This is a genomic window from Roseateles sp. L2-2, assembly GCF_050613215.1.
Lineage (GTDB): Bacteria > Pseudomonadota > Gammaproteobacteria > Burkholderiales > Burkholderiaceae_C > Roseateles > Roseateles noduli.
The window spans coordinates 1,454,865-1,509,958 of the sequence record NZ_CP192509.1 but is presented as its reverse complement, the minus strand read 5'-3'; the positions used below and the strand labels follow the sequence as shown (position 1 = coordinate 1,509,958).

Here is a 55,094-nt window from a genome sequence, read left to right as displayed (position 1 = left end):
GCGCGGGCGCGCTCGCGCTCTTCGGCGTGGCCGCGCTCCCGGGATGCAGTTCGTTGCCGAAGGCGGCCGGGGCGGATGCCGCCGCGCTCGCCGACGCGCCGAGGCTCACCGGCAAGTTCGGGCTCATCGTGCCGGCCGGCGTCGGCGGCCAACGCGGGCAGAACGTCAACGCCAACTTCGAGCTGCTCGGCGATCCGCGCCGCGGTCAGCTGGAGATGAGCACCTCGATGGGCAGCCTGGTGGCGCGCGTCTCCTGGCAGCCGGGCTCGGCCTGGCTCAAGACGCCCGACGGCGACCGCGCCTACGATGACATCGACGCGCTGACGCAGGAGCTCCTCGGCGAGACGCTGCCCCTGCAGGCGCTGTTCGACTGGCTGCGCGGGCGGCCGTGGCCGCAGGCGCCATCGCGGGCCTCGGGCGAATCGGGCTTCCAGCAACTGGGCTGGCAGGTCGACCTGCGGCGCTTCGACGTCCAGTTGATCTCCGCCCAACGGATCAATCCGAATGGCCCCGAACCGCTGGCGACACTGCGACTGAAACTCGACGCGCCGACGTCACCCTGAATTCCGCTGTCATGACTTCCTCTCCTTCCGCGGCACCACTGAAGGCGCTCTACGACGTGCCGGCGCCGGCCAAGCTCAACCTCTTCCTGCACGTGGTGGGCAAGCGGCCCGACGGCTATCACCTGCTGCAATCGCTGTTCGTGCTGATCGACTGGGCGGACACGCTGCACTTCGAGCGTCGCGACGACGGCGCCCTGCACCGTCACGACCGCGGCGACGCGCTGCCCGAGGACGACCTGTGCCTGCGCGCCGCGCGTGCGCTGCGGCAGGCCAGCGGGACCACCTTCGGTGCGGACATCCACATCGAGAAGCGGCTGCCTTCGGGCGCGGGCATGGGCGGGGGCTCGTCGGACGCGGCCAGCACGCTGCTGGCGCTGAACCGGCTGTGGGGCTTGAACTGGTCGCGCGAGCGGCTGCTCCCGATCGCGCTGAAGCTGGGCGCGGACGTGCCCTTCTTCGTCGGCGGTCGCAACGCCTTCGTCGAAGGCATCGGCGAGGTGCTGACCCCGATCGAGGTGCCGGAACTGCGGCTTGCGGTCGTCAAACCGGCGGCGAGCATCGGCACCAAGGAAATTTTTTCCAGCCCGCTGTTGCAAAGGTCAGAAAGCGTGGCTATAGTAGCGGGCTTTCCTGCAGCGAACGACAGACGCAAGAAATCTTGCAACGAGGGGGTTCTGGAAACAGAATCTCCAAGTAACGAAGTCAATAGCTGGGGTGGACGCGAAGGCAGTATTGACCGCGATCACCAAACGCTGGAAATACCCGTGCAGCAGTTGTACGAAGGATGGGGCAGAAATGATCTGCAACCTCCCGCGGAATCTGTGAGTCACGAAGTATCGACAGCGCTTGAATGGTTGCAGGCCCGCTACGAAAATTCTCGTATGACGGGTTCAGGCAGTGCAGTTTTTGCTATAGTTCGACCCTCGCTGAATGCAATGCAAACAGCAGCGGAAAAGATAGATGCAGTTTCCGGCCCTGAGAGCAATCTCAAGGCGACACCGGAAGGTGAGTTCGAAAAACTCCCTGAAGGTTGGGTCGGAAAAATGTGTCGCAGTCTGTCGGTTCACCCTTTGCGGGGCTGGGCCGAAGATTGAAGGTTGTAGGGTGCTGTTCCACGAACAGTGTCCGGTGTAGGGGAGTCGCCAAGTTGGTCAAGGCATCGGATTTTGATTCCGACATGCGAGGGTTCGAGTCCTTCCTCCCCTGCCAAATTTTCAGTTTCAATCCGGGACCCGCTGGGTTGGCCACCGGGCCATAAGTCTAAGGATGGCCCGCTGTGCTGCTCAATACCGTCCTCTTCACGGGTAACGCAAACCCGACCCTCTCCAAAGAAATCGCCACGCATCTGGGCCTCGAGCTCGGCAAGGCCGTGGTCGGTCGGTTCTCCGACGGTGAGGTCGCGGTTGAGATCCAGCAGAACGTCCGCGCCCGCGACGTGTTCATCGTCCAGCCCACCTGCGCGCCGACGAACGAGAACCTGATGGAACTGCTGATCATGGTCGATGCGATGAAGCGCGCCAGCGCGCGCCGCATCACCGCCGTGATCCCCTACTTCGGTTATGCGCGCCAGGATCGCCGCCCGCGGTCGACGCGCGTGCCGATCTCGGCCAAGGTCGTGGCCAACCTGCTGGAGACCGTCGGCGTCGAGCGCGTCCTGACGATGGACCTGCACGCGGACCAGATCCAGGGCTTCTTCGACATCCCGGTCGACAACATCTACGCCTCCCCGGTGCTGCTGTCGGACCTGAAGGCCCGCAACTACAGCGACCTGGTGGTGGTCAGCCCCGACGTCGGCGGCGTGGTGCGCGCCCGTGCGCTGGCCAAGCAGCTGGGCTGCGACCTGGCGATCATCGACAAGCGCCGTCCGTCGGCCAACGTCTCCGAAGTCATGCACGTCATCGGCGAGATCGACGGCCGCAACTGCGTGATCATGGACGACATGATCGACACGGCCGGCACGCTGGTGAAGGCGGCGGAAGTGCTGAAGGAACGCGGCGCCAGAAGCGTCTTCGCCTACTGCACCCACCCCATCCTGTCGGGCCCGGCGATCGAGCGCATCGCCGGTTCGATGCTGGACGAGGTCGTCATCACCAACACCATTCCCCTGTCGGAAACGGCCAAGGCCTGCGGCAAGATCCGCCAGCTGTCGGTCGCCTTCCTGTTCGCCGAGACCATCCGCCGCATTTCGGACGGCGAGTCGGTGACCTCCCTCTTCAGCGAACAGAACAACAACTTCTGATCGCATCCTGAGTTCCGGCCGCTGCCCGCAAGGTCAGCGGCTGTTTCGCGAAGGCGCCTGGTCGCGGGGCCTTCACCCGGAGCGTCAATCCTGGCGCTCCGTCCATTTTGGAGATTGATATGAAATTCGTCGCTTTTGAGCGCAAGCTGCAGGGGACCGGAGCGAGCCGCCGCCTGCGTCACGCTGGCAAGGTTCCGGGCATCGTCTACGGTGCTGGCGAGCCGGCCGTCATCGAGCTGGATCACAACGCGCTGTTCCATGCCATGAAGAAGGAAGCTTTCCACAGCTCCATCCTCGACATGGAAGTGGACGGCAAGACCACGCAAGTGCTGCTGCGTGACTTCCAGATGCACCCGTACAAGCAGCAAGTGCTGCACGTGGACTTCCAGCGCGTCGACGCCACGACCAAGATCACCAAGAAGGTGCCGCTGCACTTCGTCGGTGAAGCCGAGTCGCCGGCCGTCAAGACCGACAAGGGCACCGTGAACCACGTGCTGACCCAGCTGGAAATCACCTGCCTGGCGCAACAGCTGCCCGAGTTCATCGAAGTGGACCTGAGCAACCTGACGATGGGTCATTCGATCCACGTGAACGACCTGAAGCTGGCCGATCACATCAAGATCGTCACGCACGGCAAGCCGAACCCGGTGGTCGCCACCCCGGTCCCGGCCGCGGCTGAAGAAGTCATCGTCGTGGCTGCCGCTCCGGCCGCCGACGACAAGAAGAAGAAGAAGAAGTAATTTCTTCGTCTCCGGGCGCGCGCCTGACGAGGCACGCGTTCGTTGTCTGGAATGCCCCCTAACGGGTGGCATCTCCCCCGAAGGAGGCCCCGCTTGCGGGGCCTTCTGCTTTTCCGCTCGACACTGATAATCGCGCCCCATGATTCGTCTCTTTGTCGGCCTGGGCAATCCCGGCTCTGAATACGAGGACACCCGCCACAACGCGGGTTTCTGGTGGATCGACGCGCTGGCGCGCGGTCTGAAGGCCTCGCCGCAGCTGGACACCAAGTACTCCGGTCTGGTCGCCCGCGTGAACGACGCGCCGGGCGCGCCGGGCCCCATCTGGCTGCTGCAGCCGATGACCTACATGAACCTCTCCGGCAAGTCGGTGGCGGCGCTCGCGCGCTTCTTCAAGATCGCGCCGGAGGAGATCCTCGCCATCCACGACGAGCTGGAGATCGCCCCGGGCGAGTTCAAGCTCAAGCAGGGCGGCGGCAACGCCGGCCACAACGGGCTGAAGGACATGCAGGCCCAGCTGGGCAGCGGCAACTTCTGGCGGCTGCGGCTGGGCATCGGCCATCCGGGCCACCGCGACGAGGTCGCCGGCTACGTGCTGCGCAAGCCGCCGCTGGCGGAGCGCCAGGCGGTCGAGGACAGCATCGGCAAGTCGCTCGAAGCCTTCAAGCTGATGACCGGCGGCGACATGTCCAAGGCCGTGGCGTTGCTGCACGCCAAGCCGCCGCGGCCCAAGCCGCCGAGACCGGCCAACCTGCCGCCCAAGCCCGGTGCCGATGGCGCCGTGCCGACGGCTGGCGCCCCGGTTGCCGGCACGGGTCCGACCGTCGCGACTGCGACGGCCGTGCCTGCCACATCGACTGCGGCAACACCTGCCCCCACGATTCCTCCTGCCCCACCCCCTTCCTCCGGAGACTGACATGTCCGCGCGCGCCGCCCTGATCCTGACGACTGCTGTTCTGGTCCTCACGTTTAGCGCGGCGCACGCGCAGGAGCGGCAGGACCCGCCCAAACCCGCGTCGACACCGACACCGGAGCGCGCGCAGCAGGAGAAGCCGAACGAGCGCCCCCAGGAGCGCACGCTCGGCTACTACCGCTGCGGGCCGGAGGGTCACGACTTGCGCGAGACGCCCTGCCCCGACGGCCAGGGCCGCAGCGCCGAGGTGCCCAAGGACAAGGTCGATCCGAAGGAGACCGAGGCCGCGCGCAAGCGTGCGGCCGCCGAGGCCCGCGACCTGGCGGCCCGCGAGCGTGAGCGCGACCGCCAGGCGGCGAAGGCGCCGTCCAAGGCGGTCGGCATCGACGGGCGGTTGCAAGGCCAGCGCGCGACCAAGCCGGCGAAACCTGCGGATCCGAAGAAGCCCAAGCCCAAGGATCCGAAGAAGCCGCCCAAGAAGAAGCCCAAGGTGCCGAAGTCCCCGGACGGTGCCTTGCAGCCACGGCCCACCACGGGCGCCGACGCCACGACCTCCGCACCTCGCTAGAATGCGCGCCGTTGGTGCTCGCGCGGACATTGCGTCCGTGCAGTTAAACGGGAATCAGGAAGCGGTCGCATCCCCGATGCGCGAACCAACCTGAGCTGTCCCCGCAACGGTAAGTGGCCGCCGGACGCGCGCCCGGGATCCTGACGAAGGAACACCGGGCGGCAGCCGGCACTGTCTGTCCCCATGTCCACTGGCGCGAGCGCGCTGGGAAGGACACAGGCAGCGGCCACCAGCCCGGATACCGGCCAACAGGTGGCGTCTCCAGCCGATCGCGATGTGTCTTGCGTGAGTCCTCTCCGAGTGCTCACGCGGACGACCCGACGACGAGCCGGCGACGCCGTTTCCTCAGAGGCCCTGCGGGTGAGCAGGCGTCTGAACTCCGTCGTTGGTCCGTCCCTCATGCTTCCGTTCGTTTCGCGCGCGCGCGCTGGTGCCCGCTCGCTGCCCGCCTTCACCCCGATAGCGACCCCGATGGCGCTCGCCCTGTCGACGCTCCTCACGCTCTCTCCCGCCGCGTCCGCGCAATCGGCCGCCCCCGCCAACCGGCTCGACGAAGTCACCGTCACCGGCACGCGCAGCCCGATGAAGCTGTCCGACGTCGCGGCCGATCTCACCGTCATCAACCGCGACACCATCGAGCGCCAGGGCTTCGGCAACATCGCCGCGCTGCTGCGCAATGTCGCCGGCCTGCAGATCGTCAGCAACGGCGGACCGGGCAACGCGAGTTCGGTCTTCGTGCGCGGCGCCGAGACCCGCCACACCGTGGTCCTGATCGACGGCGTGCGCATCGACGGCCAGTCCACCGGCGGCGCGCGTTGGGAGAACCTCCCGCTGTCGCTCATCGATCGCGTCGAAGTCCTCAAGGGCCCGGCCAGCGCGCTGTACGGCTCCGACGCCATCGGCGGCGTGGTGCAGATCTTCACGCGCCAGGGCAGCGGTCGTCCGCAACTGGACCTGGGCGTCGGCCACGGCAGCCTCGGCCAGACCAAGGCGGACGTCTCCCTGCTCGGCGGCAACGCGGACTTCGACTACGCCGGCTCGCTGGCCGTCGACCGCGGCACCGGCTTCAACGTCTACGCCCTGACCACCAACAAGAACTACAACCCCGACAACGACGGCTGGCGCAACTACAACGGCAGCCTGCGCCTGGGCGCGCGCGTCGCCGAGGGCCAGCGCCTCGAACTCATCGGCTTGAAGAGCCGCAGCGACGTCGGCTACGACGCCGGCACCTTCGTCGGCAAGGACTCCGACGACCGCGGCATCACCGAATCGCTGGCCGCCAAGCTCAGTCTCAAGTCCAGCTGGACGAACGCCCTCTCGACCCAGCTCTCCGTCGGCCAGACCGAAGAGAACTACGAGACCCGGCCCAATTCGCCCTACCTGTCGAGGACCCGCATCCGCAGCGCCTCGCTGCTGGGCTTCTACAGGTTCAACGACCAGCACCAGGTCAACGGCGTGCTGGAGCGTCGCGAAGACCGGCTCGTCAACGTCGACCTGCAGGGCGGCAGCGGCACGCGCAGCCAGAACGCGGTCGGCCTGAGCTACCTCGGCAGCTTCGGCCCTGTCAGCCTGCAGGCTCATGGCCGCCATGACGACGACAGCGACTTCGGCGGCATCGACACCGGCAGCCTCGCGGCGGGCGTCAAGCTCGGCGGCGGCTTCCGCCTGACCGCGTCCACCGGCAATGCCTTCCGTGCGCCCACGCTGTACCACCGCGGCAGCGTCTACGGTCCCGACATCGGCAAGGGCTTCCCTGAACTCCGCCCCGAGCGCGGCCACAACCGCGAGGCCGGCCTGGCCTGGGCGCAGGGCAGCGTGGACGTGGCGATCACCACCTTCCGCAATCGCGTCAACGACCTGATCGCCTTCGGCGCCGCCGGCACCTGCCGTTCCACCCAGGGCTGCTACACCAACGTCGCGCGCGCCATGCTCAAGGGCACCAGCCTGAAGGGCGGCGCGGACCTGGGTCCGGTCAGGCTGAGCGCCACGGCGGACTTCCTCGACCCGACCGACGCCGCCACCGGCCGTCAGCTGCAACGGCGCGCGAAACGCTTCGGCACGCTGCGCGCGGAGACCACGCTGAGCGCCTGGACGCTGGGCGCGAACGTCGTCGGCTCGGGCGAGCGCTTCGACGATGCGGCCAACAAGGTCCGGCTGGGCGGCTACGGTCTGCTCAATCTCGACGCGCAATACGCGTTCGCAAAGGACTGGCGCCTGCAGTTGAACGTGGACAACACCTTTGACCGCACGTACCAGACGGCGAACAACTTCAATCAGGCGGGCCGGACCTGGTTCGTGACCCTGCGCTACTCGCCGACGCTGTAATCGGAAGCCGCAGGTGCTGGCGGTAAGGTCGGCACTCCGGTCCCCGCGGCCACCTCGGCCACCTGTGCCACACCGGCGTTCACGCCTGGCTTTCACTGGAGATCCCCGATGTCCGCTCATCACCTGATCGTCGGCGGCCAGCGCAGCGGCAAGTCGCGGCATGCGGAGCGCCTCGCGCTGCGCTGGGCGCGCACGCCGGGGCATCGCGTCACCGTCGTCGCGACCGCCGAGGCCCATGACGACGAGATGCGCGACCGCATCGCCCGTCACCGCGCCGACCGGCCCGAGGGCTTCGACACCGTCGAAGCGCCGCTGCGTCTGTGCGACGCCTTGCGTGCCACCTCGTCGCCGAAGCGGCTGGTGGTCGTCGACTGCCTGACGCTGTGGCTGACCAACTGGCTGATGCCGATGGACGGCGCGCCGCGTCTCGAAGACTGGCGAGGCGAATGCGCCGACCTGCAGCGCCTGCTGCCGCAGCTGGCCTCGCCGGTGGTCTTCGTCTCCAACGAGGTCGGTTGGGGCGTGATGCCGATGGGGCGCGAGGTGCGCGCCTATGTGGACGAACTGGGATGGCTCAACCAGCTGGTCGCGCGCCAGTGCGGCGAGCTCACCTTGATGGTGGCGGGACAGCCGTGGACACGCGCGGTCGAAGACCTGGACGACGAGGAGAACAACGGATGAATGCCATGCAACGCTGGATGCGACACGCGCTGGAGCTGGCCCTGGGCGGCGCGCTGCTGGGAATGCTCGCGACAAGCGCCCTCGCCGCGCCGATCGCGCTCAAGGACGACCGTGGTCACACCGTCACGCTGCCGGACGTCCCGCGCCGCATCGTCAGCCTGCTGCCGTCGCTCACCGAGACCATCTGCGAGCTCGGCGACTGCGCCAAGGTGGTCGGCGTCGACCGCTTCTCCAACTTCCCGGTCAGCGTGCAGAAGCTGCCGCGCCTGGGCGGGCTCGACGACACCAGCATCGAGGCGCTGGTCGCGCTCAAGCCGGACGTCGTCGTGCTCGGCGTCTCCGCGCGCGTCATCGACCGCCTCGAAGGACTCGGCCTGAAGGTCGTCGCGCTCGAACCCAAGAGCATGAACGACGTCCAGCGCGTGCTGGGCAAGATGGGACAGATCCTCGGCAAGGAGGACGACGCACGCCGCCTGTGGAACCGCATCGATGGCCACATCGCGCAGAGCGCCGCCACGTTGCCGCCCGGTGCGCGCGGCCTGAGCGTCTATTACGAAGTCGACGCCGGCCCCTACGGCGCGGGCACCGCGTCCTTCATGGGCGAGATCCTCACGAGGCTCGGTGCGAAGAACATCATCCCGGCCGAGCTGGGGCCGTTCCCGAAACTGAATCCTGAATTCATCGTCCGCGCCGACCCGCAGGTCATCATGGTCGGCCAGCGCAACGCGGCGGGACTCCCGCAACGTCCGGGCTGGCCGGCGATCCGCGCGGTGAAGAACCAGCGCCTGTGCGTCTGGATCCCGTCGGAGTCCGACGTCCTCGTGCGTCCCGGACCGCGCATGTCGGAAGCTGCGGCGCTGATGGCGCGCTGCCTGCGCGAGGCCGCGGCCGGCCCCGTACCGCTGCCCACGGTTCCCTTCAACGCACCGCCCGGAGGCATGCGCTGATGCGCGCTTCCTCCCTGCTCTCCGCCAAGACCGCGGCGCAGTTGACGGCGCTGCTGCTGCTCGGTGCCGTCCTGCTCGCCTTGGGGCTGGCCATCGGCAGCATGGGCTGGAGCCCGTGGACCGAAGGCGGCGACACCATGCGCATGATCCTCTGGGACATCCGCGCGCCGCGCTCCCTCGGCGCGTGGCTCGCCGGCGCGCTGCTCGCGCTGGCCGGCGCCATCGCGCAGGGCCTGTTCCGCAACCCGCTCGCCGATCCCTATCTGCTGGGTTGCTCCGCCGGCGCCTCGCTCGGCGTCGCCGCGCTGCTCTTCGTCATGGGCGTCTCGCCCGCCGCGGCCGCGCTCGCGCTGCGCGTCGGCATGACCGGCGCCGCCTTCGCCGGCGCCATAGCTGCCGTGCTGCTCACCCTCGTCCTCGCGCGCGGCGTCACGCAGAGCCTGCGCCTGCTGCTCGCGGGCGTCGTCGTCGGCGTCGTGCTGGGTTCCGGCTCCGCGCTGCTCACGCTCATGAACCCCGACATCCTGCGGGCGATGCAGGCCTTCATGCTCGGCAGCACCGGCTACGTCGGCTGGAGCGCCGTGCAGGTCATGGTCGTCGCCATGGCGGTCTGCCTGCTGGTCGCGCTTGCCTGCAGCCGCACGCTGGATGCGCTCACGCTGGGCGAGGACACCGCGCGTTCGCTCGGACAGCGGCTCACGCTCATCCGCCTCCTGCTCATCGCCGCGCTCTCGCTGGCGACCGGCGCGGCGGTCGCGCAATGCGGCCTCATCGCCTTCGTCGGACTCGTCGCGCCGCACCTCGTGCGCAGCTGGGGACCGACCACGCACGGTGCGCTGCTCCTCCTCTCCGCGCTGACGGGCGGCGCCCTGCTCCTTGCCGCCGACATCGCTGCGCGCTGGGTCATCGCACCGCAGGAGCTGCCCGTCGGCATCATCACCGCGCTCCTCGGCGGCAGCTACCTGCTCTGGCTGATGCACCGGCGCAAAGCGCATTTCGGCGGCATGGGAGGATCGCGATGAGCGCGGCCCGATTCGATGAGGCCGGGCGCACCGCGGTCGACGGCATCGATTCCATCGACCTCGGTCACGTGCCGTCATTGCGCATCGACTTGAAGTCTCTGTCCTTGAGTCATCGGCCGGTGCTTCAAGCGCTGACGCTGGCTGTCGCGCCGCGCGCGTGGACGGCGATCGTCGGGCCGAACGGCGCGGGCAAGTCGACGCTGCTGCGCGCGATCGCCGGGTTGCTGCCCTTCGACGGCAGCTTGACCCTCGACGACAAGCCGTGGACCGCGTGGCCGGCGAAGCTCCGCGCGCGGCAGATTGCGTGGCTCGGTCAGAACGAAGCGGCCTCGGAAGACCTCACCGCCTACGACATCGCGATGCTGGGCCGCCTGCCGCATCAGCCGTGGCTGGCGCCGGCGAGCGCCGCCGATCACGAAGCGGTCGAGCATGCGATGCGTCAGACGCAGAGCTGGGAGTGGAAGGACCGCGCGCTGGGCAGTCTCTCCGGCGGCGAGCGGCAGCGTGTCCTGCTGGCGCGCGCGCTGGCCGTGCGCGCGGGCGTGCTGCTGATGGATGAGCCGCTTGCCCACCTCGACCCACCGCATCAGAGCGACTGGGCGCGCATCGTGCGCGAACGCGTCGCCGCGGGTGGTGCGGTCGTGAGCGTGCTGCATGAACTCAACGTCGCGCTTCAGGCCGACACCTTGGTCGTGATGGACGGCGGTCGCATCGTCCACGAAGGCGCGCCGCACGATCCGGCGACGCACGACGCACTGCAGCGCGTCTTCCATGGCCGCCTGCTGATTCTTCAAGTGCAGGGCCGCTGGATCGCGCTCAACGAATGAGCGCTACCCCCCCGCTATCAACCAACGCCTGATCCTGTTTCCCTCACGATGACTGCCTGTCCTGCTTTCCTGATCAGTGCTCCGGCTTCCGGCCAGGGCAAGACGAGCGTGACTGCTGCGATGGCGCGTGCGGCGCGTCGGCGTGGGCTGCGCGTGCGTGTCTTCAAGACGGGGCCGGACTATCTCGATCCGATGGTGCTGGAGCGCGCGAGCGGTCACACCGTCTATCAGCTCGATCTGTTCATGGGCGGCGAGGCGCATTGCAGGGAACTGCTTGCGCGGGCGGCGGAGAGCGCTGACCTGATCCTCGTCGAGGGGGTGATGGGGCTCTTCGACGGCAAGCCGAGCAGTGCGGATCTGGCGGCCACCTTCGGATTGCCGGTGATTGTGGTGCTGGATGCGTCGGCGATGGCGCAGACCTTCGCGGCGTTGGCGACGGGTCTGGCGCGATTCCGCGATGACATCCGTGTTGCGGGGGTCGTTGCCAATCGTGTGGGCAGCGATGCGCATGCGCGCATGGTGGGTGAGGGTCTGCCGAAGGAACTTCCGCTGATTGCGGCGTTGAAGCGTGATGCGGCGCTCTCATTGCCTGAGCGGCATTTGGGGCTGGTGCAAGCGCTGGAGCTTCCGGACATCGACAGGCAGCTGGATGCGTGGGCGGATGCATGGGAGGCGGGCGCAGCGGGGGAATTCTTCCAGAGTGGCTCGGAGACGGGAGGCCGGGGGCCCCTTTTCGTAACTCAAGGAGGGAATTTGCTTGCCGGTAGGCAAGCAAAGGAGGGAGATGGAGAAAAGGGGCCCCCGGCCGAGCGTCTTGTGCTCGGTCGGTCGCTGGAAGGCAGGCGCATTGCGGTTGCGAACGACGCGTGTTTCTCCTTCATCTATCCGGCGAATCTTGATCTGCTGCGCGAGTTGGGCGCCGACGTCCGCGAGTTCAGTCCGATTGCTGGCGAGGATGTTCCTGAGTGCGATGCGCTGTGGTTGCCGGGCGGGTATCCGGAGCTGCATGCGGAGGTGCTCCGCGAGCATCCGCGCTTCTTCGGTGCGTTGCAGGCGCATCTGGAGGCGGCCAAGCCGTTGCTGGCCGAATGCGGCGGCATGCTGGTGCTGCTTGATGAGCTGAGTGATGTCGACGGCAAGGCGCATGCGATGGCTGCGTTGATGCCGGGTCGCGCGGCGATGCAGAAGCGGATGGCGGCGCTGGGCTTGCAGACGATGGTCTGGCCGGAAGGCGAGCTGCGTGGCCACACCTTCCATTACTCCGCGATGGAGACGCCGCTCTCTGCGATCGCCACGGCGACGAACCCGAATGCCGGCCGTGCCGCCGAGCGTCTCTACGACTTCGGCTCGCTGCGCGCGAGCTACGTCCACCACTACTTCCCGTCGAACCCGGGCGCCATTGCGGCGTTCTTCGGCGGGGTCGATTCTTCTTCCAAGCACTGAGCCCACGATCATGTTCCTCGAATCCGGATTCGCCCACATCGCGCAGGCCCTGTTGTGGCCGGTGCTGATCCTTGTTGCCCTTGGCTTCGTCTACTCGCTGTGGACGGCGGGGGCCACGGTGATGGAGGCCGTGCAGCGGCGCCAGCCCGGCTATCGCCAGTTGAAGGTGCACGCGACCAGCAACCTCGAGACGCTGGAGCTGCAGATCGTCCGCAGCCTGGAGGCGCCGCGCCTGCTGGGTCGCGTCGCGCCGCTGCTGGGCCTGATCGCCACGATGGTGCCGCTCGGCCCGGCGTTGCAGAGCGTCGCCGCCGGTCAGGGCCAGGCGGCCCTGGCGGTGTTCAGCTCGGCGTTCTCCGGCGTCGTGCTCGCGCTGGCCGCGGCGGCGATCGCGCTGGTGGTGTATTCGATCCGCCGTCGCTGGCTGCTCGCCGAGCTGCTCGCCATCAAGGCCGAACAGGGCTGGGCATGAGCGCCGGCCGCCGCCTCTCCATCCTCGCCGAAGAGGATGATGATCCGATGCTGTCCGCCGTCAACCTCGTGGACGTGTTCCTGGTACTCGTCGTCGCGCTGCTCACCGCGGTCGCGCTGCAGCAGCAGTCGCATGCGGACGAGACGGTGATCCGCAACCCCGGTCAGCCGGGGATGGAGATCATCGTGCGCAAGGACGGCCAGGAGATCAAGTACCGCGGCAACGGCGGCAACGCCGAAGGCCAGGGCGAGCGCGCCGGCGTCGCGTACAAGATGAAGGACGGCTCGATCATCTACGTGCCCGAGGCCGGGGAAGCGCCAAAGCCATGAGGATCGTGTCCCTGATGGTTCGCGGCCTGGTGGCCGCGGCCCTGGTGCTGTGCGTGCCGTTCGTGGCGAACGCGGCGGGCAAGGCCTCCCGCGTGCTGTTCCTCAGCGTCGACATCACGCCCGCCGCCAAACATGCGCTGCTGGAGCGTGAGGGCAAGGCCTTCGGCTTCGACGTGAAGCAGATCGAGTACCCGCTGCGCGGCGCGCCGGTCGACAAGGATCCGGCACTGGATCGCGCGTTGCGCGAGGCGGATCTCGTGTGGATCGATGTCCCGCATCCGACGGCGGAAGCGCGGCTGCATCAGATCGTCGATGCGGCGCTCCAGCGCGCCGCCTTGCCCGCCCAGCGCGTGCTGTGGATTCCTGCTGGCGAGCCCGCGGCGAGCGATCGCAGCCTGCGCGGTTATCTGCAGGCCGGTGGTCCGGTCAACACGCGCACGGCGTTCGCCGTCGCACGAGCACAGCTCGATGGCAAGACGGCGCCCGACCTCGGCCCGCCGCAGTTGATCCCGCAGCGCGGCATCCACTTCCCCGGGGCGCCCCAGCTGTTCGCCGATGCGACGGAGTTCCGCGCCTGGGCCGCGCAGCAGGGACTGCGCGGCGAACCCGTCGCCATCCTGCTTCACCGCTATCACTTCGTCCAAGGCAACACCGCGTGGCTGGACCGCTGGCTCGCGATGTTCCGCAAGCAGGGACTGCTCGCGTATGCCGCGTTCAGCGGGCAGCTCAGCGACAAGCCGCTGTCGGAGCTGCTCGAACGCGACGGCCAGGTGCAGGCCCGCGTGATCGTCAACCACAGCCTGCTGCCGCAAGGCGCCACCCTGCAGCCGACCTTCGAGCGCTGGGGCGTGCCCGTGCTGCAGACGCAGCCCTACCGGCAAGACGAAGCGGCCGTGTGGGAAGGCAGCGAGACCGGACTCGCGCAAGCCGACATCCCGTTCTACTTCGCGCAGCCGGAAGCGGCCGGGCTCATCGATCCGGTCGTCGTCGTCGCGCATCCGAAGCGCGGCGAGCCGGAGCTCATCGAGCGTCAGGCCGCCAGCGTCGCCGGCAAGGCCGCGCGCTGGGTCGCGCTGCAGACCAAGGCGAACGCCGACAAGCGGCTTGTCGCCTTCGTCTACAACTACCCGCCCGGCGGGAGCAACTTCGGTGCGTCCTTCCTCAACGTGCCGCGCAGCCTTGCGCGCGTGAGCAACGGCCTGAAGGACGCGGGTTATGCCGTCACGCCGATCGCCGAGGCCGACTGGATCTCCGGCCTGAAGCCGATGCTTTCCGCGTACTACCCGGGCACCGACCTGCAGGCGCTGCTCGATGCCGACGAGGCCGAGGCGCTCCCGCTCGCGCGCTACACCGCGTGGTTCGACGCGCTGCCCAAGGCCGTGCGCGATCCCATCGTCGCGCGCTGGGGCGCCCCCGCCAGCAGCCGCTACGTGCTGCGCGTGCGCGGCGAGCCGGTCTTCGTCATCCCGCGCCTCAAGCTGGGCGCGCTCACCGTGCTGCCGCAGCCGCCGCGCGAAGAGACGCTGCGCAACGGGCAGGACCCGTTCATGCATCGCAGCAAGACGCCGCTGTCGCACCATTACCTCGCCACCTACCTCTGGGCGCGGCAGGCCGACGCCATCATCCACTTCGGCACGCACGGCACGCAGGAATGGGCGCCGGGCAAGATCCGCGGGCCCGACGTGATGGACCCGGTGTGGCTGCCGCTCGGCGACACGCCGGTGATCTATCCGTACATCGTCGACAACCTCGGGGAGGCGCTCACCGCCAAGCGGCGCGGTCGGGCGCTGATGGTGAGCCATCGCACGCCGAGTTTCGCGCCGGCCGGGTTCAACGCGCAGATGGCCCACATGCACGAGCTGATGCATGAGTGGGAGACCGTCGATCCCGGTCCCACCCGGCAAGGGCTGGAGCGGCAGATGGTCCAGCAGTTCGTCGAGCACAACCTGCATCGCGACCTGGGCTGGACCGCCGAGCAGATCACTGCGAACTTCAGTGGCTATCTGGAACTGCTGCATCCGTATCTGGACCGGCTGGCGCAGAGCTCGCAGCCCAAGGGGCTGGCGGTGTTCGGCGTCGTGCCGGATGAGGACCAGCGTCGCGGCTCCATCCTGCAGCTGCTGCGCGTGCCGCTGATCGAGGCGCTCGGCGAGGACATCGACGAGGCGTTCCTCATCAACCATGAAGGCGTGGCGACGGCTCGGCCGGCGCGTTGGCTGGATCTCGCGCTGAAGGACGCGGAGGCGGCGAGCCACCTCGACCTGCGGCCGTCAGCCTGCATCGCAGCAGGCACGGCGGCCGCGGCCTCGGCGGCGTCCGCCGTGGCGGCCGAGCTCAAGCACGCGGCGTCCGCGCCGGGCGCCGCGTCCAGCGCCCCGGCCGTCACCTGTGGCGACGGCTTCGTCCCCAACCGCGCCGCGCGCAAGCCGATCGATCAGGCCGCGCTGTACCAGCTCGCGCTGCGGGCGCAGGAGATGGCCACGCGGCTGTCGACCGAAGGCGAGATGCCGGGACTGCTGCGCGCGCTCGATGGACGCTTCATCCCCGCGGCTTACGGCGGCGATCTGCTGCGCAATCCGGAGAGCCTGCCGACGGGCCGCAACCTCACGGGCCTCGATCCCAACCGGCTGCCGACGAAGCAGGCCTTCGAGGCCGCGCAGGCGCTGTTCAAGCGCTGGTATGAGGAACAGGCCAAGGCCGGCACCGCGCCGCAGCGGCTGGCGTTGTCGCTGTGGGCGGGCGAGACGCTCCGCCATCAAGGGATCATGGAAGCGCAGGCGCTGGTGGCGCTCGGCGCCACGCCGGTGTGGGATGCGACCGGCCGGCCAACTTCGATCAAGCTGCTCAGCCCCAAGGAACTCGGCCGTCCGCGCGTGGACGTGCTGCTGTCGATCACCGGCTCCTACCGCGACCAGTTCCCGGCGCTGATGAAGCTGATCGACCAGGCCGTGGCCGCCGCCGGCGAAGCCGAATCCGACAACGCCATCGCCAGCAACAACCGCGCGATCGCCGGCGAGTTGCGCAAGGCAGGGCTCAAGCCTGCGCAGGCGCAGGCCCTGGCGCAGGCGCGCGTGTTCGGCAACCCGGCCGGCGACTACGGCACCGGCATCGCCGACGCGGTGCAGGACAACGGGCTCAAGGGCAAGGACGGCAAGACCGACCCACGGCTCGGCCAGCTGTTCCTGTCCACGATGAGCCAGCCCTACGTCGACGGCGAGCCGCTCAGCGTGCCGCCGGCGCAGGCGCAGCAGGCGCTCGGAGCGCACCTGCGCCACACCGACGCCGCGATGATGTCGCGCAGCAGCCATCTCTACGCGATGGTCAGCAGCGACGATCCGTTCCAGTATCTCGGCGGTCTGGCCGCGGCGGCGAAGGTCGCGGGCGGCACCAAGGACATCGCGCTGCACGTCAGCCAGCTGCAGGACGCCGCCGAGCAGCACACCGAAACCGCCGCGCAGGCGATCGCGCTGGAGATGCAGAGCCGCTACCTGCACCCCGGCTGGCTGAAGGCGCAGCAGGCCGAGGGCTGGTCCGGCGCACTGCAGGTGCTCAAGGCGGTGCAGTACAGCTTCGGCTGGCAGAGCATCGCGCCCGGCACCGTCCGGGCGGACCACTGGCAGAGCTTCTACGACGTGCTGGTCAAGGACAAGCACAAGCTCGGCGTGCCGGAGTGGCTCAAGCAGAACCCGCAGGCGTATGCGCAGGCGCTGGAGCGGCTGGTGCAGGCCGAGCGCATGGGCTACTGGAAGCCGGACGCGCAGACGAAGCAGGAGATCGCGTCGCTGTATCGCGACCTGACGAAGGCGGCGCCGTTGAACAACGAGCTGGCGGCGGTGCGTCGCTGGACGGCGGATCAGTTGCCGCAGGACGTGCCGGCGGTGCAGCCGGCCTCGCCTGCGGCGCATCAGCCTGCGGAAAAGGCGCAGAAGCCGCCGGAGCAACGCGCGCAGCCGGCCGTGCCGCCGGTGCCCACCGTGCGCGGACTCGCGCTTCAGCGCGTGCCGGAGCCGCCCAAGCCCAAGCCGGCCGCGCCGACGGCGCAGCGCCTCGAACAGGCGCTTGCCTGGGTCGCGATGGCGCTGCTGATGTGCGCTGGCGCGATCTGGCAATCGCGTCGAGCCAACCCGCCGCATCGAGCGGGTCCGACGCTCCATAACGACAACAACTTGATCCCCCAGGGAACTGCATGAACTCGAAGAACAGCAAGCCCATGGCGTTGACCGCCATCGCCAGCGCGATGGCCCTGGCCGCTTGCGCCGCACAGGCGCAGAGCGCGCAGCAGGCGACCGCTCCGAACGCTGCCGCAGACGCCACGACCTCGCGCACGCTCGACACCGTCCGCATCAGCAGCCGCGCGCAGCTCGGTGAAGCGGAGAGCGCCTCCGAAGGCGAAGTCGGCGTCGAGCGCCTCGCGCTGCGCCCGCTGCTGCGCCCGGCCGAGCTGCTCGAAGCGATGCCCGGCATGACCGTCACCCAGCACAGCGGCGACGGCAAGGCCAACCAGTATTTCCTGCGCGGCTACAACCTCGACCACGGCAGCGACTTCGCGACCTACGTGCTCGGGATGCCGGTGAACATGGCCAGCCATGCGCACGGGCAGGGCTACATGGATCTGAACTTCCTGATCCCGGAGCTCGTCGACAGCCTGCGCTACCGCAAGGGCGCGTTCAACGCGGAGGACGGCGACTTCGCGACGACCGGCGCCTCGCGCATCGGCTACATGAGCGAGATCGACCGGCCCTTCGCGCAGGTGACGGCCGGGCCTTACGGGTATCGGCGCGCGCTGGCGGCGGGGAGCACGAAGGTCGGCGGCGGCTGGTCGATGCTGGGCGCGGTCGAAGGCAGCGTCTATGACGGTCCGTGGGATCAGGCGGAAGACCTGCATCGCCGCAACGCGGTGCTGCGTCTGACGCGCGGCGACGAGCGCAACGGCGCGCACGTCGACCTGCTGAGCTACAGCGCCTCCTGGCGCGCCAGCGAGCACGTGCCCGAGCGCGCCATCGACAGCGGCGAGATCGGCCGCTACGGCACGCTGGTGGCCAACGACGGCGGCCGCACGCACCGCCACAGCCTGAGCGGCGGCTTCGCCTACAACCAGGGCAGCGGGCAGTGGACGGCCGACGCGTGGGTGGTGGACTACGCGTTGAACCTATTCTCCGCGCCGTCGGGCTTCATCAACGGGCCGGACGGCGATCAGCATGAGCAGGCGGACCATCGCAAGCTCTGGGGCGGCTCGCTGAAGCATCAGCTGCCGGCCGCGTGGTTGCCGGCGGATCAGCAGGTGACCTGGGGCCTGCAGTGGCGCCACGACAAGATCGGTACGCTGGGGCTGTACGACACCGTGGACCGCGTGCGCACGCACACCGTGCGCGAGGACCGCGTCAGTCAGGACAGCGTCGGCGGGTTCGTGGAGCTGGGCAGCCGCTGGACCGACTGGCTGCGCAGCACCGTGGGCGCGCGCTGGGACACGATGCGCGCGACCGTCTCGCCCACCGGCGGCGAGTTCAACATGGACAACGGCGGCAAGGCGAGCCAGTCGCAGTTCAGCCCGAAGCTGGGGCTGATCGCGCGTGTTGCGGCGGACACCGAGGTGTATCTGCATTGGGCGCGGGCGTTCCGCTCGAATGACGCGCGCGGTGCGACGACGACGGTCAATCCGGCCGACGGCAGCGAGACCGACACGCTGCCGCTGCTGGCGCGGACCAAGAGCACCGAGCTGGGATTGCGTACGAAGCCCGCGAAGGGCTGGACCACCAGCCTGGCGCTGTGGCAGGCCAATCTGGCGTCGGAGCTGGTGTTCGTCGGCGACGAGGGCGTGACTGAAGCGCGCGGCGCGTCCAAGCGCGTGGGCCTGGAGTGGTCCAACGACGTGCAGGTCGGGCGCGATTGGCTGATCGACGCGGACGTGGCCTGGTCGCGTGCGCGTTTCGTCGAAGCGACGGAGACCGAGTTCGGCAGCGGCAAGCGCGTGCCCAACGCGGTGCCGTGGTCGGCGTCGATGTCGGCCAACTGGGCGCCGTCGGGGCCGTGGTCCAGCGGGTTCAAGCTGCGTTACCTCGGCGCGTATGCGCTGGAGGAAACGGGCACGCAGAAGTCCAAGGCGGTGTTCACCGCCAACTGGCGGTTGGGTTATCAGCTCAGCGACCGCTGGCAGCTCGGCCTGGACGTGCTGAACCTCTTCGACACCAAGGCCAACGACATCGAGTACTGGGGCGCCGCCTGCACGCGAGCTGAAGGCGCGGGCTGCAACAACGGCGAAGGCATCAACGGACGCCTCGTGCATCCGATGGAGCCGCGCACCTTCCGACTCAGCCTGCGCGCGCGGATCTGAAGAGGCTTCCGTACTGCCACCGCCGCTGGCCCTCACCCCTGCCCTCTCCCGCAAGCGGGAGAGGGAGAAAGAAGAGCACTGACATGGAAATCGAACAACCGCCCGTCGACCGCGTGCGCATCATTCCCGAGGGCGAACGCCGCGGGCTCGTGATCGTCCACACCGGCAACGGCAAGGGCAAGAGCACCGCCGCCTTCGGCCTGGCGCTGCGCGCGCATGGGCGCGGCAAGCGGGTCCACATCTACCAGTTCATGAAGGTGCCCAGCGCACGCTTCGGCGAGCACCGCCTGTTCGAGCAGATCGGCGTGCCGATCGAAGGACTCGGCGACGGCTTCTCGTGGAAGAGCAAGGACCTGGAGCACTCGGCGCAGCTGGCGCGCGACGGCTGGGAGCGCGCGAAGGCGACCATCCTGGGCGGCGAGCATTTCCTCGTCGTGCTCGACGAGATCATGTATCCACTGCGCTACGGCTGGCTGCCGCTGGAGCCGGTGCTGGAGACCTTGCGCGCACGCCCGGCGCACGTTCACGTCTGCTTGACGGGCCGCAACGCGCCTCAGGAATTGATGGATCTGGCAGACACGGTGACAGAAATGACCATGATCAAGCACCACTTCAAGGCAGGAGTGCCCGCACAACGCGGAATTGAGGATTGACTTCCCTCCGGGCGCCGTCTGACCGCTAAGCTGCGCGCCAGTTTTCACTGTCGCCAACTCCGTCACCCGGCGCCTCCCGACGCTTTCCGACGCCTCACGCCGCCCGTCCCATGAGTCCGATGTCCTGGCTCCTCGCCCTCGCGATCCCGATCGCGCTGCTGCTCGACCGATGCTTCGGGGAGCCGCCTGCCGCCGTGCATCCGGTCGTCGGCATGGGACGTTTCCTCGGGCTCTTCGGCGACCGGCTGTGCGGCATGTCGCCGAAGGCGGCGTTCATCGGCGGCGCGCTCGCGTGGAGCGCGGGCATCGCGCTCTCCGCCCTCACCGCCTGGGCGATCGAGCACGCGATCATCGCGGGCCTCGAACCCTGGTTCGGCGGCTGGCGGCTCGTCGTCGCGGCGCTGCTGCTGGGGCTCGCGCTGAAGCCGATGCTCGCGTGGCGCATGCTGCGCGACGAGGTCGCCGCCGTCGAGACCGCGTTGTCGCGCTCGCTCGACGACGGCCGCGCGCAGCTGTCGCGCCTCGTCAGCCGCGACACGACGCAGCTCTCCGCGCTCGAAGTCCGCGAGACCGCGATCGAGACGCTCGCCGAGAACCTCAACGATTCCGTCATCGCGCCGCTGTTCTGGTTCATGGTCGCCGGCCTGCCCGGCGCGGCGGTCTACCGCTTCGCCAACACCGCCGACGCGATGTGGGGCTACCGCGGTCGCTGGGAATGGGCCGGCAAGTGGGCCGCTCGCGCCGACGATGTGCTGTCGTGGATCCCCGCGCGGCTGACCGGACTCGCGATCGTCGCCCTGCGGCCGGCGCTGCTCGCGCCGCTGCTGCGCGAAGCGACGCGCACGCCCTCGCCCAACGGCGGCTGGACTATGGGCGCGATGGCGCTGCGGCTCGGCCGCGCGCTGAGCAAGCCCGGCCATTACCGGCTCAATCCGTCCGGCGGCGACGTCATCGCCGAGGACATGGTGTCCGCTCAACGCCTCGCCGCAGGCGCGATGCTGGGCCTCGCAACGCTGCTGGCGCTGGGCGCGGCGGCGCTGCGCGGTGCCTTGACCGTGGCGAGGAGCGCGCTGTGACCCGTTTCCAATCGCTCACGCACGGCGGCACTGACGCGGGTCTGCCGGTGCGCCACGACTTCTCGACGAACGCCCATCCGCTCGGCCCACCGCCAGCCGCGCTCGACGCCGTCCTGCGCGCCGACCGGCTGCGTTATCCGGATCCGTCCTACGCCGCGCTGCGCGCCCGCCTGGGCGACTGGCACGACGTCGAGCCCGACCGCATCCTCCCGGCCTCCGGCGGCTCGGAAGCGATCCGCCGACTCACCCTCGCCGCAATGCTCTCCGGCGTCACCCGCGTCTGCGTGCCGCAGCCCGGCTTCGGCGACTACGCGGCCGCGGCGCACGCGCTCGGCCTGCAGGTCACCGCCTATGACGACGCGTTCCAGCTCGCCGACTCGCTGACGCTGCCCTCGCTCGTCTGGGTCTGCGATCCCAACAACCCCACCGGCGCGAGCTTCGGCCTCGACGAGTGGACGGCCGTGGCGCTCGCGCTCGGCCAGAGCGGCTCGCAACTCGTCGTCGACCAGGCCTACGACGCGCTGCGCCTGACCGGCAGCTGCTCGCTGCCGCAGGCGATCGCCGACGGCGCCTGGCGGCTCGTGTGCCCCAACAAGGCCTTCGGCCTGACGGGCGTGCGCGGCGCCTATCTGATCGGCCCGCGCGACGGCCTCTGGATCGCCCGCGTCGCGGAACTCGCGCCGAGCTGGGTGCTCTCCTCCGAGGGTCAGGCCTTGCTCGAAGCCTGGACCACGCCGTCCATCCGCGACGAACTCGAGGCCTCGCTCCCGCTGCTGCGCGAGTGGCGCGCGACGCAGTGGTCACAGATGGCAGCCATGGGCTTCGACCAGATCGACGGCGGCGTCGCCAACTACTGGCTCGCCGCGCTGCCCTCACCCTGGCACGGCGTGCCGGAACCACTGCTCGAAGGCCTGCGCGCGATGGGGATCAAGCTGCGCGACGCCACTTCGTTCGGCCTGCCAGGGCTGGTGCGCGTGTCGGTGCAATCGCCCGAAGCCGTCGACGCGCTGGCCACGGCGATGTTCACCTTCGGCGGTCACACGCCGCTGCCTTCGCCACCGTCGCGCCATGGCGCGTTCGATACGACGCATCCGTTCGATACGGCGATGGGAGAAACGCTGTGAGCGATCCTGCATCGGATGACGTCGTCCGTCCGGCCAAGCGCGGGCTCTCCACGGGGCATGGGGGATCCCTCCAGGACCCCCAAGCCCCATTCCGGCCCCACGATGACCCGCTGACCCCGAATCCAGCGTCCGGGCAGCGCCGGGGGCGGGCCGTCATGGTGCTGGGCACCACCAGCGGCGCAGGCAAGAGCTTCCTCACCACGGCGCTGTGCCGCTGGTATGCGCGCCAGGGGCTGCGCGTCGCGCCTTACAAGGCGCAGAACATGAGCAACAACGCGCGCGTCGTGCCCGGCCTGGGCGGACGCCAGGGCGAGATCGGCTCGGCGCAGTACTTCCAGGCACTCGCCGCCCGCGCGCGGCCCGAGGTGCGCATGAATCCGGTGCTGCTGAAGCCGGAGAAGGACACGGCCTCGCAGGTCGTCGTGCTCGGCGACGTCGACGCGGCGCTCAGCCGCGCGCCGTGGCGCGAGCGCAGCGAGGCGCTCTGGACCCGCGCACGCGGCGCGCTGCACGAGCTGCTGGCCGAGAACGACGTCGTCGTCATCGAAGGCGCCGGCTCGCCCGCCGAGATCAACCTGCACAGCAGCGACTACGTGAACATGCGCACCGCGCGCGAGGCCGATGCCGCCTGCCTGCTGGTGACCGACATCGACCGCGGCGGCGCCTTCGCGCATCTGTACGGCACGCATGCGCTGCTGCCGCCGGACGAGCGCGCGTTGATCCGAGGCTTCGTGTTGAACCGCTTCCGCGGGGACGCGGCGCTGCTGGCGCCGGGCCCGGAGATGCTCCAGAAGATGACGGGTGTGCCCACGCTCGCGACGCTGCCGATGTGGCGCGGACATGGGCTGCCCGAGGAGGACGGCGTCTTCGACGACCGCACGACCGGCGGCCTGGGTACCGACGTCGGCACCGGCGGCGCACGCGCGCCGGTCCGTGTCGCCGTGATCGCGTATCCGCGGCTGTCCAACCTCGACGAATTCCAGCCGCTGCGCAACCTGCCCGACGTGCGTCTGAGCTGGGCCCGCACGCCGGCCGAGCTCGACGGCGTGGACTGGGTCATCCTGCCCGGCTCGAAGGCAGTCGCGGCCGATCTTGCGTGGCTGCGCGCACAGCGGCTGGACGTCGCGGTCGCGGCGCACGCCGCCGCGGGCAAGCGGGTGCTGGGCATCTGCGGCGGCCTGCAGATGCTGGGCGAGGCGCTGGTCGATCCGCACGGCCTGGACGGCAACGCGCCCGGCCTCGGGCTGCTGCCGCTGGTGACGCTCTTCGAGCGCGAGAAGCTGCTGCGCGAGGCCGAGTGCCGCTTCGCGCCCACGCTGGACGCGCCGTGGTCGTCGCTCAACGGCCAGGTCGCGCGCGGCTACGAGATCCATCACGGCCGCACCGCGCAGCACCCCGGCCTGCCTGCGGCGCGGCCGGTGCTGTTCGACGGCCTCGGCGAGCCGGTCGGCTGGCAGCACGGGCCCGTGCTGGGCCACTACCTGCACGGCCTGTTCGAGGACGACCGTGTGCTGGCCGCGCTGTTCGACCGCCCCGCACGCCCGCTCGACCAGGTCTTCGACGAACTGGCTGATTACGTCGACCGCCACTTCGCGCCCGGCGTGCTGATGGGCCTGCTGTCGCCTGTTCCTTTTTCCCCTTGAAGTCCGAGAAGTCCCCATGACCAAGCAAGACCTGATCCCCGCGATTCCCTCGCTGCACGACGCGGCGCTGGCGGCGGCGTTGCAGCACCGCATCGACCGCAAGACCAAGCCGCTGGGCTCGCTGGGCCGCCTGGAGGGGCTGATGCTGCGCCTGGGCCTGATCCAGGGCACGGAGCAACCGACGCTCGTGGAACCGCAGATGATGGTCTTCGCGGCCGACCACGGGCTGGCGGCGCACGGCGTGTCGGCCTTCCCGTCGGACGTGACCTGGCAGATGGTCGAGAACTTCCTGGCGGGCGGCGCGGCGGTGTCCGTGCTGGCGCGCCAGCACGGGCTGCAGCTGAGCGTCGTCGACGCCGGCGTGCGCCACACCTTCGAGCCGCGTCCGGGCCTGCTGATCGCCAAGATCGCGATGGGCAGCCGGGACATGCTGGCGGGACCGGCGATGACGGTCGACGAATGCGCGACGGCCGTGGCCGCGGGCAAGACGCTGCTGCAGAAGCGGCCGGGCAACGCGCTGCTGCTGGGCGAGATGGGCATCGGCAACACCTCGTCGGCGGCGCTGCTGCTGTCGCGGTTGGGCGGGTATCCACTGGCGGACTGCGTGGGACGCGGCACGGGCCTCGACGACGCGCAGCTGCGTCACAAGCTGAGCGTGCTGGCGCGCGTGCTGGACAAGCATCCGCGCGCGACCGAGCCGATGGCGGCGCTGGCCGCGCTGGGCGGGCTGGAGATCGCAATGATGGTCGGCGCGGTGCTGCAGGCGGCGCTGGAGCGTCGGGTGATCGTCGTCGACGGGTTCATCACCGGCGCGGCGGTGCTGGTCGCGGCGAAGCTGCAGCCGGCGGTGCTGGAGCGCTGCATCTTCGCGCACCGTTCCAACGAGCAGGGTCACCGGCTGATGCTGGACACGCTGCAGGCGCAGCCGCTGCTGGACCTGGGCCTGCGACTGGGCGAAGGCTCCGGCGCGGCGCTGGCCTGGCCGCTGCTGGAATCGGCCTGCCGCGTGCTCGGCGAGATGGCGAGCTTCGATTCGGCTGGGGTGAGCGACAAGGCCTGAGCCCCATCCCGGGGGATCCCTGAAGCCAGGCCTCTGTCCTTGTTGGCGACAATGGCCGCTGCGGCCTGCACGACGACGGGCCGCCAATGACAAGGAAAGCGCCGTCACGGCGCTTCGATCGACCATCCCCGGGAGGACCCCTCATGCAATCCGATCTGCCGCCATCGCCGGCGCTGCCACCTGACGCCGCACCAGGCGCGACGTCCCTGTCGCCTTCGCCGCTCTCGCCGCGCGCTGTCTTCGAGCTGTACTTCAAGCCGCGCACCTTCTTCGGCGACATCGGCCGGCTGTCCCGAGGCGTGGAGTTCCTGCTGGCGGTGTATCTGATCGGCGCGGTCAGCGTGATGGAGAAGCTCGACGACCGCCTGGCGCGGGCGCTCATCGCCGGCAAGGGCGTTCCGACCGACACGTTCACGACCCAGCTGCTGAACTCCTGGTGGTACTACTGGGGCGTGGCCCTTGGCTCGGGCATCCTGGCGGCGGCCATCGCCTGGCTGGTCGCGGGCTGGTTCTACCGCGTGCGTCTGAAGTGGAGCGGCGCCGTCGACGTGGATCCGACCCTCGCGCGCCGGGTCTGGGCCTTCCAGAGTCTGGTGTACGTGTTGCCGATCCTCGTCATCACGGTGGTGCAGACGGCGATGTATCCGAACTACCTCGACGCGTGGTCCGCGGATGAGCTGATCACCGCGTTCGTGCCGCTGGTCGTCGTCTTCTGGGGCTGCTGGACCAGCTACGTCGGCGCGACCACGGTCTTCCAGCTGGAACGCCCGAAGGCACAGGTCTGGTTCCTGATCCTGCCAGCCCTGCTCTACGCGGTCCTCTTCTTCGGCGCTGCGGTCGCCATGTTCTCGACCCTGTCGCACGGAGGCTCTTGAATGTCCGATACCGACCGTTCCCTGCTCGACACGCTCCGCGCGCTGGAGGTCGAGCTGCACCATCCCGGCGTGCGCTGCAGCGCCGAGCGGCTGTCGCAGCTGCTGCACCCGGACTTCCACGAAGTCGGCCGATCCGGCCGGCAGTACGACCGCGACACCATCATCCGCTGGCTCGCCGACGACCACGAGCCGCCGAAGATCGTGCCCGACGAGTTCCGCATCGCGCCTCTGGCGCCCGATGCGGCGCTGCTGACCTACCGTTCGGCGCATCGGCAGGAGGACGGCTCGCTGGCGCATCACACGCTGCGGTCCTCGCTGTGGCTGAAGACGGCCGAGGGCTGGCAGATGCGTTACCACCAGGGCACGGCGGCCGCACAAGCCTGGTGAGATGAACGGCGACTGCGCCCGTCGTGGTGCGCCGGCGCACGCTCGTCGTGCGACGCCGGGTTGAGGGACATGGGTACCGGAGTGGACGAAGGTCACGTCCCGGGAACCTCGATGGGCGCTAGATTCGCGGCAGTTCCACTGCTGTCCAGAGCAGCGGGGCTGGCCGGGTCCAGCCGGTCGTCGTACCGTTTCCCCGCTCCTTCCCATGATTGCTCCGACCGACTTCGCCGCGCCCTTCGGCGACCTGCCCGTTCCCGACTCCCTGCTGGCGTTGCTGCGCTTCCAGGACGAGATCGGCTACGGCAACTACTCGGCAGCGCTGACGCTGACCGCTGACGACCACAACGGCCTGCGCCACGGCTGGTCGGGAGACCCGGCCTTCCTGTCCCGGCTGATCCCGTTCGCTCGGGCGACCGCGTCGGGCTCGTTCTACGCGCTGTGGAATCCGGACCCGTCGCAGCCGCCGATGCCGGACCGCTGGCCGGTGGTGGCCTTCGGCGACGAAGGCGGCGAATGGATCGTGGCGCGCGACGTGCGCGAGCTGCTGCGGGTCAGCACCTGCGACGTGGAACCGCGCATCGACTTCGACCGCATCCACTACTTCCGCAGCGAGCACCACTATCGGAAGAGCGACGGGCTCGATGCCTACATCGAGTGGCTGCGGGAGCATCTGCAGATCGCGCCGGTCGACGATCCGGAAGCGATCCTCGCGGCCGCGCAGCAGGAGTGGCAGGACGACTTCGAACGGTGGATCGAGCCGTTCCTGCAGGGATGAGGGCACGGGCGGAGGCTTGCGTTCAGCCTGGAAAGATCGCACCGAGATCGTTGCGGCCTTGCCTGCGTCGTCCGCGGTCATGGCATCGATCGGGGTCGCCGACTCGACAGGCCGGCATGGCGCGACACGTCGTTCCGGCCCTTCGTGCGAGCCGAGGCGAGACGCGAGACTTCTGATCAAGACACGGGGCGGATTCCCGGTCCGGTCTACTCTCCCTGCCTTGGACTGAACGTCCGCGGAAACACCACCGCGCTCTTGCGGTCCCGCAGGCGATAACCCATCGCCGCTCGGTTGGCGTCGCCAGCCATGGGCCCTGCTTCCTCGAGGAATCCGGCTGCAAGCATCCGCGTGCGGAAGCCGCTCTTGTCGACCGGACGTCCCAGCACAACCTCGTACATGCGCTGCAGCTGCGGCAGCGTGAAGGCCTCGGGCAACAGGAACGCCGGCAGCGACGTGTACTCCACCTTCCCGCGCAGCCGCTCGACGGCGGTCTTCAGGATCGCGGCGTGATCGAAGGCCAGACGCGGGCGCTTCAACAGCGTCTCCACCTCGAACCAGCCGACGTCCGCCGCATTCGCGCCCTTGGCCAGCTTCACGCCATCGGCGGGAATCAGCGCGAAGTACACGTGGGTCGCCGACCACCCACGCGGATCGCGCTCCCTGCCGCCCCAGCTGCCGAGCTGTTCCAGATAAGGACTGGCGACGCCGGTCTTCTCCGACAGCTTGCGCCGCGCGCAGGCCTCCAGATCGCGGTCGCGGTCGATGTCCACGAAACCGCCCGGCAAGGCCCAGCGATCGGGGAACGGCTCGCCTTCCTTGGATGGCCGCTGGACCAGCAGCACGCGCAACTGGTCCTCGACGACGGAGAAGATCACGACGTCGACCGTCGTGAACGGCAGGGGAAAGGACGGGCTCGCGGAAGCGGGCTGTGGTTTCCGGCGCGAAGGTTCGGTGGTCATCGTCGTTCGGAGCTTGATCGGATCGTTGGAGAGTTGTATTGTGCAACCTTCGATGAGTTGCACTATACAACTCGATTCGGAATCACGACACAACAACAATCAAGTGAATGGGAGAGATGGGATGAACACCATCAACGACAAGACGCTGACCTCGCTCAGCAAGCTGCTCAGCCTGACGCTGCGTCACAAGCCGGAAACGCTGGGCCTCACGCTCGACGAGAACGGCTGGGTCGCGGTCGATGCGCTGCTCGCCGGCGCGCAGGCCGCGGGCAAGCGGATGGACCTGGCGCTGCTGCGCGAGATCGTCGAGACCAACAACAAGCAGCGCTTCGCCTTCAGCGAGGACGGTCTGCGCATCCGCGCGAACCAAGGACACACGGTCGAAGTGGCACTCGACCTGCCCGCAGTGGCACCACCCGAAACGCTGCTGCACGGCACCGCGACCCGATTCCTCGATGCGATCCTCGCGGAGGGGCTCGACAAGCGGCAACGCCACCACGTGCACCTCAGCGAGAACCCGGACACGGCGCGCCAGGTCGGCGCGCGTTACGGCAAGGTCGTGCTGCTGGAGATCGACGCCGGTCGGATGCATCGCGACGGCCATCAGTTCTTCAGGACGGACAACGGCGTCTGGCTGACGGATGCCGTACCGCCCAGCTATTTGAAAGTATTGCCATGACCTCCCCCACCGTCACCCTCTTCCGGCCGACCGGACCACAGGAGCTGGCGCTCGTGGCGCAATCGGGCTACCGCCGATGGCCGCCGCGCCTGCCGGATCAGCCGATCTTCTATCCGGTCACGAACGAGCAGTACGCCGTCGAGATCGCGCGCGACTGGAACGTGCCGGCCAGCGGCGAAGGCTTCGTCACCCGCTTCGAGGTCCGCAAGGACTTCATGGACCGCTATCCGGTCCAGCAGGTCGGCGGCGGCCATCACACCGAATGGTGGGTGCCCGCCGAGGAGCTGGACGCGCTCAACGATCACATCGTCGGCACCATCGTCGTACTGACGCGTTTCGATCGGGACGGCGCGCATCCGGTGGCGCCTCCCGCCGAGGCGCCGGCCGACCCGAACTGACCCCGCCAGCGGGCCCCTCCCGGCGTCTCGATAGAATGACGCCTGTGACCCGCTGGTTCCGCATCCTTGTCCTGACGATCCTCGTCCCCGCGTACGGCATCGCCGCCGCCGGCGTGACGATGTTCGCCGCGGGCGTCGCACATGCGCAGCACCTGCTGGTCGACGGGCAACCCGACCCTGCCGCCGCCGCCCTCATCGCGACACAGCCGGCACAGGCCGGCGTCGACGACGATCACGCCGCCGAGCGATCCGCCGCGGTGGCCGCCCTGCTCTTCGAGCTCGGCGACACCTCGGACGACATGCCCGATCACTGCAAGCCCGACGCGCGTCCCCTGCGCGTCGCGCCGCCGCAGATGAACCCGCTCCCCACGCCCCAGCTGCACGAGCCTCAGCGCTGCCCGCAGCCGCCCCTGCGGCCGCCACGCGTCTGACCACGCCCGTGTAGCCCGCGTCGAGGCGCTCCGCCGCCTCCCCCTCCCGTCAGCACCCCTCCGGCACGCGTCGCGCCTCCCGCGCCCGCGTGCGTCCGCGTCGTCCCCGCCGCACCCTCGATCCCGAGGGCCGGCAGGCCGGCGTTCCTTCCTCATCCCATCATGGAAATCGCCTTACTTTTCTTCCTCATCCTGCTCAACGGCCTGTTCGCCATGTCCGAGATCGGACTGGTCACCGCGCGCCGCGCGCGCCTGCAGAAACTCATCGACGACGGCGACAGCGCCGCCGCCGCGGCCGTCAAGCTGGGTGAGGATCCGACCCGCTTCCTGTCGACCATCCAGATCGGCATCACCTCGATCGGCGTGCTCAACGGCATCGTCGGCGAGGCCGCCCTCGCCGGACCGCTCGCACTGTGGATCACCTCCCACGGCGTGCCTGCCGAGTACGCCAGCGGCGCCGCGACCGGCCTGGTCGTCGTGCTGATCACCTACTTCTCGATCGTGCTGGGCGAGCTCGTGCCCAAGCGTCTGGGCCAGTCCAACCCCGAGGCCGTCGCGCGCCTGGTCGCGCGTCCGATCGCGGCGCTCGCCGTCGCGACCAAGCCCTTCGTGCGGCTGCTGTCGGGCTCGACGAACGCGCTGCTGCGCCTGCTCGGCGTGAAGCAGTCGGCCGCGTTCAACGTCACCGAGGAAGAGATCCACGCCGTGCTCGCCGAAGGCACCAGCGCCGGCGTCATCGAGTCGCACGAGCACGCCATGGTGCGCAACGTCTTCCGCCTCGACGACCGCCAGATCGGCTCGCTGATGGTGTCGCGCCGCGACGTGGTCTGCCTGGACCTGAACGATCCGATGGAGACGACGCTCGCACGCATCGAGGCCTCGGACCACGCGCTGTTCCCGGTCGTGCGCGGCGGGCTGCATGACATCGTCGGCGTCGTGAACGCGCGCCAGCTGCTGTCGGAAATGCTGCGCCAGCGCCAGCCGCGCCTGGACGAGCGCCTCGCGCCCGCGCTGTACGTGCCGGAGACGCTGACCGGCATGGAGCTGCTGGCCAACTTCCGCCTGTCGGCCGTGCACATGGCCTTCGTCATCGACGAGTACGGCGAGGTGCAAGGCCTGGTCACGCTGCACGACCTGGTCGAGGCGATCACCGGCGAGTTCCAGCCGCGCGATCCGGCCACGGCCTGGGCGGTGCAGCGGGAGGACGGCTCCTGGCTGCTCGACGGCCACATCCCGGTGCCGGAGTTGAAGGACCGCCTGAACCTCGACGAAGTGCCGGAAGAGGAGCGCGGCCGGTATCACACGCTGAGCGGGATGATGATGCTGCTCACCGGCCGGCTGCCGCGCGAGGCGGACACGGTGGAGTGGGAAGGCTGGCGGTTCGAGATCGTCGACATGGACGGCAAGACCATCGACAAGGTGCTGGCGTCGCGCGTCGTGGAGGTCGCGGAGGTCGCCGATGTCATGGCGTGACGTCGCTCGGGTGGCGGTCGTGCTGATCCTGGTGCCGCTGCTCGTGTCGTGCTCCGAAGGCTATCCCGGCGAGGACCGGCCGCTGGTCAGTCCCTTCGACATGAACAACGCCGAGCGCGTCGCCGAGCTCAACGTCGTCGGCCGGGACTCGCCCGGCCCGCGCTGGCGCTACGCGCTGCGCGACGGCTGCGCGCTGGAGGTCGAGCAAGGCAGCGGGAAGGACCAGCGGCGCGTGGCGGTGACGCTGAAGCGATCGATGGATGCGGAGGTCGTCTTCGACGACGCGACGAAGACCTACGACGTCGCATTGATCGATCGCTCGGTCGATGCCGGCAAGCCCATCGCGACCCTGCTCAAGACGGACAAATGGACCTACGCGACCCAGGGGAGCCTGCTGGTGGATCTGTTGATCAGGGACTGCGCATCAGGCGCCACCGCACGGTCGCGTCCAACGCCGGAATCTCCGCCCAGCCTTCGTCGGTGAACACGGTGAGGAGGTAGTACTGGGCGCCCTGTGCCAGCGTGACCTCCAGCTCGATGCCGCCGCCAAGTCGCACGAGCGGCAGCCCGTGCGCGAAGAGGTCTGCGCGAGGCACGCCGTCGTCGTCGACGATGTCCCCTTCCGGCTTCTGGATGGCAAACAGTTCGATGTCCACACGCGCGTCGGTGGCGATGCGATCCGCCGCACGCGTGAGGCCGAGCCTCGCCAGGAGACGCTTCGCCCGCGCTCTCAAGTGCGACTCGGCCAGAGGGCAATCGAACACGAAGAGCAGATGGATGCCCCTCGCATCCTCGGAGCGGGTCAGCGATCGCAGTTCCCACCGGTCCGTATCAGTGGGAGGCAGGCTCGTCAGGACGTTGTCGGTCACGCCCGCTAGCGTAGCCCACGCCGCCCACCAGTCACCGCACCGGATTCCGGTACAGCGAATCCTCAGGGATCTCGAACGCCTTCAGCGCTTCCAGTTCGTCGCCGAACTCCCTGAGCGCAGCCCGCAGCCGCGACAGTCCCAGCAGCAGGAGCAGCCATCCCGCGCCGGCCGCCACCACGACCACGCGGGACACCTGCCGCAGCGCGCGCAGCAGCAAGCCCATCAGGCGGCAGGCGATGCCCAGGCATTGGCTCTGCGCCGCGTCGTGGTCGATCAGCGCCGCCAGCTCTTCGGGATCGCACCGTTCCTCGACGAACAGCGTGGTGTCGAAATCGCGCCCGAACGCCAGGATGACCGGATGCGGCAGTCCGGCCCCGAGCGTGCGCCCGCGCAGACAGACCACGCCGTGGTGGACGACGTCGACCGCCTTCAGCACCAGCTCGTAGGCGCCGCGGGCGCTGCTGGCGATCACGCGCGCCACGTTCCAGAGCCGGTCCTTGATGTTCTCCACCACCTGCTTCACCTTCGCCTTGAGCCAGGCCCAGGCACGCTTGATCCCATCCCAGACGCGGGCCGCGAGATGGTCCAGGCGGTCGACGATCTCGGCCTGGTGATCGGCCACGTCCTGCAGCACCGCGTCCTGCACCTCGGCGTCGGGCGTGGCGGACTGGGCGTCGGACAGCACGGCCGCCCGCTCGAAGAAGACGGCGGGAATGCCGAGGAAGCGCCGGTCGATACCTGCCAGCGCCTTGCCCCCGAAGAAGTCGCCCAGGGCCTCGTCGACCGCCGGATCGATGACGATGAACCTCGCCGCGCCGCGAGGTCCGGTGCCCGGCACCAGCACCCGCGTCGTGGTCGGCTCGCGCGCGATGGCGACGTCGTAACCCAGCAGCCACAGCTCGACGCGCCCGAGGGCGTCGACGAACTGGCGATGCGCCGGCGCGGCGACGAACCCGGGCGAGGCGCCGAGCGCGCGGATCATCGCGTCATGGCCGAAGAGCACGGCCAACGTCCGCGGCGCCAGCACAGGGGCAAGGCGTTCCGTGATCAGACCGAGCGCGAGGGCATGGTCGAGGAAACGCTCCAGCGCCTCCTGCATCGCCGGGTTGTCCTCCAGCCGCGCATCGGTCTCGGTCGTGAGCGGCTGGCTCCAATCCGAGAAGCAGCCCAGCGTGTACAGCCGCAGATAGACCGCGCGATGGACCGCGCTGAACTCCGCCGGCCGCTCGCCCGTGGCACCCCACGCGCGGATGTCCTGCCCGTCCTCGAAGCTCACGAGCTGCTGGAGCTTCTCCTTGGTGAGCGGCCCGGCCCAGCCGTCGGTCGCCAGACCCGCCTGCTTCTGGAAGCTCATGATGGCCACCTGCAGCGGCGGCGTGAGCGTGTCGCCCTCCGCCTCGGAAGCAGCGAGATATCCCAGGCTCACCAGACGCGAGCGCAGCGCCCGGATGTACAGGGCGCTGCTGGCATCGTTGGTATTCTCCACGGCGTCGACCTGCCGCTTCGGATCCGGCAACTGCCGGCGCTCCGTCGCGGCGTCCATCCATCCGCCCACGGTGGCGAGATCGCCCGACTCCACAGTCACTGACGCCGGACTATTTCTTGATCGCACCGACGATCGCCGTCTCGAAGATCTTGATGATCGCGGCGCGCTTCTCGGTGGCCGAGCTCACCAGCTGGTTGTGCGCGGCGAGGTCCGCCTCGGTGGCGTCCTTGTCGTAGAACACGGTCACGTCGCCGTCGAGCTTGGCCTGCGTGCAGGCCACCAGCCTGAACTGGGCCGAGCCTCTGGCCTTGGCGAGCAGCGCGTCGAAATCCGGCGCCGGGCCCGCCGCGGTGAGCTCGATCGTCCCCTTGTAGCTGATCACGTCGAGCGTGGCCAGGTCCTCCAGCGCATCGCCGATCTTCTCGAAAGCCGTCTGGAAACTTCCCATGATCTCTCCTCCTTCGCTTGTTGATCTTCAAACGCCGAGTGTCGCCGCACTGTGCTTGGCGAACGCATCGGCCAGCTTCTTGTCGTAGGCGTTCTTTTCGTAGGCGGGCCCGTTGTAGGCCCGCGCGAATGCGGCCCAGTTCTGCGCCCGCAGCAGGTCCACGAGCGGCGTACCCTTGAACTTGTTCACCGAGATGAAGCGCCCGAAGGCGTCCAGGTGATTTGCCTCCTTCTCCTCCATCTGCTCCACGAAGTCCTGGACGCTGGCGTACTTCAGCGGCTTGGCATGCAGACCGAGGATCTGGAAGAGCCCCCAGGACGCGGCGCTCAACGCAGGCCCTTCGGCGATCTGCTTCGCGCGATCCAGCCGTGCGTGCTCGGCCAGGCCGCCCACGTAGCTCTTGGGGTTCCAATTGGGAAAGAGGATGTCCTCGTTCCCGACGACATGCTGTCTCGGATCGATGCCGGCCTTCTCCAGCTCCGCCCAGAAGACGTGGCCCTCGAAGAGGATCTTCGGCTTCACCCCGACGAAGCCCATGCCGCCGGACTCGACGCTGTAGACCGTGCGGACCAGCGGCACGCTGAGCGAGAACTTCACGGCGAAGGCCTCGATGTCCTGCTGCGACAGCCAGCGCGCGCTGATCTGCGAGAGCAGCTCCGGCTTGAGCGCGAACAGCGTCGTCCAGGTCTTCTCGCCCGCCACGCCGTCGACGATCAGACCGTGGTCCTGCTGGAACTGGCGCAGCGCCGTTTCCGTCCCCTGGCCGAAGTTGCCGTCGGGGTTCAACGGGTAGCCGAGCGCCAGCAGGAACACCTGCAGGGTGGTGGCCTCGCGCACGGGCGCCAGCCCTCGCTTGATGGTGTCCATGTCGTTCCCCCGTTGCTCTGCCCCGATGGGGGCCACGATACGGTCGACGCGGGGATCCGACATCCTCACCATTGAGGAGAAACCCCGCGCTACTTCGAGTAGCCCTGGTCCTTGATGAACACCGCGCGCTGCTTCTCGCCGTTGAACGCGAAGAGCACGCGCTCCTGCTCGCCGTTCTCGCGCTCGACGACCATGGCCCAGCGGTCCAGCCGGTAGCGGCCGACGAAGTCGCCGCCGTTGCGTCGCTGTCGCTGCGCGCCGCCGGCACCGGCGCCGACGGCGCTGACGGACGAGGTCGTCGTGCTGCCGCCGCGCGAGTAGGTGCTCGTCGCCATGCCCGCCACGCCATTGGCCGCAGCCATGGTGCCGGTGCCGAAGACCGACTTGCCGGTCTGCTCGAAAGTGCCGTCCGGCTGGAAATGGAAACGGTTCTGCGAGCTGCCGCCGCCGAGGATCGAGTACCAGGAGTGCGTGAACGTGCCGTCCAGCCGCTGTCCCGCCGAGGCCGGCGCCGCCGGCGTGCCGCTGATCGTGCGCCAGTCCTTGTCGTCGTGGTCCTTGATCTGCCAGTCGCCGCCGCTGCGACGCCACTGCAGGACGCGCTCCGGCTTGACGCGCCGCGCCGCAGCCATGTCGAGCTCGTCCGGCGGCAGGTCGAGATTGCGATAACCGGTGCCGTCCTTGAGCAGCAGATGCAGGTTCTCCACCAGGCTCTCGCCGCTGGGCTGGTACCAGGTCCAGAGCATGACGGCGATGTCGCGCTCCGCCACGCCCTTGCCCGGCGCCACGTGGATGGCGCGATCGGCGGCAGCGCGGCGCTCCATCGTCGCCGCCCGCTCGGCGGCCTCGCGTTGTCGACGCTCGTCCCCGGCGAGTACCTTCAGCGCGGGCCACAGCTCATTCGACTTCGACGACAGCGTCTTCAAGCCGCCGCCGTAGCGCTGCAGCAGCGCCTCATCCTGCGAGAACGCGATCCGCAGCCATTCGACCTGGCCGTTGCGCGCCGGTCGCAGGTAGACCTGCGTCTCGATGGGCGCGCCGTTCACGGTCGCCACGCAGTTCTGGAGCACCACGCCGGCCTGCAGCATCTGCGGCGGCTTGCAGGTGGGCTGGCCCGCGGCACCCAGTCCACGCATCGGATCCTTGATGTGCGCGAGCGCCGCGATGCCGTCGTCGCGCCCGGCGTCCGCCGGCGGCGCGACCCACAGCTGCATCACCTTGCCCGGCGGCAGATCGGCGGGCTGCAGCAGCAGGCCGTCCTCGTGCACACGCTGCGTCCAGCCGGACGGGACGTCGAGGGCCAGCGCGGACACGAGCGGCGCCGACAACACGGCGGCGACAGCAGCGGCGGCTGCGCGGCCAAGGAACGAGGGACGACGGCGGACGAGGTCGGGACGGCGCATGGACTTCCTGCGGCAACTGGAAGCGCGCAGTGTCCCGGCGATGCGCACGAATGCGTCCCCCAAGGGCTAGGGAGGCGGGCCCACCAATGCAAAGCGGACCCGAAGGTCCGCTTGCTCACCAGGATCCGGAGGGATCGCTCAGATCGAGTAACCCAGCAGCATCGCCACGCCCGCTTCGCGGTTCGGACGCTTGAAGCCGTCGCGCGTCAGGCGGTTCATCGGGATCGACAGCGCCGAGGTCTGGAACCACTTGTTGTAGAGCTGCTCGATCTCGCCGCTGCTGTAGACGCGGCTCAGCGCGCGGTCCACGGCCGCCGCCAGCTTGGCGTCGCCCTTGCGCATCATGATCCCGTAGGGCTCCACCGAGAACGCCATCTGACCCAGGCTCAGGCTGTCCAGCGCCTTGTCCTTGGACGCCAGGCCCAGCAGCAGCGCATCGTCCTGCGCGAACGCGCGGGCCTTGCCCTCACGCAGCGCCTTGAAGGCGTCGGTGTTGTTGGGGTACTGGACCAGCTGCATCTTGGCCTCGCCGGAGGTGTTCAGCTGCGTGAACAGCTTCTCCGACGTCGTGCCCTTGGCCAGCGCGATCGTCATGCCGTCCAGGTCCTTGATGGTGTCGACCTTGGAGCCATTGGCGATCAGCACGCGCATGCCCGCGACGAAGATCGTGTAGCTGAAGTCGACCTGCTCCTGACGCGCCTTGGTGTTGGTCGTCGAGCCGCACTCCAGGTCGATCTCGCCCTTCTGCAGCTTGGGGATCCGGTCCGCGCCGGAGACGACGACGTAGTTGACCTTCAGCTCGGGCAGCTTCAGTTCCTTCTTGATCTCCTCGACCGCCTGCAGGCACAGGTCGACCGAATAGCCCTGACCCTGCTTCTGCTCGTTGACGAACGAGAACGGCCGCGACGCTTCGCGCACGCCCAGCGTGATCGTCTTGGCCTCCTTGATGCGGGCCATCGTGTCGACGGCCGGGCCGGCGGCGCGGGCCGACAGCGCGGTCAGCGCCAGGGCAGACAGGACAAGAGCGCCGCTCAGGCGCCGGATCGCGGAGGACATGGTCGAATTCCGGGTCGGTGAAAACCCTGAATTCTAGGGAGCGGACGTTACTCACCTGTAACCAATGACCCCCGTTCGGGGGCCCACTCTAGACGGTTCGGCAAGAACCATCGCCCGTCCGTGACTTCCCTCACGGATCGGTGGGCGAACTCAGCCCACCTTGGCCGGTGCCGGCACGCCGCCTGCCGGCTTGCCGCGCACCAGCTGGCGCATCAGCAGCGCCGCGACCAGCGTCGAGGCGATGACGACGTAGCCCACGTACGGGAAGTCGTTGACGTGGCCGTCCGGCCCGATGTGCACGATGTGCCCGGCCACCAGCGAGGCCAGCCCGCCGGCCAGCTGCTGCAGCGCCGAGTTGATCGCGTTGAACGAGCCGCGCTGCTCCGGCGCCGGCACGCCGGCCAGCGTCACCTGGGCCGGGATCATGCGGGAGAAGATCCCGACGAACATCACCACGTTGACGACGATCAGCACCCACAGCGGCGAGGTGCCGAGGTGCGTGTAGAACGCGACCGTGGCGATCGTGATCGCGCAGCCGGCGTAGAACACGGGCATCGCGCCGATGCGGTCGGACAGCCGGCCGATCAGCGGCGAGAACACCAGGGTGCAGATGCCGGTGATCAGGTAGATGATCGGCAGGTGGTCCAGCGGGATGCCGACGTTGTGCACGACGAAGGCGCTGGCGAAGGGCATCAGCATGAAGCCGCCGGTGGTCAGCAGCGCCGTCAGCGCAAAAGCCAGCTGCTGGCGCGGGATGCGCACCGTCTGGAACAGGTGCCGCGCCGCGCTGTGCTGGCCGGTGCCGGCCGCGCCGAGGTGCGCGTTCACCGGTTGCAGCTTGAAGGCGATCACCAGCGCCGCGAGCAGCCCGAAGAGCACGATCGCGATGAACGGCGCATGCCAGTCGAAGCGCGACGCCAGGAAGATCGAGAACGGCAGCCCCAGCACCTGGCTGGCCGCGAAACCGCCCTGCAGCAGGCCCATCACGCGGCCGCGCTGGGCCGGCGGGAACAGGTCCGCGGTGATCGCCATGACGATGGAGCCGATGACGCCGCCGAACAGCCCGGTGACGATGCGCGCCGCCAGCAGCGAAGGGAAGCTCGTCGCCAGGCCGCACCACAGCGTGCCCAGCAGGAAGCCGCAGAAGAAGAACAGCAGCAGGCGCTTGCGGTCGAAGCGGTCGGCGAAGCCCGCCGTGAGCAGGCCGGCGATGCCGGCGCTGAAGGCGTAGGCGGAGACGGCCAGGCCGAACTCGCCCGAGCTCATGCGCAGCGCCGGCATGATCATCACGCCCAACGGCGACATGATCATGAAGTCGAGCACCACGGAGAACTGCAGCAGCGCCATCAGCCCCGCGGCAAGCTTCTGGTAGGACGTGAACGGCACGACGCCCGCGGGAGCTGCAGGAGCTGCAGGAGCTGCGGGAGCGGCGGTGGCCGGGGACGATTTGTTTTCTGACATGGGGCGCGATTCTGCGCATGCCTCGTATCCGCAGCGTAAAGACATGGCCCCCATCGGGAGATTCCCCGAGACGCGGCGGTGCCGGGCCGCAACGTCACCGGAAACAGGGGATGAATCGCGCGGGCGCCAGGTCTAGACTGGCGGCACGACGGCAGGTGGTCCCGCGCATCGACGCACCCAGTGCGCGCGCGGAGGGGGCCGTCGTGGGACAGGGAGCGGTCCTTTCGGGGCAGTCGATGCCGAGCCGGGACGCGTTACTCCGCATCATCGAGATCCACAGCCAGGTCGCCCAGCTCGGGCTCGACCTGGCGGGCGTGATGTCGCTGTCGGTCCACGGCACGCTGGAGCTCGTCGACGCCGACGGCGCCGCCATCGAACTCGCCGAAGGCGAGGACCTGGTCTACCGCGCGGTCGCCGGCGCGGCCAGCCACCAGCTCGGCGTGCGCGTGCGGCGCGACGGCAGCCTCTCCGGCACCTGTCTGCGCCAGGGCATCCCGCTGATCTGCGAGGACGTCGACACCGACGGCCGCGTCGACCTCGAGGCCTGCAAGCGCGTGGGCCTGCGCTCGATGGTGGTACTGCCGCTGTCGCACCAGGGCACACCGGTCGGCGTGCTGAAGGCCTTTTCCTCCCGCGTCCGCAACTTCGGCAACCGGGAGGTGGAGGTGCTGTCGCTGATGTCCAAGGTGCTGGGCGCGGCGATGTACTGGGCCACGCGCTACGGGCGCGACGACCTCTTCCATCGCGCGACGCACGACGACATGACCGGACTGGCCAACCGCTCACTGTTCATGGACCGGTTGCGCCACGCCACCGCGGAGGTGGAGCGCGGCGATCCGCCGATCGCCGTCGTGCTGCTGGACATGGACGGGCTCAAGCACATCAACGACACGCTGGGCCATGCGGCGGGCGACGCGGCGCTGATCGAGTTCAGCCGCCGGCTCGCAAGCACCACGCGCGAGTCGGACACGGTGGCCCGGCTGGGCGGCGACGAGTTCGCGATCCTGCTGACTCACGCGGGGTCCGCGGCGACGCTGGAGGCGACGCTCCAGCGCATCCACGCGGCGGTCGAAGGGCCCTTCACGTACATCGACCGGGCGCTGCCGCTGCGGGCCAGCATGGGCGCCTCGCGCTGCCCCGAAGACTGGCGCGACGCGACGGCGCTGATGGAATGCGCCGACATGCGGATGTACGAAGCCAAACGTACACGGCAAGGCAGGGACCGCACCGGGCCGATGCCGCTGGAGCCTTCCTGCTGACATCGCGTTTGCCGGGCTTCCCTTGTCACCTCGGCTGTTGATAATGGCCCGCAACAAAATCAAGCAGGGAGGAACCGATGACCGACATGGTGTTCGCCGACGAGCTGCCGGATCCCGGCGATGACGTCCGCTCACGCGCCCTGGACCCGTGGCTGGTGATGATCGTCGACGACGATCCGGCCGTGCATCAGGTGACCCAGCTGGTCATGGCGGACTTCGAGTTCGCCGGTCGGAAACTCCAGTTCCTCAATGCGTACAACGGCGCGGAAGCCCGCGACCTGCTGCGCGACCGCCAGGACATCGCGCTGATCCTGCTCGACGTGGTGATGGAGTCGGAACACGCCGGCCTGGACGTGGCGCGCTTCATCCGCGAGGAACTGCGCAACACCCACGTGCGCATCGTGCTGCGCACCGGGCAGCCCGGCCAGGCGCCCGAAGAACACGTCATCAAGACCTACGACATCAACGACTACAAGGAGAAGACCGAGCTGACCAAGCGCAAGCTGATCACGGTCTTCTACTCGGCGCTGCGCTCGTACCGCGACATCGTGATCCTGTCGCAGTCGCGCGCGGCGCTGCGGCGCTCGATCGACGCGATCACCCAGATCCACGATTCGAGCAACCTGCGCCACTTCGCCTCGGCGCTGCTGGAGCAGGTGGGGCACATGCTCGGGTATCAGGCGCAAGGCCTGTGCGCGAGCCGCATGTACGCAGCCTCGCATGCGGACGGCCGGCTGCAGGTGCTGGCCGCGACCTCGGACTACCAGGGACTGCTCGCCGACGCCCAGGTCTCGGACCTGCCCGCCGACGTGCGCGACGCCCTCGACCGCGCGCTGTCCACCCGGCAGAGCAGCTTCGAGGACGGACGATTCATCGGCTACTACCGCACCCACTCGGGCAACGAGAGCCTGCTGTACATGGTGCTGTCGGATCCGCTCGACGACGAAGGGCGGGAGATGCTCGACATCTTCTGCGCCAACGTCGCGATCGCGTATGAGGGGTTGCTGGAGCGGGATAGGACGCGCTAGGCGACCTATCATCGCGGCCGGTTTCCCGGTCCGCGTCCATGCATCAAGTCCGCCTCTTCTTCGTCGCCCTGCAGTTCTTCACGCGCGTGCCCGTGCCGCGATGGGTCGGGTTCGAACCCGCCTGGCTGCAGCAGTGCGCGCGCTACTTTCCGCTCGTCGGCGCGGTGATCGGCGGCGTCTCCGCGCTGGTGCTGTGGGGCGCGCTGCAGCTCTTTCCGGCCACGGTCGCCGTCGGGCTCGCGATGGCGGCCAGCGTCTGGCTGACCGGCGGCTTCCATGAGGACGGACTGGCCGACAGCTGCGATGCGCTCGGCGGCTCGGTCTCGCGCGAGAAGGCGCTGACCATCATGAAGGACTCGCGCATCGGCAGCTACGGCGCGCTGGGCCTCATCCTCGTGCTGGGATTGAAGGCGACGGTGCTGCTCGGGCTCGCTGACATCGATCCGGTCCTCGCCATGGTCGCGATCGTCTGGGCGCACGTGGCCTCGCGCGCGGCGCCGGTCTGGCTGCTGCACGCCCTGCCCTACGCCGGCGATGCCGAACACGCGAAGGCCAAGCCGCTAGCGATGCAGATCAGCGGGCCAGGTCTTGCCATCGCGCTGGCGCTCGTGGTGCTCGCGACGATCGCCGGCGCCTGGATCACGCCGGAGAACGTGCCGGAGATGCTGGCGGCGGTCGTGGTGAGCGCGGGCCTGACCTTCTACATGCAATCGATGCTGGAACGCCGCCTGAACGGCTACACCGGCGACACGCTGGGTGCGACGCAGCAGATCGTCGAGCTGGGCGCGCTGCTGGCGTTCCTGGCGATGGCGCCGCTGTTCCCGGCGGATTGAACATGAGCGGCAGTGAGATCGCCAGCATCGTCGTCTGGCGACATCCGCAGCCCGAAGGAGCGAAGGGTCTATGCGTGGGCGCACGCTGCGACCTGCCGGTGGAACGACGCCGCGCCAAGCGGCTCGCGCGGCGCATCCAGGCCCACGCGAGCCGACACCGACTGCCGCATGAGGTGTGGACGTCGCCCCTGCAGCGCTGCGCCGATGTCGGCCGATGGTTGAAGCAGTGGGGTTGGCGACATCACACCGACGCGGCGCTCGCGGAGATCGACTTCGGCGCGTGGGATGGCCGGCGATGGACGGAGATTTCGAAGCACGAGATCGACGCGTGGGTCTCGGACTTCGCGCGCTACGCGCCGGAGGGCGGCGAGTCGCTGACGGCATTGCTCCAGCGCGCTTCGACGTGGTCGAGCGGCGCACTGGTCGTCAGTCACGGCGGGTGGATGCTGGCGAGGCGGTGGGCGCGGGAGCATCCCGACCGACCGCCTCAAGCCGAGCAGTGGCCGCGCCCGCCGAGCTACTCGGAGCGCTGGGAACTCTGAGTTCCGACGTCCGCCGCGGGCTCAGCCTCGGCCCCATCCTCAGCTATCGAGACGTCTCTCCAACACGGCCACGAGGCCTGCTGCAAAGATGTCTCGATAGCTGCCGACACGGCCTTCGGCGATGAGTTGGTCGGCGTCCTCGATCTCGGTGCCGTCGATGACCGGCATGACGATCGCGCGGCCCCGCTGGTCGCGGCGCCATTGCAGCGCAGCGGCAAGATCGCTCTCGCATCCGCAATCGCGTTCGCGGCTCTTCGCCATCACCTGCGCAACCTCGTGCCTCAACGCGGTCACTTCGCAGCCGAGCGGCTTGGACAGACGGACCTTGTAATCGTTGTACTTGCCGATGTCCTCAGGCCCGAGCGGCGCATTGCGGGCAGACCAATCGATGTCATGAATTCGGAGCGTGCCTTCTCGAACACCGGCGTCGCGCATCACGTCCATCACCCGCAAGCCGGAGAGTTCTCCCAAGCGATAGAACATGGAGACCATCCAACGCTTGTCGATCTCCGCCGAATCAAAGCCGAAGAACTTGATCTCGCGGAAGAACTTCATGCCGAAGGACCACTTGGGATTGCCTGAGGATCGCGTCTGCCGCCCCTGCGGTGTCGGCCTCTCTGCGACTGGAGCAGGATCTGCAGCCCGCATCCGCGGCGAGTCAGACCTGCGCAGGTAGACCTTGGGCTTCATGTTCCTGCTCCATTTGCGACTTGAAGAACTTCCGCATGCAGTCTTCGTCGAGTTCACGATCGCATTGATCAGCAAGGGGCAGGTGGCCTCGCGCCTTGAGCCAAGGCAACTCCTCTCGCGACATCCGCATCAGCTGGAACGTCGGATAGATGGCGTACTCGTCGAGGATGCGATCGATGTGATTGCGCTCGACCTCACTGAAGACATCGAACGAAAAACCTTCGCGTACGTCGCGAAGCTCGACGGCGCCGTACAGGGAACGATCCCAAGAGAAGCGATCAAACAGCGGTTTGCTGATCGGCCCGTGGATCCACGCCTGGAACCGCTCCGGGAAGAGCGGGCGGTCGTGCACGACCAAGTGCCAGCCCTGCACGTAATAAAGCAACTTGTGCAGCCGATGCACGCTGGGACGCTCGCCGGCCTCCCAGAGCTTCACGATCAAGTAGTCCGCCACATCATGGATGTCCGCCATCTCACCTTCCTTCCGATGAAGCGATCCCGGCCCAGCAGTCGGCAACTGCACGACGCTCAGAAGGGTTCCGGAATCAGAAGGCGGTGATCTTGCGCCGTGGCGTTCGGCGCTTCAATTGCCCGTTCAAGTAGGCGAATGACTCAAGCTGTCTGCTGGGTCAGTCGCACGTACTTCTGCATCAGCGTCTCGCGCGATTCGACGTGATCAGGATTGACGGGGATGCAGGCCACCGGGCACAACATCGCGCACTGCGGCTCGTCGAAATGGCCGACGCACTCCGTGCACTTGCTGGGCTCGATCTGGTAGTACTCCTCGCCCATCGAGATGGCGTGGTTGGGGCACTCGGGTTCGCAGACGTCGCAGTTGATGCATTCGTCGGTGATCATCAACGCCATGGCTTACTGCTCCATGCGGTTCTTGGCGACGCGCTCTGCCAGGCGCTCGCGGACCAGCGGCGAGACGAACTTGGAGACCTCGCCGCCGAGGGTGGCGATCTCCCGCACAAAGGTGGAGGAGACGAACTGGTAGTTGTCCGACGGTGGCAGGAAGACCGTCTCGACCTCGGGCATCAGCTGCCGGTTCATGCCGGCCATCTGGAACTCGTATTCGAAGTCCGAGACCGCCCGCAACCCGCGCACCACCACCTTGCCGCCGTTGGCCAGCACGAAGTGGCTCAGCAGGCCCTCCAGGGCCACCACCTCGACGTTGGGATACGGCGCCACCAGCTGGCGCGCCATGTCCAGGCGCTCGTCGATGCTGAACATCGTCTTCTTGTGATGGCCCGCCGCGACCGCCAGCACCAGGCGTTCGAACAGCCGGCTGGCGCGACGCACCAGATCCTCGTGGCCGAGGGTCATGGGGTCGAAGGTGCCGGGGTAGACGGCCGTCAGCAGGATCTGGGAGGTCATAGGGGCGGATTATCCGCCGCGCCGCAGCAGCCGGTAATGCACGGCCCCGGCCCGCCCTTCCTTCCACACGGACAAGCCCAACTCCGCCGGCGCCTCGATCGCCTCCGGCGACTCCAGGTAGATCAGGCCGTTGTCGGCCAGCAGCGGCGCCGCCGCGGCCAGCGCGTCGACGAAAAGTCCGTCCGCGAACGGCGGATCCAGGAAGATCAGGTCGAACGATCCCGGCGTCCCGCGACGCATCCAGGCGAGCGCATCCGCGTTCGCGATCGTCATCGGCACCGTGCCGTCCTTGTCCAGCCGCTTGAGGTTGGCACGCAACGCGTTCGCGAGCGTCGCATCGCGCTCCAGCAAGGTCACGCCGGTCGCGCCGCGCGACGCGGCCTCGAAACCCAGCGCCCCGCTGCCCGCGAAGGCGTCCAGCACGCGCCAGCCCGCCAGGTCCTGCCCCAGCCAGTTGAACAGCGTCTCCCGCACCCGGTCGGGCGTGGGACGCAGACCGACCACGTACGGCACCGGCAGCTTGGACCGCTTCCAGACGCCGCCGACGATGCGGACCTCGCCCGGTCCCGCCTCGCGCGGACGCGGCTTGACCGCGCCCTCGCCCACCGTCACCCGAGGACCGGGCCGGCCGGCGCGGCGCAGACCGTCGATCTCCGGGGTCTGATCGCGCGCACGGCCTTCGCGGCCCTTGGCTCGCCCACTGGAGTTGCTCATTGGCGGACCGGAATGCCCTGCGACGCCATCAGCGCCTTGGCTTCGCCGACGGTGTGATCGCCGTAGTGGAAGATGCTCGCGGCCAGCACCGCGTCGGCGCCGCCCTTCGTGATGCCGTCGGCGAGGTCCTGCAGCGACCCGACGCCGCCCGAGGCGATCACCGGCACGCCCACTGCGTCCGACACCGCGCGCGTCAACGCCAGGTCGAAACCGCTCTTCGTGCCGTCGCGGTCCATGCTGGTCAGCAGGATCTCTCCCGCGCCGAACTCGGCCATGCGCGTGGCCCATTCGACGGCGTCCAGGCCCGTGTTCTTGCGGCCGCCGTGCGTGTAGACGTCCCAGCCGGTGCTGCCGTCGGCGTTCTGGCGACGCTTGGCGTCGATCGCGACGACGATGCACTGCGCGCCGTACTTGTCGGAGGCCGCGCGGATCAGCTCGGGATCGGCCACCGCCGCCGAGTTGAAGCTCACCTTGTCCGCCCCCGCATTCAGCAGCCGCCGCACGTCGGCGACCGAGCGCACGCCGCCGCCGACCGTCAGCGGAATGAACACCTGCGAGGCCACGCGCTCGATGATCGGCAGGATCAGGTCGCGGCCGTCGCTGGTCGCCGTGATGTCGAGGAAGGTCAGTTCGTCGGCGCCCTGCTCGTTGTAGCGGGCGGCGATCTCCACCGGATCGCCGGCGTCGCGCAGCTCGACGAAATTGATGCCCTTGACGACGCGACCGCCGGTCACGTCCAGGCACGGGATGATCCGCTTGGCCAGCACCGGTCAGCCTCCGTTCAACTCGTCGGCGCGTCGCTGCGCGCCGGCGAAGTCGAGGTCGCCGGTGTAGATCGCGCGGCCGCAGATCACGCCGCTCACGCCTTCGGACTCGACCGCGCAGAGCGCGTCGATGTCGGCGAGGTTGGACAGCCCGCCCGAGGCGATCACCGGGATGGACAGCGCCTGCGCCAGCTTCACCGTCGCGTCGATGTTGATGCCGGTGAGCATGCCGTCGCGACCGATGTCGGTGTAGATCACGCCCTCGATGCCGTAGTCCTCGAACTTCTTCGCCAGGTCGACGACCTCGTGGCCGGTCAGCTTGCTCCAGCCGTCGGTGGCGACCTTGCCGTCCTTGGCGTCCAGGCCCACGATGATGTGCCCGCCGAAGGCCGACGCCGCATCCTTCAGGAAACCGGGGTTCTTCACCGCGGCCGTCCCGATGATCACGTACGACAGGCCGTCGTCCAGGTAGCGCTCGATCGTGTCCAGGTCGCGGATGCCGCCGCCCAGCTGCACGGGGATGTCGTCACCGACCTCGCGCAGGATCGCCTTGATGGCTGCCTCGTTGACCGGCTTGCCCGCGAAGGCGCCGTTCAGGTCCACAAGGTGCAGGCGCCGGGCGCCCGCATCGACCCATCGGCGCGCCATCTCGGCGGGATCCTCGCCGAAGGTCGTGGAGTCGTTCATGTCGCCTTGCTTGAGGCGGACGCATTTGCCGTCTTTCAGGTCGATCGCGGGAATCAGCAGCATGGCCGAGGCAGTGGGGGTGAAGGAAGGGGAAAGGTTCTGGAACCCTCGAGAACGGCGCGCGCCACGCCTGCGACACAGGACGGGACGCCGCGCGTCATGCGCTCAAGGCGTCCAGTGCAGGAAGTTGCGATACAGGGCGAGCCCGGACGCGGCACTTTTCTCGGGGTGGAATTGGGTGGCAAAAATGTTATCCCGCGCCACCGCACAGGTAAAGCGCGGGCCGTACTCGCTCTGACCGACGCTGTCGCGCGGGTCCGACGTCTCGGCGTAGAAGCTGTGCACGAAGTAGAACCAGCTCTCGTCCGGCACCTCGCCCCAGACCGGGTGGGCCCGCGTCTGGTGCACGCGGTTCCAGCCCATCTGCGGCACCTTGTAGCGGCTGCCGTCGGGCTGCACCTGGCCGTCGAGGCGGAAGCGCTTCACCTGGCCGGGGATCAGCCCCAGGCCCGGGGTGTCCTGCTCCTCGCTGTGGTCGAGCAGCATCTGCATGCCCACGCACACGCCCATCAGCGGCTTGCGCGCGGCGGCGTCGAGCACCGCCTCCTTCAGACCGCTGTCGGCGAGCTCGCGCATGCAGTCGCGCATCGCGCCCTGGCCGGGCAGGACGATGCGCTCGGCGGCGTAGACCTCGTCGGGCTCGGACGTGATGACCACGCGCACGCCCTGGTCCTGCGCCGCCGCGATCACGGCCTGCGACACCGAACGCAGGTTGCCCATGCCGTAGTCGACGACCGCGACGGTACGCGGCTGAGAAGCTCCCGAGGCGCTCACAGCGTGCCCTTCGTCGAGGGGATGACGCCGGCGGAGCGCGGATCCAGCGTCATCGCCATCCGCAGCGCGCGGCCGAAGGCCTTGAACATGGTCTCGCACTGGTGATGCGCGTTGTGGCCCTTGAGGTTGTCCACGTGCAGGGACACCAGCGCATGATTGACGAAGCCCTGGAAGAACTCGTAGGTCAGCTGCGTGTCGAAGGCGCCGACCGATCCGGCGGTGAACTTGACGTCCATGGCCAGGCCCGGGCGGCCGGAGAAGTCCACCACCACGCGCGACAGCGCCTCGTCCAGCGGCACGTAGCTGTGGCCGTAACGGGTGAGGCCCTTCTTGTCGCCGACCGCCTGCGCGACGGCCATGCCCAGCGTGATGCCGACGTCCTCGACGGTATGGTGGCCGTCGATGTGCAGGTCGCCCTTGGCCTCGATGTCGAGGTCGATCAGCCCGTGCCGGGCGATCTGGTCGAGCATGTGGTCGAAGAACCCGATGCCGGTGTTCAACGACGCCTGACCGGTGCCGTCCAGATTCACGCGCACGCGGATCTGCGTTTCCTTGGTGTCGCGGCGGACTTCGGCGATGCGTTCGGAGCTCATGGGGATTCCAGGGAGATCAGGAGGATTTCAGACTGGCTTCGATGGCCGCCAGCATGGCCGCGTTCTCGTCCGGCGTGCCGACGGTCAGGCGCAGGCAGCGCGCCAGCAGCGGATGCATGCCCGAGACGTTCTTCACCAGCACCCCGCGCGCCTTCAGCGCCGCGTGCAGCGCGTTGGCATCGGGCACACGCACCAGGATCATGTTGCCTTCGCTCGGGAAGGCGTGCAGGTCGACGGTCCTTGCCAACGTGGCCAGCGCGGTCTGCAGCCTCGCGCGCTCGGCGCGCAGCTCGGCGGCCTGACGCTCGTAGACCTCGGCGTGTTCCAGCGCGAAGAGCCCGGCTTCCGCGTTCAGCACGCTGACGTTGTACGGCGGGCGCAGCTTGTCGATGTGCCGGATCAGCTCGGCGTTGCCCATCATGTAGCCGATGCGCACGCCGGCCAGGCCGAACTTGCTCATCGTGCGCATGACCAGCACCTGCGGGTGGCGCGCCATCAGCGCCATCGAGTCGCGCGCGGCGAAGGGCTGGTAGGCCTCGTCCATGACGACCAGCCCCGGCGCGGCCTGGGCGATGCGTTCGATGACGGCGTCATCCCAGAGATTCGCGGTCGGGTTGTTCGGATAGGCCAGGTAGACGATCGCGGGACGGTGCTCGGCGATGGCGGCGAGCATCGCGGCCTCGTCGAGCTCGAAATCCGCCGTCAGCGGCACGCCGACGAAGTCCAGGTGCTGGTACCTCGACGACAGCTCATACATGACGAAGCCCGGCACCGGCGCCAGCACGACGACGCGCTCGCCCGGCTGGCAGACGGCCATCGCGAGCAGCGAGATCAACTCGTCGGAGCCGTTGCCCAGCATCAACGCCTGCCCCTCGGGCAGCTTCGCATGCGCGGCCAGCGCCTGGGCCAGTTCCTGGGTTCGCTCGCCTGGGTAGCGGTTGATGGCGACGGCCCCCAGGCGCTCGCCCAGCGCGCGCTGCAGTTCCGGCGGCAGCCGGAACGGGTTCTCCATCGCGTCCAGCTTGATCAGGCCGGCGGACGGATGCACCTGGTAGGCGTGCATCGCGCGGACGTCCTCGCGCAGGACACCGAGGGCTCGATCAAGGGCAGCGGTCATGGAGCAGTCGCCGGAGACGGCAGGAAGTCGGAGAGGGAAGCGCCCGCCGGCAGCGCGCGCAGCGGGTCGACGATCAGGACGCTGTCGAACAGCTGCCCGTGCGGGAGCGCCAGGCTCAGCAGCGTCTCGCAGCCCTGCGCCTTGGCGGCCGCGACGATCAGCGCGTCGGCGTACGGCAGGGAGAAGCGGCTTTCCAGCGACCAGGCCGATTCGACCGTCGCATGATCGGTCGCCCACGGCGCCCAGCGCTGGTAGCGGCGCACCTCGGCCCGCGCGTCGCCGTTGGGCATGGGTGGCTCGATGTGGGTCGTCACCGACCGGTAGAAGTCATTGAGCACCTGGCTGGAGGTGCGCCCCAGCCGCTGCTGCCACAGGCAGCGCAACCAGGCCATGGCCTGCGCGCGCCGCGCAGGATCGGCGCCGTCCTCGCTGAGGATCAGTACCGAGGTGTCGACGAAGACCGGGGCCGTCAGCTCAACGGGGGCAAGGTCGGCGACAGGGGCGTTCACAGCAGCTCCCGTCCCGGATACGGCTGGCCGTCCGAGGACCAGGTGCGCTCACGGTGCAACCAGTCCTGCAAGGCACGCTCGTAGGCGTCGTCGTGCCGCATCTTCTCCGCGAGCAGCTCACCCACCAGCCTCGACACGCTGGTATTGCGCCGCGCGGCTTCCAGCCTCGCCCACTCGGCGACGCTGTCTTCCATGGTCACGGTGACGTTCTTCATCAGACCTTCAGATTAACACGAAGTTCGTGTTGCACGAACTTCGTGTTGGATGAAGGGCGGCTTGAATGCCCGACTTCAGAGGCCGTGCGCGGGCACTCCACGGTGCAGGGGGCATCCCTCCGGGAACCCCCAGCACCATTCCGGCCCCACGGAGACTCGCTGCCTCCGGTTCTTTGACTGCGTCAGGCGTGCAGGCGGAACTGCGCGACAACGTGCTGCAGGCTGCCCGCCTGCTCGCGGAGGGACTCGGAAGCGGCGGAAGATTCCTCGACCAGCGCAGCGTTCTGCTGGGTGACCTCGTCCAGACGCTGGACGGCCTGTCCGACCTCCATCAGGCTGGTGCTCTGCTCCTGCGTGGCGGAGGAAATCTCCTGGATGATGTCCGTCACGCGCTGTACCGCGGAGACGATCTCGCGCATGGTCTCGCCAGCATCGCTGACAAGACGTGACCCCGCATCGACACGCTCGACGCTGGCACCGATCAGGGTCTTGATCTCCTTGGCCGCCTCGGCGCTGCGCTGGGCCAGCGAACGGACCTCGCTCGCCACCACCGCGAATCCGCGCCCCTGCTCACCCGCGCGGGCGGCTTCGACCGCTGCATTCAGGGCGAGGATGTTGGTCTGGAAGGCGATGCCGTCGATCGTGCCGATGATGTCGGAGATCTTGCGCGAGGACGCGTTGATCTGGTCCATCGTGCTGACCACCTCGGACACGACCACACCGCCGCGATCGGCGACCTGGCTGGCATTGAGTGCGAGCTGGCTGGCCTGCCGCGTGGAGTCGGCATTCAGACGGACCGTGTCGGTCAGCGCATGCATCGTGGCCGAGGTCTCTTCGAGGCTCGACGCCATCTGTTCAGTCCGCGCCGACAGGTCGCTGCTGCCGGCGGCGACCTCCGCGCTGGACATGGCGATGCTCTCGGCACTGGTGCGCACCGCCGACAAGGACCGGTTCAACGCGCCCTGCATGGTCGACAAGGCCTGAGCCAGTTGGCCCAGTTCGTCACGACGCGTGGTGTCGATGTCCACGGTCAGGTCGCCCTCGGCGACGCGGCTGGCCACGCCCACCATGGCCGTGAGCGGACGCACCGTGCTGCGGGTCAGGTAGAAGGCCAGGACGCCGCCGGCGGCCAGCGCGGCGACGATCAGCACCACCATGGTCGTCAGCACCGCCTTGTAGGCCGCCCGCGATTCCTCGACGCTGGCCTGCGCGCCGGCGGTGTTGATGTCGACCAGCTTCTGCACCGACGCCATCAGGTCGCCGAAAGCCTTGCCGGACTCGCCGGTGACCGTGGACAGGTACTCGCCGCGGTTGCCGGCCTTGCGCGCGGCGACCAGCTTGTCCTGGACGGCGGTGAAGGCCGCGTACTTGTCCTTGGCGTCCTTCCACTGGGCGCCTTCCTCGGCGGAGGAAATCTCCGCCTCGTAGTTCTTGGCCAGTTCGGGCAGGGTCTTCTCGCGCAGCGTCTTGATGCGCTCCTGCTCCTGCTCGACCTCCAGGACCACGTCCTTCAGGCACATCGCCATCTCGGCCCGGCGCAACTCGTTGAGCTGACCGCGCAAGGCGTTCACGGCGTTGATGGAGGGAATCCAGTCGGAACTCATTTCCTCCACGTTGCCCTGGATCACCTGGATGCGGCTGATCGCGACGACGCCCACCAGCACGGTGGCCAGCAGCACGGCCGCGAACCCCAGGGAGATGCGTACCCCGACGCGCAGATCTGAGACCTTCATGCTTGGCCATCCTGTTATGGAGATGTGAAGCATGCTAGGCCCTTCGCACGAAAGGGCGAACCGCGAAACGGCGGGGAATGTGGCGGTTTATCCGCAGCCCAGGGTTTGCCCTGCGCCGGCGCGTGACATCCGTCAGCGCTTGAGGCGGAACTCCGCCGCCTGCGCATGCGCCTGCAGGCCCTCGCCGTACGCGAGGGTCGCGGCGATCGGGCCGAGCACCTGGGCGCCGGCTTCGCTGACCTCGATCAGGCTGGAGCGCTTCTGGAAATCGTAGACGCCCAGCGGGGAGGAGAAGCGCGCCGTGCCCGAGGTCGGCAGCACGTGGTTCGGCCCGGCGCAGTAGTCGCCGAGCGATTCGCTCGTGTAGGCGCCGAGGAAGATCGCGCCCGCGTGGCGCAGCAGCGGCTCCCAGCGGTGCGGGTCGGCGCTGGAGACTTCCAGGTGCTCCGGGGCGATGCGGTTGCTGATCTCGCAGGCTTCCTCCATCGACCGCGTCTGGATGAGCGCGCCCCGCCCTTCCAGCGACGCACGGATCACGTCCTTGCGCGGCATGCCGGGCAGGAGTCGCTCGATCGCCTCGCGGACCTGGGCGATGTAGCCGGCGTCCGGGCACAGCAGGATGCTCTGCGCCATCTCGTCGTGCTCGGCCTGGCTGAAGAGGTCCATCGCGACCCAGTCCGGCGGCGTGGTGCCGTCGGCCAGCACGAGGATCTCGCTCGGGCCCGCGATCATGTCGATGCCGACCTGGCCGAAGACGTTCTTCTTGGCGCTGGCGACGTAGGCGTTGCCCGGACCGGTGATCTTGTCGACGCGCGGCACCGTCGCGGTGCCGTAGGCGAGCGCGGCCACCGCCTGCGCGCCGCCGATGGTGAAGGCACGGTGCACGCCGGCGACGTAGGCCGCCGCCAGCACCAGCGGGTTCTTCTCGCCGCGCGGCGTCGGCACGACCATGACGATCTCGGGCACGCCGGCGACCTGCGCCGGGATGGCGTTCATCAGCACGCTCGACGGATAGGCAGCCTTGCCGCCGGGCACGTAGATGCCGACACGGTCCAGCGGCGTGACCTTCTGGCCCAGCAGCGTGCCGTCCTCGTCGCGATAGCTCCAGCTCTCGCCGCAGGCCTGCTTCTGGCGTTCGTGATAGCTGCGCACCCGCGCCGCGGCTTGCGTCAGCGCCTGCGCCTGCTCGGCGGGCAGGCCGTCGAAGGCGGCCTTCAGTTCCTCGCGGGTCAATTCCAGGGACGCGAGCGATTCCGCCTGCAGGCCGTCGAAGCGGGCGGTGTAGTCGAGCACCGCCGCATCGCCGCGGACGCGCACGTCGGCCAGGATCTCGGCGACACGGGTCTCGATCGCGGCGTCAGTCTCGGCCGACCAGTGCAGCACGCGCTGGAACTGGGCCTCGAAGTCGGCATCGGCGGTGTTGAGGGTGCGAAGGGACGTCGTCATGTCAGTACTCCGGGAGGCGCTCGCGGCCCCAGTGCGGGCGGCAGTTCAGGCGGCGGGAATGGCGGAAGCGATCGCGTCGATCAGCGGCTTGAGCGCCTCGCGCTTGAGCTTGAGCGCCGCCTGGTTGACGACCAGCCGCGAGGAGATCTCCATGATCCGTTCGACCTCGACCAGGCGGTTGGCCTTGAGCGTGCTGCCGGTGGAGACCAGGTCGACGATGGCATCGGCCAGACCCGTCAGCGGCGCGAGCTCCATCGAGCCGTAGAGCTTGATCAGGTCCACGTGCACGCCCTTGTCGGCGAAATGCTGGCGCGCGATGGTGGTGTACTTGGTCGCCACGCGCAGCCGCGAACCCTGGCGGACGGCGTGGTCGTAATCGAAGTCGTCGCGCACGGCGACGCTCATGCGGCAGGCCGCGATGCGCAGGTCCAGCGGCTGGTACAGGCCCGCGCCGCCGTGCTCGATCAGCACGTCGCGGCCGGCCACGCCGATGTCGGCGCCGCCGTACTCGACGTAGGTCGGGACGTCGGTCGCGCGCACGAGCACGACGCGGACGTCGGCCTGGTTGGTCGGGAGGATCAGCTTGCGGGAGCTGTCCGGGTCTTCGAGCACCTGGATGCCGGCGGCGGCCAGCAGCGGCAGGGTCTCTTCGAAGATGCGGCCCTTGGAAAGTGCCAGGGTGATCATGCGGGGTCCTCGGTGAACGCGCGCTTCGTCGGGAAGCGCCTCGGGCAATGGCCTCGGGAGGTTCAGGAGGACGGCAGCGGGTTCACCGGACGGGGACACACCGCCACCCGCCTGCAGGCCGGGTGGCTGTCAGTGATGGTGGTGCGCGGTGCCTTGCTGCGCGAATTCGTCGGGGGTCAGCGTCTTCATCGACAGCGCGTGGATCTGCTCGCGCATGCGATCGCCCAGCGCCTGGTACACGCGCTGGTGGCGCTTGATCCGGCTCAGGCCCTCGAACTCGGCCGACACGATCGTCGCGAAGAAATGGCGTCCGTCGCCCTCGACCTGGAGCTCGCTGCAAGCGAGACCCTGGGCGATGTAGCTCTGGACTTCTGCGGGGGTCGGATCGGCCATGATGGAGCGGGATTCTACCCGGGTGCTTCCCGGACGCTCCCAGCGCCCGGTTTCGTGATTCGAGAGGCCGGGCTTGCGTCGCCCGGCCGGAGAGATCGCTCAGTGGCGGATCTTGTAGCCGCGGCGCAGCAGTTCCAGCGCGATGGCGGCGACCGCCGCGAACGCGATGGCGACGACGCCCAGGCTGACCCAGGGCGAGACGTCGCTGACGCCGAAGAAGCCGTGGCGGAAGCCGTCGATCATGTAGAAGAACGGGTTCAGGTGGCTGACCCCCTGCCAGAACGGGGGCAGCGAGTGCACCGAGTAGAAGACGCCCGACAGGAAGGTCATCGGCATGACGATGAAGTTCTGGAAGGCGGCCATCTGGTCGAACTTCTCCGCCCACAGGCCGGCGATCAGGCCCAGCGAGCCCATCAGCCCGGCGCCCAGGATGGCGAAGGCCAGCACCCACAGCGGGTTGGCCATGCCCGGCGGTGCGAACCACACAGTGGCGACGAACACGCCCGCGCCGACCATCAGCCCGCGCAGGATGGACGCGCCGGCATAAGCCAGGAACCAGGCCCAGTGCGAGAGCGGCGTGACCAGCAGGAACACCAGGTTGCCCGTGATCTTGCTCTGGATCAGCGAGGACGAACTGTTGGCGAAGGCGTTCTGCAGCACGCTCATCATCACCAGGCCGGGGATGAGGAAGCTGGTGTAGCCGACGGTGCCGTAGACCTTCACATGGTCCTCCAGCACGTGGCCGAAGACCAGCAGGTACAGCACGGCGGTCAGCACCGGGGCGCCGACGGTCTGGAAGCCGACCTTCCAGAAGCGCAGGACTTCCTTGTAGAAGAGCGTGCGGGCGCCTTCGAGGCGGATCGGGAAGTGACTCGCGCTCATGTGCGGTTCCCCTGCATGATTTCGAGGAAGACGTCTTCGAGGTCGGCGCGGCCGATCTCCAGGTCTTCGATGGGGACGGCGGCTTCGCGCAGCGTGGCGAGGATCTGTTCGACCTCGGCCGCGTCGTGCGCGGTGATCTGGACGATGCGGCCGGTGCTGCGGGCGCGTTCGGACAGGGACAGCGGCAGCGCCGAGTCGGTCTTGAACTGCAGCATCGTGGACGCGGTGCCCGCGAGCAGCTCCGACGTGCGGTTGAGCGCGACGATCT

Annotated in this window: 58 protein-coding genes, 1 tRNA gene, 1 pseudogene and 1 riboswitch (2 of these 61 cut by a window edge); of the genes and pseudogenes, 34 read left to right on the top strand and 26 right to left on the bottom strand. The window is 68.7% G+C overall.

The features are described 5' to 3' along the window. From ACQZ13_RS06925 to ACQZ13_RS06805, 25 genes and pseudogenes are all read left to right on the top strand, one after another. A protein-coding gene (locus ACQZ13_RS06925; protein WP_431050466.1) for a lipoprotein insertase outer membrane protein LolB crosses the window boundary here: on the top strand, positions 1–563 show its 3' portion. It extends 19 nt beyond the left edge of the window; the window shows 563 of its 582 coding nt (coding positions 20–582); its start codon lies off the left edge, out of view; its stop codon occupies positions 561–563. 11 nt (positions 564–574) lie between these two features. Beyond that, entirely contained in the window at positions 575–1,657 is a 1,083-nt protein-coding gene (gene ispE / locus ACQZ13_RS06920; RefSeq protein WP_431050464.1) for a 4-(cytidine 5'-diphospho)-2-C-methyl-D-erythritol kinase, read from the top strand. A gap of 38 nt (positions 1,658–1,695) precedes the next feature. Next, positions 1,696–1,772, top strand: a tRNA-Gln gene (locus tag ACQZ13_RS06915). 67 nt (positions 1,773–1,839) lie between these two features. Then, positions 1,840–2,802, top strand: a complete 963-nt coding sequence (locus ACQZ13_RS06910) for a ribose-phosphate pyrophosphokinase (RefSeq protein WP_088408386.1) — start codon at positions 1,840–1,842, stop codon at positions 2,800–2,802. A gap of 119 nt (positions 2,803–2,921) precedes the next feature. Next, positions 2,922–3,542 (top strand): 50S ribosomal protein L25/general stress protein Ctc, encoded by a 621-nt coding sequence (locus ACQZ13_RS06905; RefSeq protein ID WP_431050462.1) that lies wholly within the window; start codon positions 2,922–2,924, stop codon positions 3,540–3,542. Positions 3,543–3,681: 139 nt separating this feature from the next. Beyond that, positions 3,682–4,308 (top strand): annotated as a pseudogene (pth, locus tag ACQZ13_RS06900) (aminoacyl-tRNA hydrolase); the annotation flags it as partial. 148 nt (positions 4,309–4,456) lie between these two features. Beyond that, the gene (locus ACQZ13_RS06895; RefSeq protein ID WP_431050460.1) at positions 4,457–5,020 is read left to right on the top strand and encodes a hypothetical protein; all 564 of its coding nucleotides are present in this window, start codon (positions 4,457–4,459) and stop codon (positions 5,018–5,020) included. Beyond that, a riboswitch (cobalamin riboswitch) is annotated at positions 5,016–5,284 on the top strand. Its footprint overlaps the gene before it by 5 nt. A gap of 207 nt (positions 5,285–5,491) precedes the next feature. After that, positions 5,492–7,345 (top strand): TonB-dependent receptor plug domain-containing protein, encoded by a 1,854-nt coding sequence (locus ACQZ13_RS06890; RefSeq protein WP_431050459.1) that lies wholly within the window; start codon positions 5,492–5,494, stop codon positions 7,343–7,345. Between the two features lie 108 nt (positions 7,346–7,453). Continuing rightward, positions 7,454–8,026 carry a bifunctional adenosylcobinamide kinase/adenosylcobinamide-phosphate guanylyltransferase gene (gene cobU / locus ACQZ13_RS06885; protein WP_431050458.1) on the top strand — a complete coding sequence of 191 codons (573 nt, stop codon included), beginning with the start codon at positions 7,454–7,456 and terminating at the stop codon, positions 8,024–8,026. A 5-nt stretch (positions 8,027–8,031) separates the two neighbouring features. Next, the gene (locus ACQZ13_RS06880; protein ID WP_431053155.1) at positions 8,032–8,973 is read left to right on the top strand and encodes an ABC transporter substrate-binding protein; all 942 of its coding nucleotides are present in this window, start codon (positions 8,032–8,034) and stop codon (positions 8,971–8,973) included. Then, positions 8,973–9,995, top strand: a complete 1,023-nt coding sequence (locus ACQZ13_RS06875) for a FecCD family ABC transporter permease (RefSeq protein WP_431050457.1) — start codon at positions 8,973–8,975, stop codon at positions 9,993–9,995. The genes ACQZ13_RS06880 and ACQZ13_RS06875 overlap by 1 nt, the downstream gene beginning before the upstream one ends. Further along, the gene (locus ACQZ13_RS06870) at positions 9,992–10,822 is read left to right on the top strand and encodes an ABC transporter ATP-binding protein (protein ID WP_431050456.1); all 831 of its coding nucleotides are present in this window, start codon (positions 9,992–9,994) and stop codon (positions 10,820–10,822) included. Before ACQZ13_RS06875 ends, ACQZ13_RS06870 begins: the two co-directional genes overlap by 4 nt. A gap of 48 nt (positions 10,823–10,870) precedes the next feature. Continuing rightward, complete coding sequence (locus ACQZ13_RS06865) at positions 10,871–12,265, top strand: cobyrinate a,c-diamide synthase (protein ID WP_431050455.1); 1,395 nt, start codon at positions 10,871–10,873, stop codon at positions 12,263–12,265. Between the two features lie 10 nt (positions 12,266–12,275). Further along, positions 12,276–12,737 carry a hypothetical protein gene (locus tag ACQZ13_RS06860; RefSeq protein ID WP_431050454.1) on the top strand — a complete coding sequence of 154 codons (462 nt, stop codon included), beginning with the start codon at positions 12,276–12,278 and terminating at the stop codon, positions 12,735–12,737. After that, positions 12,734–13,066 carry a DUF2149 domain-containing protein gene (locus tag ACQZ13_RS06855; RefSeq protein WP_331616690.1) on the top strand — a complete coding sequence of 111 codons (333 nt, stop codon included), beginning with the start codon at positions 12,734–12,736 and terminating at the stop codon, positions 13,064–13,066. Before ACQZ13_RS06860 ends, ACQZ13_RS06855 begins: the two co-directional genes overlap by 4 nt. Next, on the top strand, positions 13,063–17,256 hold the full coding sequence (gene cobN / locus ACQZ13_RS06850) for a cobaltochelatase subunit CobN (protein ID WP_431050453.1): 4,194 nt from the start codon (positions 13,063–13,065) through the stop codon (positions 17,254–17,256). The genes ACQZ13_RS06855 and cobN overlap by 4 nt, the downstream gene beginning before the upstream one ends. Then, entirely contained in the window at positions 17,253–19,397 is a 2,145-nt protein-coding gene (locus ACQZ13_RS06845) for a TonB-dependent receptor (protein WP_431050452.1), read from the top strand. The genes cobN and ACQZ13_RS06845 overlap by 4 nt, the downstream gene beginning before the upstream one ends. Before the next feature lie 83 nt (positions 19,398–19,480). Then, positions 19,481–20,050, top strand: a complete 570-nt coding sequence (cobO, locus tag ACQZ13_RS06840) for a cob(I)yrinic acid a,c-diamide adenosyltransferase (RefSeq protein ID WP_431050451.1) — start codon at positions 19,481–19,483, stop codon at positions 20,048–20,050. Positions 20,051–20,169: 119 nt separating this feature from the next. Then, on the top strand, positions 20,170–21,126 hold the full coding sequence (gene cbiB / locus ACQZ13_RS06835; protein ID WP_431050450.1) for an adenosylcobinamide-phosphate synthase CbiB: 957 nt from the start codon (positions 20,170–20,172) through the stop codon (positions 21,124–21,126). Further along, complete coding sequence (locus ACQZ13_RS06830; RefSeq protein ID WP_431050449.1) at positions 21,123–22,250, top strand: pyridoxal phosphate-dependent aminotransferase; 1,128 nt, start codon at positions 21,123–21,125, stop codon at positions 22,248–22,250. The genes cbiB and ACQZ13_RS06830 overlap by 4 nt, the downstream gene beginning before the upstream one ends. A 155-nt stretch (positions 22,251–22,405) precedes the next feature. Continuing rightward, positions 22,406–23,893: a cobyric acid synthase gene (locus tag ACQZ13_RS06825; RefSeq protein WP_431050448.1), complete on the top strand. Its 1,488-nt coding sequence runs from the start codon at positions 22,406–22,408 to the stop codon at positions 23,891–23,893. Between the two features lie 16 nt (positions 23,894–23,909). Beyond that, a complete protein-coding gene (gene cobT, locus ACQZ13_RS06820) occupies positions 23,910–24,953 on the top strand; it encodes a nicotinate-nucleotide--dimethylbenzimidazole phosphoribosyltransferase (protein ID WP_431050447.1) in 1,044 nt (347 codons plus the stop codon). A 143-nt stretch (positions 24,954–25,096) separates the two neighbouring features. Beyond that, the gene (locus ACQZ13_RS06815; RefSeq protein ID WP_431050446.1) at positions 25,097–25,828 is read left to right on the top strand and encodes a YIP1 family protein; all 732 of its coding nucleotides are present in this window, start codon (positions 25,097–25,099) and stop codon (positions 25,826–25,828) included. Then, positions 25,829–26,215, top strand: coding sequence for a DUF4440 domain-containing protein (locus tag ACQZ13_RS06810; protein ID WP_431050445.1), 387 nt, complete (start codon positions 25,829–25,831; stop codon positions 26,213–26,215). Between the two features lie 205 nt (positions 26,216–26,420). Continuing rightward, the gene (locus ACQZ13_RS06805) at positions 26,421–26,990 is read left to right on the top strand and encodes a hypothetical protein (RefSeq protein ID WP_431050444.1); all 570 of its coding nucleotides are present in this window, start codon (positions 26,421–26,423) and stop codon (positions 26,988–26,990) included. Between the two features lie 206 nt (positions 26,991–27,196). Here the strand turns inward: ACQZ13_RS06805 and ACQZ13_RS06800 are convergent, their stop codons facing one another. After that, the gene (locus ACQZ13_RS06800; RefSeq protein ID WP_431053153.1) at positions 27,197–27,949 is read right to left on the bottom strand and encodes an NUDIX hydrolase; all 753 of its coding nucleotides are present in this window, start codon (positions 27,947–27,949) and stop codon (positions 27,197–27,199) included. A gap of 121 nt (positions 27,950–28,070) precedes the next feature. Between ACQZ13_RS06800 and ACQZ13_RS06795 the strand changes: the two genes are divergently transcribed. From ACQZ13_RS06795 to ACQZ13_RS06775, 5 genes are all read left to right on the top strand, one after another. Further along, positions 28,071–28,628 (top strand): RNA 2'-phosphotransferase, encoded by a 558-nt coding sequence (locus tag ACQZ13_RS06795; RefSeq protein ID WP_431050443.1) that lies wholly within the window; start codon positions 28,071–28,073, stop codon positions 28,626–28,628. Then, positions 28,625–29,026: a hypothetical protein gene (locus ACQZ13_RS06790; RefSeq protein ID WP_431050442.1), complete on the top strand. Its 402-nt coding sequence runs from the start codon at positions 28,625–28,627 to the stop codon at positions 29,024–29,026. Before ACQZ13_RS06795 ends, ACQZ13_RS06790 begins: the two co-directional genes overlap by 4 nt. A 35-nt stretch (positions 29,027–29,061) precedes the next feature. Further along, positions 29,062–29,457 carry a hypothetical protein gene (locus ACQZ13_RS06785; RefSeq protein ID WP_431050441.1) on the top strand — a complete coding sequence of 132 codons (396 nt, stop codon included), beginning with the start codon at positions 29,062–29,064 and terminating at the stop codon, positions 29,455–29,457. A gap of 162 nt (positions 29,458–29,619) precedes the next feature. Then, positions 29,620–30,930 (top strand): hemolysin family protein, encoded by a 1,311-nt coding sequence (locus ACQZ13_RS06780; protein WP_431050440.1) that lies wholly within the window; start codon positions 29,620–29,622, stop codon positions 30,928–30,930. Next, positions 30,917–31,414, top strand: a complete 498-nt coding sequence (locus tag ACQZ13_RS06775) for a hypothetical protein (RefSeq protein ID WP_431050439.1) — start codon at positions 30,917–30,919, stop codon at positions 31,412–31,414. Before ACQZ13_RS06780 ends, ACQZ13_RS06775 begins: the two co-directional genes overlap by 14 nt. Here ACQZ13_RS06775 and ACQZ13_RS06770 read toward each other — a convergent pair. The 7 genes from ACQZ13_RS06770 to ACQZ13_RS06740 form a co-directional block, all read right to left on the bottom strand. After that, positions 31,341–31,799 (bottom strand): hypothetical protein, encoded by a 459-nt coding sequence (locus ACQZ13_RS06770; protein WP_431050438.1) that lies wholly within the window; start codon positions 31,797–31,799, stop codon positions 31,341–31,343. The two genes, ACQZ13_RS06775 and ACQZ13_RS06770, sit on opposite strands and share 74 nt — an antisense overlap. 31 nt (positions 31,800–31,830) lie before the next feature. After that, complete coding sequence (locus ACQZ13_RS06765) at positions 31,831–33,384, bottom strand: peptidoglycan-binding protein (RefSeq protein WP_431050437.1); 1,554 nt, start codon at positions 33,382–33,384, stop codon at positions 31,831–31,833. Positions 33,385–33,394: 10 nt separating this feature from the next. Continuing rightward, complete coding sequence (locus ACQZ13_RS06760) at positions 33,395–33,733, bottom strand: hypothetical protein (protein WP_431050436.1); 339 nt, start codon at positions 33,731–33,733, stop codon at positions 33,395–33,397. Between the two features lie 27 nt (positions 33,734–33,760). Beyond that, the gene (locus ACQZ13_RS06755; RefSeq protein ID WP_431050435.1) at positions 33,761–34,600 is read right to left on the bottom strand and encodes an N-acetylmuramidase domain-containing protein; all 840 of its coding nucleotides are present in this window, start codon (positions 34,598–34,600) and stop codon (positions 33,761–33,763) included. Between the two features lie 89 nt (positions 34,601–34,689). After that, positions 34,690–36,003, bottom strand: a complete 1,314-nt coding sequence (locus ACQZ13_RS06750; protein WP_431050434.1) for a hypothetical protein — start codon at positions 36,001–36,003, stop codon at positions 34,690–34,692. Between the two features lie 138 nt (positions 36,004–36,141). Beyond that, positions 36,142–37,059, bottom strand: a complete 918-nt coding sequence (locus ACQZ13_RS06745) for an amino acid ABC transporter substrate-binding protein (protein ID WP_431050433.1) — start codon at positions 37,057–37,059, stop codon at positions 36,142–36,144. Positions 37,060–37,209: 150 nt separating this feature from the next. Continuing rightward, positions 37,210–38,520, bottom strand: coding sequence for an MFS transporter (locus tag ACQZ13_RS06740; RefSeq protein WP_431050432.1), 1,311 nt, complete (start codon positions 38,518–38,520; stop codon positions 37,210–37,212). 236 nt (positions 38,521–38,756) lie between these two features. Between ACQZ13_RS06740 and ACQZ13_RS06735 the strand changes: the two genes are divergently transcribed. The 4 genes from ACQZ13_RS06735 to ACQZ13_RS06720 all read left to right on the top strand — a co-directional run bounded on the left by ACQZ13_RS06735 (position 38,757) and on the right by ACQZ13_RS06720 (position 42,182). Further along, entirely contained in the window at positions 38,757–39,779 is a 1,023-nt protein-coding gene (locus ACQZ13_RS06735) for a diguanylate cyclase domain-containing protein (RefSeq protein ID WP_431050431.1), read from the top strand. 77 nt (positions 39,780–39,856) lie between these two features. After that, complete coding sequence (locus ACQZ13_RS06730; RefSeq protein WP_431050430.1) at positions 39,857–40,807, top strand: DUF3369 domain-containing protein; 951 nt, start codon at positions 39,857–39,859, stop codon at positions 40,805–40,807. A 38-nt stretch (positions 40,808–40,845) separates the two neighbouring features. Next, positions 40,846–41,640 carry an adenosylcobinamide-GDP ribazoletransferase gene (locus ACQZ13_RS06725; RefSeq protein ID WP_431050429.1) on the top strand — a complete coding sequence of 265 codons (795 nt, stop codon included), beginning with the start codon at positions 40,846–40,848 and terminating at the stop codon, positions 41,638–41,640. A 2-nt stretch (positions 41,641–41,642) separates the two neighbouring features. Continuing rightward, the gene (locus tag ACQZ13_RS06720; RefSeq protein WP_431050428.1) at positions 41,643–42,182 is read left to right on the top strand and encodes a histidine phosphatase family protein; all 540 of its coding nucleotides are present in this window, start codon (positions 41,643–41,645) and stop codon (positions 42,180–42,182) included. A 39-nt stretch (positions 42,183–42,221) separates the two neighbouring features. Here ACQZ13_RS06720 and ACQZ13_RS06715 read toward each other — a convergent pair whose 3' ends face one another. The 18 genes from ACQZ13_RS06715 to ACQZ13_RS06630 form a co-directional block, all read right to left on the bottom strand. Then, on the bottom strand, positions 42,222–42,872 hold the full coding sequence (locus ACQZ13_RS06715; protein WP_431050427.1) for a hypothetical protein: 651 nt from the start codon (positions 42,870–42,872) through the stop codon (positions 42,222–42,224). Beyond that, positions 42,841–43,344, bottom strand: coding sequence for a Panacea domain-containing protein (locus ACQZ13_RS06710; RefSeq protein ID WP_431050426.1), 504 nt, complete (start codon positions 43,342–43,344; stop codon positions 42,841–42,843). The genes ACQZ13_RS06715 and ACQZ13_RS06710 overlap by 32 nt, the downstream gene beginning before the upstream one ends. A 140-nt stretch (positions 43,345–43,484) precedes the next feature. Beyond that, positions 43,485–43,739: a YfhL family 4Fe-4S dicluster ferredoxin gene (locus ACQZ13_RS06705; RefSeq protein ID WP_088408418.1), complete on the bottom strand. Its 255-nt coding sequence runs from the start codon at positions 43,737–43,739 to the stop codon at positions 43,485–43,487. Positions 43,740–43,742: 3 nt separating this feature from the next. Continuing rightward, positions 43,743–44,252 (bottom strand): pantetheine-phosphate adenylyltransferase, encoded by a 510-nt coding sequence (gene coaD / locus ACQZ13_RS06700; protein ID WP_431050425.1) that lies wholly within the window; start codon positions 44,250–44,252, stop codon positions 43,743–43,745. Between the two features lie 9 nt (positions 44,253–44,261). Then, positions 44,262–44,966 (bottom strand): 16S rRNA (guanine(966)-N(2))-methyltransferase RsmD, encoded by a 705-nt coding sequence (gene rsmD / locus ACQZ13_RS06695; RefSeq protein WP_431050424.1) that lies wholly within the window; start codon positions 44,964–44,966, stop codon positions 44,262–44,264. Beyond that, the gene (gene hisF, locus ACQZ13_RS06690; protein WP_431050423.1) at positions 44,963–45,733 is read right to left on the bottom strand and encodes an imidazole glycerol phosphate synthase subunit HisF; all 771 of its coding nucleotides are present in this window, start codon (positions 45,731–45,733) and stop codon (positions 44,963–44,965) included. Before hisF ends, rsmD begins: the two co-directional genes overlap by 4 nt. 3 nt (positions 45,734–45,736) lie before the next feature. Then, complete coding sequence (gene hisA / locus ACQZ13_RS06685; protein WP_088408421.1) at positions 45,737–46,480, bottom strand: 1-(5-phosphoribosyl)-5-[(5-phosphoribosylamino)methylideneamino]imidazole-4-carboxamide isomerase; 744 nt, start codon at positions 46,478–46,480, stop codon at positions 45,737–45,739. A 102-nt stretch (positions 46,481–46,582) separates the two neighbouring features. After that, positions 46,583–47,251, bottom strand: a complete 669-nt coding sequence (gene hisH, locus ACQZ13_RS06680) for an imidazole glycerol phosphate synthase subunit HisH (RefSeq protein ID WP_431050422.1) — start codon at positions 47,249–47,251, stop codon at positions 46,583–46,585. Beyond that, complete coding sequence (gene hisB, locus ACQZ13_RS06675) at positions 47,248–47,844, bottom strand: imidazoleglycerol-phosphate dehydratase HisB (RefSeq protein WP_088408422.1); 597 nt, start codon at positions 47,842–47,844, stop codon at positions 47,248–47,250. The genes hisH and hisB overlap by 4 nt, the downstream gene beginning before the upstream one ends. 16 nt (positions 47,845–47,860) lie before the next feature. Next, positions 47,861–48,961: a histidinol-phosphate transaminase gene (gene hisC / locus ACQZ13_RS06670; RefSeq protein ID WP_431050421.1), complete on the bottom strand. Its 1,101-nt coding sequence runs from the start codon at positions 48,959–48,961 to the stop codon at positions 47,861–47,863. Next, the gene (locus ACQZ13_RS06665; protein WP_431050420.1) at positions 48,958–49,470 is read right to left on the bottom strand and encodes a PIN domain-containing protein; all 513 of its coding nucleotides are present in this window, start codon (positions 49,468–49,470) and stop codon (positions 48,958–48,960) included. Before ACQZ13_RS06665 ends, hisC begins: the two co-directional genes overlap by 4 nt. Then, the gene (locus ACQZ13_RS06660) at positions 49,467–49,685 is read right to left on the bottom strand and encodes a CopG family transcriptional regulator (RefSeq protein WP_088408424.1); all 219 of its coding nucleotides are present in this window, start codon (positions 49,683–49,685) and stop codon (positions 49,467–49,469) included. The genes ACQZ13_RS06665 and ACQZ13_RS06660 overlap by 4 nt, the downstream gene beginning before the upstream one ends. A gap of 182 nt (positions 49,686–49,867) precedes the next feature. Then, entirely contained in the window at positions 49,868–51,418 is a 1,551-nt protein-coding gene (locus tag ACQZ13_RS06655) for a methyl-accepting chemotaxis protein (protein ID WP_431050419.1), read from the bottom strand. A gap of 132 nt (positions 51,419–51,550) precedes the next feature. After that, complete coding sequence (gene hisD / locus ACQZ13_RS06650) at positions 51,551–52,864, bottom strand: histidinol dehydrogenase (protein ID WP_431050418.1); 1,314 nt, start codon at positions 52,862–52,864, stop codon at positions 51,551–51,553. Positions 52,865–52,909: 45 nt separating this feature from the next. After that, positions 52,910–53,551 (bottom strand): ATP phosphoribosyltransferase, encoded by a 642-nt coding sequence (gene hisG, locus ACQZ13_RS06645; protein ID WP_431050417.1) that lies wholly within the window; start codon positions 53,549–53,551, stop codon positions 52,910–52,912. Positions 53,552–53,680: 129 nt separating this feature from the next. Next, positions 53,681–53,944 carry a BolA family protein gene (locus ACQZ13_RS06640; protein WP_088408428.1) on the bottom strand — a complete coding sequence of 88 codons (264 nt, stop codon included), beginning with the start codon at positions 53,942–53,944 and terminating at the stop codon, positions 53,681–53,683. 99 nt (positions 53,945–54,043) lie between these two features. Beyond that, on the bottom strand, positions 54,044–54,826 hold the full coding sequence (locus ACQZ13_RS06635) for an ABC transporter permease (protein WP_431050416.1): 783 nt from the start codon (positions 54,824–54,826) through the stop codon (positions 54,044–54,046). Continuing rightward, on the bottom strand, positions 54,823–55,094 hold the end of the coding sequence (locus tag ACQZ13_RS06630) for an ABC transporter ATP-binding protein (RefSeq protein ID WP_431050415.1). 685 nt of this gene lie beyond the right edge of the window; only the last 272 of its 957 coding nucleotides appear in the window; its start codon lies beyond the right edge, outside the window; its stop codon occupies positions 54,823–54,825. The genes ACQZ13_RS06635 and ACQZ13_RS06630 overlap by 4 nt, the downstream gene beginning before the upstream one ends.

Coding starts and splice junctions, on each gene's coding strand:
- ACQZ13_RS06880 (WP_431053155.1), top strand. CDS start 8,032: ATGCAACGCTGGATGCGACACGCGCTGGAGCTGGCCCTGGGCGGCGCG.
- ACQZ13_RS06740 (WP_431050432.1), bottom strand. CDS start 38,520: ATGTCAGAAAACAAATCGTCCCCGGCCACCGCCGCTCCCGCAGCTCCT.
- ACQZ13_RS06730 (WP_431050430.1), top strand. CDS start 39,857: ATGACCGACATGGTGTTCGCCGACGAGCTGCCGGATCCCGGCGATGAC.
- cobO (WP_431050451.1), top strand. CDS start 19,481: ATGGAAATCGAACAACCGCCCGTCGACCGCGTGCGCATCATTCCCGAG.
- cobN (WP_431050453.1), top strand. CDS start 13,063: ATGAGGATCGTGTCCCTGATGGTTCGCGGCCTGGTGGCCGCGGCCCTG.
- ACQZ13_RS06890 (WP_431050459.1), top strand. CDS start 5,492: ATGGCGCTCGCCCTGTCGACGCTCCTCACGCTCTCTCCCGCCGCGTCC.
- ACQZ13_RS06810 (WP_431050445.1), top strand. CDS start 25,829: ATGTCCGATACCGACCGTTCCCTGCTCGACACGCTCCGCGCGCTGGAG.
- ACQZ13_RS06795 (WP_431050443.1), top strand. CDS start 28,071: ATGAACACCATCAACGACAAGACGCTGACCTCGCTCAGCAAGCTGCTC.
- ACQZ13_RS06790 (WP_431050442.1), top strand. CDS start 28,625: ATGACCTCCCCCACCGTCACCCTCTTCCGGCCGACCGGACCACAGGAG.
- cobU (WP_431050458.1), top strand. CDS start 7,454: ATGTCCGCTCATCACCTGATCGTCGGCGGCCAGCGCAGCGGCAAGTCG.
- ACQZ13_RS06660 (WP_088408424.1), bottom strand. CDS start 49,685: ATGAAGAACGTCACCGTGACCATGGAAGACAGCGTCGCCGAGTGGGCG.
- ACQZ13_RS06715 (WP_431050427.1), bottom strand. CDS start 42,872: ATGAAGCCCAAGGTCTACCTGCGCAGGTCTGACTCGCCGCGGATGCGG.
- coaD (WP_431050425.1), bottom strand. CDS start 44,252: ATGACCTCCCAGATCCTGCTGACGGCCGTCTACCCCGGCACCTTCGAC.
- ACQZ13_RS06865 (WP_431050455.1), top strand. CDS start 10,871: ATGACTGCCTGTCCTGCTTTCCTGATCAGTGCTCCGGCTTCCGGCCAG.
- hisD (WP_431050418.1), bottom strand. CDS start 52,864: ATGACGACGTCCCTTCGCACCCTCAACACCGCCGATGCCGACTTCGAG.
- ACQZ13_RS06725 (WP_431050429.1), top strand. CDS start 40,846: ATGCATCAAGTCCGCCTCTTCTTCGTCGCCCTGCAGTTCTTCACGCGC.
- rsmD (WP_431050424.1), bottom strand. CDS start 44,966: ATGAGCAACTCCAGTGGGCGAGCCAAGGGCCGCGAAGGCCGTGCGCGC.
- ACQZ13_RS06640 (WP_088408428.1), bottom strand. CDS start 53,944: ATGGCCGATCCGACCCCCGCAGAAGTCCAGAGCTACATCGCCCAGGGT.
- hisB (WP_088408422.1), bottom strand. CDS start 47,844: ATGAGCTCCGAACGCATCGCCGAAGTCCGCCGCGACACCAAGGAAACG.
- ACQZ13_RS06895 (WP_431050460.1), top strand. CDS start 4,457: ATGTCCGCGCGCGCCGCCCTGATCCTGACGACTGCTGTTCTGGTCCTC.
- ACQZ13_RS06750 (WP_431050434.1), bottom strand. CDS start 36,003: ATGCGCCGTCCCGACCTCGTCCGCCGTCGTCCCTCGTTCCTTGGCCGC.
- ACQZ13_RS06705 (WP_088408418.1), bottom strand. CDS start 43,739: ATGGCGTTGATGATCACCGACGAATGCATCAACTGCGACGTCTGCGAA.
- ACQZ13_RS06760 (WP_431050436.1), bottom strand. CDS start 33,733: ATGGGAAGTTTCCAGACGGCTTTCGAGAAGATCGGCGATGCGCTGGAG.
- ispE (WP_431050464.1), top strand. CDS start 575: ATGACTTCCTCTCCTTCCGCGGCACCACTGAAGGCGCTCTACGACGTG.
- hisG (WP_431050417.1), bottom strand. CDS start 53,551: ATGATCACCCTGGCACTTTCCAAGGGCCGCATCTTCGAAGAGACCCTG.
- ACQZ13_RS06775 (WP_431050439.1), top strand. CDS start 30,917: ATGTCATGGCGTGACGTCGCTCGGGTGGCGGTCGTGCTGATCCTGGTG.
- ACQZ13_RS06735 (WP_431050431.1), top strand. CDS start 38,757: ATGCCGAGCCGGGACGCGTTACTCCGCATCATCGAGATCCACAGCCAG.
- cobT (WP_431050447.1), top strand. CDS start 23,910: ATGACCAAGCAAGACCTGATCCCCGCGATTCCCTCGCTGCACGACGCG.
- ACQZ13_RS06780 (WP_431050440.1), top strand. CDS start 29,620: ATGGAAATCGCCTTACTTTTCTTCCTCATCCTGCTCAACGGCCTGTTC.
- ACQZ13_RS06875 (WP_431050457.1), top strand. CDS start 8,973: ATGCGCGCTTCCTCCCTGCTCTCCGCCAAGACCGCGGCGCAGTTGACG.
- ACQZ13_RS06870 (WP_431050456.1), top strand. CDS start 9,992: ATGAGCGCGGCCCGATTCGATGAGGCCGGGCGCACCGCGGTCGACGGC.
- ACQZ13_RS06815 (WP_431050446.1), top strand. CDS start 25,097: ATGCAATCCGATCTGCCGCCATCGCCGGCGCTGCCACCTGACGCCGCA.
- ACQZ13_RS06905 (WP_431050462.1), top strand. CDS start 2,922: ATGAAATTCGTCGCTTTTGAGCGCAAGCTGCAGGGGACCGGAGCGAGC.
- ACQZ13_RS06720 (WP_431050428.1), top strand. CDS start 41,643: ATGAGCGGCAGTGAGATCGCCAGCATCGTCGTCTGGCGACATCCGCAG.
- ACQZ13_RS06805 (WP_431050444.1), top strand. CDS start 26,421: ATGATTGCTCCGACCGACTTCGCCGCGCCCTTCGGCGACCTGCCCGTT.
- ACQZ13_RS06785 (WP_431050441.1), top strand. CDS start 29,062: ATGACGCCTGTGACCCGCTGGTTCCGCATCCTTGTCCTGACGATCCTC.
- ACQZ13_RS06755 (WP_431050435.1), bottom strand. CDS start 34,600: ATGGACACCATCAAGCGAGGGCTGGCGCCCGTGCGCGAGGCCACCACC.
- ACQZ13_RS06845 (WP_431050452.1), top strand. CDS start 17,253: ATGAACTCGAAGAACAGCAAGCCCATGGCGTTGACCGCCATCGCCAGC.
- hisC (WP_431050421.1), bottom strand. CDS start 48,961: ATGACCGCTGCCCTTGATCGAGCCCTCGGTGTCCTGCGCGAGGACGTC.
- ACQZ13_RS06635 (WP_431050416.1), bottom strand. CDS start 54,826: ATGAGCGCGAGTCACTTCCCGATCCGCCTCGAAGGCGCCCGCACGCTC.
- ACQZ13_RS06860 (WP_431050454.1), top strand. CDS start 12,276: ATGTTCCTCGAATCCGGATTCGCCCACATCGCGCAGGCCCTGTTGTGG.
- ACQZ13_RS06745 (WP_431050433.1), bottom strand. CDS start 37,059: ATGTCCTCCGCGATCCGGCGCCTGAGCGGCGCTCTTGTCCTGTCTGCC.
- hisA (WP_088408421.1), bottom strand. CDS start 46,480: ATGCTGCTGATTCCCGCGATCGACCTGAAAGACGGCAAATGCGTCCGC.
- ACQZ13_RS06710 (WP_431050426.1), bottom strand. CDS start 43,344: ATGGCGGACATCCATGATGTGGCGGACTACTTGATCGTGAAGCTCTGG.
- ACQZ13_RS06825 (WP_431050448.1), top strand. CDS start 22,406: ATGGTGCTGGGCACCACCAGCGGCGCAGGCAAGAGCTTCCTCACCACG.
- cbiB (WP_431050450.1), top strand. CDS start 20,170: ATGTCCTGGCTCCTCGCCCTCGCGATCCCGATCGCGCTGCTGCTCGAC.
- ACQZ13_RS06800 (WP_431053153.1), bottom strand. CDS start 27,949: ATGACCACCGAACCTTCGCGCCGGAAACCACAGCCCGCTTCCGCGAGC.
- ACQZ13_RS06855 (WP_331616690.1), top strand. CDS start 12,734: ATGAGCGCCGGCCGCCGCCTCTCCATCCTCGCCGAAGAGGATGATGAT.
- ACQZ13_RS06655 (WP_431050419.1), bottom strand. CDS start 51,418: ATGAAGGTCTCAGATCTGCGCGTCGGGGTACGCATCTCCCTGGGGTTC.